This window comes from Modestobacter sp. SSW1-42 (genome assembly GCF_046635825.1).
Classification (GTDB): Bacteria; Actinomycetota; Actinomycetes; order Mycobacteriales; family Geodermatophilaceae; genus Modestobacter.
This window is the reverse complement of sequence record NZ_JBISCA010000006.1, coordinates 1-57,671: the sequence shown is the minus strand read 5'-3', so window position 1 is coordinate 57,671 and position 57,671 is coordinate 1. Positions and strand designations below refer to the sequence as shown.

50 protein-coding genes (1 of these 50 running past the window's edge) are annotated in these 57,671 nt (G+C 75.0%); 35 read left to right on the top strand and 15 right to left on the bottom strand.

The window, feature by feature from the left end; translation table 11 throughout:
• Positions 1-218: the 3' end of a TenA family protein gene (locus ACGBYP_RS19540; protein WP_411586845.1), read on the top strand. 415 nt of this gene lie to the left of the window's left edge; 218 of the gene's 633 nt are visible here — the last part of the coding sequence; the start codon falls outside the window, past its left edge; it ends in the stop codon at positions 216-218.
• A gap of 72 nt (positions 219-290) precedes the next feature.
• Positions 291-812: a flavin reductase family protein gene (locus ACGBYP_RS19535; protein WP_411586843.1), complete on the top strand. Its 522-nt coding sequence runs from the start codon at positions 291-293 to the stop codon at positions 810-812.
• Here ACGBYP_RS19535 and ACGBYP_RS19530 read toward each other — a convergent pair.
• Positions 805-3,135, bottom strand: coding sequence for a SpoIIE family protein phosphatase (locus tag ACGBYP_RS19530; RefSeq protein WP_411586841.1), 2,331 nt, complete (start codon positions 3,133-3,135; stop codon positions 805-807). The two genes, ACGBYP_RS19535 and ACGBYP_RS19530, sit on opposite strands and share 8 nt — an antisense overlap.
• A 153-nt stretch (positions 3,136-3,288) precedes the next feature.
• Between ACGBYP_RS19530 and ACGBYP_RS19525 the strand changes: the two genes are divergently transcribed.
• The gene (locus ACGBYP_RS19525; RefSeq protein ID WP_411586839.1) at positions 3,289-4,092 is read left to right on the top strand and encodes a hypothetical protein; all 804 of its coding nucleotides are present in this window, start codon (positions 3,289-3,291) and stop codon (positions 4,090-4,092) included.
• Between the two features lie 31 nt (positions 4,093-4,123).
• Here ACGBYP_RS19525 and ACGBYP_RS19520 read toward each other — a convergent pair whose 3' ends face one another.
• The 6 genes from ACGBYP_RS19520 to ACGBYP_RS19495 form a co-directional block, all read right to left on the bottom strand.
• On the bottom strand, positions 4,124-4,579 hold the full coding sequence (locus ACGBYP_RS19520; RefSeq protein ID WP_411586838.1) for a hypothetical protein: 456 nt from the start codon (positions 4,577-4,579) through the stop codon (positions 4,124-4,126).
• On the bottom strand, positions 4,572-4,937 hold the full coding sequence (locus tag ACGBYP_RS19515) for a hypothetical protein (RefSeq protein WP_411586835.1): 366 nt from the start codon (positions 4,935-4,937) through the stop codon (positions 4,572-4,574). Before ACGBYP_RS19515 ends, ACGBYP_RS19520 begins: the two co-directional genes overlap by 8 nt.
• 122 nt (positions 4,938-5,059) lie before the next feature.
• On the bottom strand, positions 5,060-6,052 hold the full coding sequence (locus ACGBYP_RS19510) for an aldo/keto reductase (protein WP_411586832.1): 993 nt from the start codon (positions 6,050-6,052) through the stop codon (positions 5,060-5,062).
• A 29-nt stretch (positions 6,053-6,081) separates the two neighbouring features.
• Entirely contained in the window at positions 6,082-6,909 is an 828-nt protein-coding gene (locus ACGBYP_RS19505; protein WP_411586830.1) for an ABC transporter ATP-binding protein, read from the bottom strand.
• Positions 6,906-7,994, bottom strand: coding sequence for a FecCD family ABC transporter permease (locus tag ACGBYP_RS19500; protein ID WP_411586829.1), 1,089 nt, complete (start codon positions 7,992-7,994; stop codon positions 6,906-6,908). The genes ACGBYP_RS19505 and ACGBYP_RS19500 overlap by 4 nt, the downstream gene beginning before the upstream one ends.
• A complete protein-coding gene (locus ACGBYP_RS19495) occupies positions 7,991-8,983 on the bottom strand; it encodes a FecCD family ABC transporter permease (RefSeq protein ID WP_411586827.1) in 993 nt (330 codons plus the stop codon). Before ACGBYP_RS19495 ends, ACGBYP_RS19500 begins: the two co-directional genes overlap by 4 nt.
• A gap of 107 nt (positions 8,984-9,090) precedes the next feature.
• On the opposite strand from ACGBYP_RS19495, the gene ACGBYP_RS19490 reads away from it, so the two are divergent.
• The 17 genes from ACGBYP_RS19490 (at position 9,091) to ACGBYP_RS19410 (ending at position 29,240) form a co-directional block, all read left to right on the top strand.
• Positions 9,091-10,059 (top strand): ABC transporter substrate-binding protein, encoded by a 969-nt coding sequence (locus ACGBYP_RS19490; protein ID WP_411586826.1) that lies wholly within the window; start codon positions 9,091-9,093, stop codon positions 10,057-10,059.
• A 187-nt stretch (positions 10,060-10,246) separates the two neighbouring features.
• Positions 10,247-10,690, top strand: coding sequence for a fluoride efflux transporter CrcB (gene crcB, locus ACGBYP_RS19485; RefSeq protein WP_411586825.1), 444 nt, complete (start codon positions 10,247-10,249; stop codon positions 10,688-10,690).
• Complete coding sequence (locus ACGBYP_RS19480) at positions 10,687-11,040, top strand: fluoride efflux transporter FluC (protein ID WP_411586824.1); 354 nt, start codon at positions 10,687-10,689, stop codon at positions 11,038-11,040. The genes crcB and ACGBYP_RS19480 overlap by 4 nt, the downstream gene beginning before the upstream one ends.
• Before the next feature lie 36 nt (positions 11,041-11,076).
• Positions 11,077-12,492 (top strand): trehalose-6-phosphate synthase, encoded by a 1,416-nt coding sequence (locus ACGBYP_RS19475; protein ID WP_411586822.1) that lies wholly within the window; start codon positions 11,077-11,079, stop codon positions 12,490-12,492.
• Entirely contained in the window at positions 12,489-13,229 is a 741-nt protein-coding gene (otsB, locus tag ACGBYP_RS19470) for a trehalose-phosphatase (RefSeq protein WP_411586820.1), read from the top strand. The genes ACGBYP_RS19475 and otsB overlap by 4 nt, the downstream gene beginning before the upstream one ends.
• 85 nt (positions 13,230-13,314) lie before the next feature.
• Entirely contained in the window at positions 13,315-14,301 is a 987-nt protein-coding gene (locus tag ACGBYP_RS19465) for a Bug family tripartite tricarboxylate transporter substrate binding protein (RefSeq protein WP_411586817.1), read from the top strand.
• Entirely contained in the window at positions 14,298-14,831 is a 534-nt protein-coding gene (locus ACGBYP_RS19460) for a tripartite tricarboxylate transporter TctB family protein (protein ID WP_411586816.1), read from the top strand. The genes ACGBYP_RS19465 and ACGBYP_RS19460 overlap by 4 nt, the downstream gene beginning before the upstream one ends.
• A complete protein-coding gene (locus tag ACGBYP_RS19455) occupies positions 14,831-16,369 on the top strand; it encodes a tripartite tricarboxylate transporter permease (RefSeq protein WP_411586814.1) in 1,539 nt (512 codons plus the stop codon). Before ACGBYP_RS19460 ends, ACGBYP_RS19455 begins: the two co-directional genes overlap by 1 nt.
• Positions 16,366-16,788: a universal stress protein gene (locus tag ACGBYP_RS19450; RefSeq protein WP_411586813.1), complete on the top strand. Its 423-nt coding sequence runs from the start codon at positions 16,366-16,368 to the stop codon at positions 16,786-16,788. The genes ACGBYP_RS19455 and ACGBYP_RS19450 overlap by 4 nt, the downstream gene beginning before the upstream one ends.
• A 324-nt stretch (positions 16,789-17,112) precedes the next feature.
• Positions 17,113-19,530 (top strand): chemotaxis protein CheA, encoded by a 2,418-nt coding sequence (locus ACGBYP_RS19445; RefSeq protein WP_411586811.1) that lies wholly within the window; start codon positions 17,113-17,115, stop codon positions 19,528-19,530.
• 1 nt (position 19,531) lies between these two features.
• Positions 19,532-19,984: a chemotaxis protein CheW gene (locus tag ACGBYP_RS19440; protein WP_411586809.1), complete on the top strand. Its 453-nt coding sequence runs from the start codon at positions 19,532-19,534 to the stop codon at positions 19,982-19,984.
• Between the two features lie 318 nt (positions 19,985-20,302).
• Positions 20,303-21,910 (top strand): methyl-accepting chemotaxis protein, encoded by a 1,608-nt coding sequence (locus tag ACGBYP_RS19435; RefSeq protein ID WP_411586808.1) that lies wholly within the window; start codon positions 20,303-20,305, stop codon positions 21,908-21,910.
• Positions 21,911-22,220: 310 nt separating this feature from the next.
• Positions 22,221-23,816, top strand: coding sequence for a methyl-accepting chemotaxis protein (locus ACGBYP_RS19430; protein WP_411586806.1), 1,596 nt, complete (start codon positions 22,221-22,223; stop codon positions 23,814-23,816).
• Between the two features lie 237 nt (positions 23,817-24,053).
• Positions 24,054-25,664, top strand: a complete 1,611-nt coding sequence (locus ACGBYP_RS19425) for a methyl-accepting chemotaxis protein (RefSeq protein ID WP_411586804.1) — start codon at positions 24,054-24,056, stop codon at positions 25,662-25,664.
• A gap of 244 nt (positions 25,665-25,908) precedes the next feature.
• Entirely contained in the window at positions 25,909-27,513 is a 1,605-nt protein-coding gene (locus tag ACGBYP_RS19420) for a methyl-accepting chemotaxis protein (protein WP_411586801.1), read from the top strand.
• Between the two features lie 52 nt (positions 27,514-27,565).
• Positions 27,566-28,753: a PP2C family protein-serine/threonine phosphatase gene (locus ACGBYP_RS19415; RefSeq protein WP_411586800.1), complete on the top strand. Its 1,188-nt coding sequence runs from the start codon at positions 27,566-27,568 to the stop codon at positions 28,751-28,753.
• Between the two features lie 61 nt (positions 28,754-28,814).
• Entirely contained in the window at positions 28,815-29,240 is a 426-nt protein-coding gene (locus ACGBYP_RS19410) for a hypothetical protein (protein WP_411586798.1), read from the top strand.
• Between the two features lie 7 nt (positions 29,241-29,247).
• Here the strand turns inward: ACGBYP_RS19410 and ACGBYP_RS19405 are convergent, their stop codons facing one another.
• Entirely contained in the window at positions 29,248-30,954 is a 1,707-nt protein-coding gene (locus tag ACGBYP_RS19405; protein ID WP_411586796.1) for a SpoIIE family protein phosphatase, read from the bottom strand.
• An 88-nt stretch (positions 30,955-31,042) separates the two neighbouring features.
• Between ACGBYP_RS19405 and ACGBYP_RS19400 the strand changes: the two genes are divergently transcribed.
• The 10 genes from ACGBYP_RS19400 (at position 31,043) to ACGBYP_RS19355 (ending at position 39,715) form a co-directional block, all read left to right on the top strand.
• Positions 31,043-31,429 (top strand): ArsR/SmtB family transcription factor, encoded by a 387-nt coding sequence (locus ACGBYP_RS19400; RefSeq protein ID WP_411586794.1) that lies wholly within the window; start codon positions 31,043-31,045, stop codon positions 31,427-31,429.
• 167 nt (positions 31,430-31,596) lie between these two features.
• Positions 31,597-32,511, top strand: a complete 915-nt coding sequence (locus ACGBYP_RS19395) for a hypothetical protein (protein ID WP_411586792.1) — start codon at positions 31,597-31,599, stop codon at positions 32,509-32,511.
• Positions 32,512-32,637: 126 nt separating this feature from the next.
• Positions 32,638-33,762, top strand: a complete 1,125-nt coding sequence (locus ACGBYP_RS19390; protein WP_411586790.1) for a protein-glutamate methylesterase/protein-glutamine glutaminase — start codon at positions 32,638-32,640, stop codon at positions 33,760-33,762.
• Positions 33,759-34,583 carry a CheR family methyltransferase gene (locus ACGBYP_RS19385; RefSeq protein WP_411586788.1) on the top strand — a complete coding sequence of 275 codons (825 nt, stop codon included), beginning with the start codon at positions 33,759-33,761 and terminating at the stop codon, positions 34,581-34,583. Before ACGBYP_RS19390 ends, ACGBYP_RS19385 begins: the two co-directional genes overlap by 4 nt.
• A 2-nt stretch (positions 34,584-34,585) precedes the next feature.
• Positions 34,586-34,969, top strand: coding sequence for a response regulator (locus ACGBYP_RS19380; RefSeq protein ID WP_411586786.1), 384 nt, complete (start codon positions 34,586-34,588; stop codon positions 34,967-34,969).
• A complete protein-coding gene (locus ACGBYP_RS19375) occupies positions 34,966-35,469 on the top strand; it encodes a chemotaxis protein CheX (protein ID WP_411586784.1) in 504 nt (167 codons plus the stop codon). The genes ACGBYP_RS19380 and ACGBYP_RS19375 overlap by 4 nt, the downstream gene beginning before the upstream one ends.
• Positions 35,466-35,828 (top strand): response regulator, encoded by a 363-nt coding sequence (locus tag ACGBYP_RS19370; RefSeq protein WP_411586782.1) that lies wholly within the window; start codon positions 35,466-35,468, stop codon positions 35,826-35,828. Before ACGBYP_RS19375 ends, ACGBYP_RS19370 begins: the two co-directional genes overlap by 4 nt.
• The gene (locus ACGBYP_RS19365; RefSeq protein ID WP_411586781.1) at positions 35,825-36,313 is read left to right on the top strand and encodes a hypothetical protein; all 489 of its coding nucleotides are present in this window, start codon (positions 35,825-35,827) and stop codon (positions 36,311-36,313) included. The genes ACGBYP_RS19370 and ACGBYP_RS19365 overlap by 4 nt, the downstream gene beginning before the upstream one ends.
• A 180-nt stretch (positions 36,314-36,493) precedes the next feature.
• Entirely contained in the window at positions 36,494-37,906 is a 1,413-nt protein-coding gene (locus ACGBYP_RS19360) for a cation:dicarboxylate symporter family transporter (RefSeq protein ID WP_411586780.1), read from the top strand.
• Between the two features lie 99 nt (positions 37,907-38,005).
• Positions 38,006-39,715: a SpoIIE family protein phosphatase gene (locus tag ACGBYP_RS19355; RefSeq protein WP_411586778.1), complete on the top strand. Its 1,710-nt coding sequence runs from the start codon at positions 38,006-38,008 to the stop codon at positions 39,713-39,715.
• A gap of 7 nt (positions 39,716-39,722) precedes the next feature.
• Here the strand turns inward: ACGBYP_RS19355 and ACGBYP_RS19350 are convergent, their stop codons facing one another.
• The 3 genes from ACGBYP_RS19350 to ACGBYP_RS19340 form a co-directional block, all read right to left on the bottom strand.
• The gene (locus ACGBYP_RS19350; protein WP_411586777.1) at positions 39,723-40,658 is read right to left on the bottom strand and encodes an alpha/beta fold hydrolase; all 936 of its coding nucleotides are present in this window, start codon (positions 40,656-40,658) and stop codon (positions 39,723-39,725) included.
• A gap of 50 nt (positions 40,659-40,708) precedes the next feature.
• A complete protein-coding gene (locus ACGBYP_RS19345) occupies positions 40,709-41,899 on the bottom strand; it encodes an AAA family ATPase (protein WP_411586776.1) in 1,191 nt (396 codons plus the stop codon).
• 309 nt (positions 41,900-42,208) lie between these two features.
• Positions 42,209-42,907: a TVP38/TMEM64 family protein gene (locus ACGBYP_RS19340; RefSeq protein ID WP_411586775.1), complete on the bottom strand. Its 699-nt coding sequence runs from the start codon at positions 42,905-42,907 to the stop codon at positions 42,209-42,211.
• Between the two features lie 244 nt (positions 42,908-43,151).
• Between ACGBYP_RS19340 and ACGBYP_RS19335 the strand changes: the two genes are divergently transcribed.
• The 3 genes from ACGBYP_RS19335 to ACGBYP_RS19325 all read left to right on the top strand — a co-directional run bounded on the left by ACGBYP_RS19335 (position 43,152) and on the right by ACGBYP_RS19325 (position 49,204).
• On the top strand, positions 43,152-43,538 hold the full coding sequence (locus ACGBYP_RS19335; RefSeq protein ID WP_411586774.1) for a phage holin family protein: 387 nt from the start codon (positions 43,152-43,154) through the stop codon (positions 43,536-43,538).
• A 72-nt stretch (positions 43,539-43,610) separates the two neighbouring features.
• The gene (locus ACGBYP_RS19330; RefSeq protein ID WP_411586773.1) at positions 43,611-48,605 is read left to right on the top strand and encodes an NAD-glutamate dehydrogenase; all 4,995 of its coding nucleotides are present in this window, start codon (positions 43,611-43,613) and stop codon (positions 48,603-48,605) included.
• Positions 48,606-48,748: 143 nt separating this feature from the next.
• Positions 48,749-49,204: a PGPGW domain-containing protein gene (locus ACGBYP_RS19325; protein ID WP_411586771.1), complete on the top strand. Its 456-nt coding sequence runs from the start codon at positions 48,749-48,751 to the stop codon at positions 49,202-49,204.
• Positions 49,205-49,223: 19 nt separating this feature from the next.
• Here the strand turns inward: ACGBYP_RS19325 and yaaA are convergent, their stop codons facing one another.
• Complete coding sequence (gene yaaA / locus ACGBYP_RS19320; RefSeq protein ID WP_411586770.1) at positions 49,224-49,988, bottom strand: peroxide stress protein YaaA; 765 nt, start codon at positions 49,986-49,988, stop codon at positions 49,224-49,226.
• Between the two features lie 180 nt (positions 49,989-50,168).
• On the opposite strand from yaaA, the gene ACGBYP_RS19315 reads away from it, so the two are divergent.
• Together ACGBYP_RS19315 and ACGBYP_RS19310 are read left to right on the top strand one after the other, a co-directional pair.
• On the top strand, positions 50,169-51,020 hold the full coding sequence (locus ACGBYP_RS19315) for a PP2C family protein-serine/threonine phosphatase (protein WP_411586768.1): 852 nt from the start codon (positions 50,169-50,171) through the stop codon (positions 51,018-51,020).
• Positions 51,017-52,816, top strand: coding sequence for a SpoIIE family protein phosphatase (locus tag ACGBYP_RS19310; protein WP_411586767.1), 1,800 nt, complete (start codon positions 51,017-51,019; stop codon positions 52,814-52,816). Before ACGBYP_RS19315 ends, ACGBYP_RS19310 begins: the two co-directional genes overlap by 4 nt.
• A gap of 12 nt (positions 52,817-52,828) precedes the next feature.
• Here the strand turns inward: ACGBYP_RS19310 and ACGBYP_RS19305 are convergent, their stop codons facing one another.
• From ACGBYP_RS19305 to ACGBYP_RS19295, 3 genes are all read right to left on the bottom strand, one after another.
• Complete coding sequence (locus ACGBYP_RS19305) at positions 52,829-53,932, bottom strand: radical SAM protein (protein WP_411586766.1); 1,104 nt, start codon at positions 53,930-53,932, stop codon at positions 52,829-52,831.
• A 39-nt stretch (positions 53,933-53,971) separates the two neighbouring features.
• On the bottom strand, positions 53,972-55,447 hold the full coding sequence (locus ACGBYP_RS19300) for a DUF222 domain-containing protein (RefSeq protein ID WP_411586765.1): 1,476 nt from the start codon (positions 55,445-55,447) through the stop codon (positions 53,972-53,974).
• Between the two features lie 167 nt (positions 55,448-55,614).
• Complete coding sequence (locus ACGBYP_RS19295) at positions 55,615-55,746, bottom strand: hypothetical protein (RefSeq protein ID WP_411586764.1); 132 nt, start codon at positions 55,744-55,746, stop codon at positions 55,615-55,617.
• Between the last annotated feature and the right edge of the window lie 1,925 nt (positions 55,747-57,671).

Sequence of the window (57,671 nt, the reverse complement as noted above, 5' to 3'; positions counted from 1 at the left end):
GGTGCACCGCCGCCGCGGCGCAGCCGGCCCCGCGCGACCCGGACCTGCAGGACTGGGTCGCGCTGCACGCCGCACCGGCCTTCCTGGCCCAGGTGGACGCGCTGCGGGACGACGTCGACGCCCTGGACCCCGGCACGGTGGACGACGCGGCGCTGGACCGCTGGTTCGGCGCCGTCCTGGAGGCGGAGATCGCCTTCCACGACGCGGTGCACGCCTGATCGTCCCGGTTCCACGTGGAACCGGGACGACCGGCAGCGCGGGGGTCCGGACGCCGTGATGGGATCGGGGCCGTGACTGGTGAACCGGACGTCCCCGCCCAGGTGATCGACCCCCGGGCGATGCGCGACGTGCTGGGGCACTTCGCCTCCGGCGTGACCGTGGTGACCGCGGTGGGCGCCGACGGGCCGGTGGGCTTCACCTGCCAGTCGTTCAGCTCGCTGTCGCTGGACCCGCCGCTGGTCGCCTTCGCCCCCGCGCGCACCTCCACGACCTGGCCGCGGCTGCGCGAGGCCGGCCGGTTCTGCGTCAACGTCCTGTCCGAGGACCAGCGCGCGCTCTCCGGGCAGTTCGCCCGCTCGGGCACCGACAAGTTCGCCGGCGTCGGCTGGGCGCCCAGCGCGCACGGCTCCCCGGTGCTCGACGGGGTCGTGGCCTGGATCGACGGCGAGCTGTGGGCCGAGTACGAGGGCGGCGACCACACGATCGTCGTCGCCCGCGTGCTCGACCTGGGCGCCGACGCCTCGCGCACGCCGCTGCTGTTCCACCGCGGCGGCTACGGCCTCCGGGAGGCGCCGCTGGACCCGGCTAGCTGAACCGCAGGGCGATCACCGCGACGTCGTCGCGGCGGTCGGGGTGCGGGCCGACGGCGTGCACGCACAGGTCGACCGGGGAGGCGTCGACGGGTGCCGCGGCCAGCCGCGCGACGAGCGAGGCGATCCCCTGGTCCATGTCCTCGCCGGGCCGCTCGATCAGGCCGTCGGTGTAGGCGATCAGGGTCGAGCCCTGCGGCAGCGCGACCTGGCGAGAGGCGCGCACGTGCGCGGCGTCGACGCCGATCAGCAGCCCGGTGATGCCGTCGAGCATCTCGACGCTGCCGTCGACGTGCCGCAGCAGCAGCGGCGGGTGGCCGGCGTTGGCCAGCGTCAGCCGCCACGGCTCGGCCGGTCCGGTCGGACGCACCGCGCGGCCATAGACCATGGTCGCCATCGGGGCCACGTGCAGGCCCTGCACCAGCCGGTCGACCCGGCCGAGGATCTCCCCCGGGTCGCCCTCGCCGGCGTCCCAGGCGCAGGCGCGCAGCAGGCCGCGCAGGTGGCCCATCGCCGCGGCCGCGGTCACGTCGTGGCCGACCACGTCGCCGATCGCGATGCCGACGCTGCCGTCGGGCAGGTGCAGCATGTCGTAGAAGTCGCCGCCGACGTCGGCGCTGCTGGAGGCGCTCAGGTAGTGGGCGGCGGCGGTGATGCCGGGGATGGTCGGCAGCTCGGGCAGCAGCGACCGCTGGAGCGTCTCGGCGACCGTGTGCTCCTGCTGGTACAGCCGCACGTTGTCCATGGCCATCGCCGCGCGCCGGGAGAGGTCGCGGGCCAGGTCGAGGTCCTCGACCCCGAAGCGCCGGTCCTGGCTCTCGGCGACCAGCGTGAGCGCACCCAGCGTGCGCCGGCGGGCGACCAGCGGGACGGTGAGCTGCGAGGAGGCGCCCAGCTCACCCAGCACCGCCCGCAGCGCCGGGTCGGGAGCGGCCGCGGTCATCAGCTCCGGCGTGAACTCCGGGACCAGGACCGGCTCGTTGGAGGTGAGGGCCCGCCGGATCGGTGCGGCATCCGGCAGGTCGGCGAGGCGCAGCGCGGCGAACCGGGCCAGCTCGTCGGTCAGGCCACGGCGGTGGGCGGAGGAGGTGCCGGTGACCGCGCCGTGCTCGTCGACCAGGGTGACGAACACCCAGTCGGCCAGCAGCGGCACGCACAGCGAGGCCAGCCGGCTCAGCAGGTCGTCCATGTCTAGGGTCGCGCTCAGCGTGCTGGTCGCCTCGGCCATCAGCGCCAGCCGGCTCTGCGCCACCTCGGCCTGCACCCGGGCGGCCTCGGCGGACGCGTGCGCCTCCTCGGCGTCGCGGCGGGCGGCCTGCTCGGCGGCGAAGGCGGCGCGGCGGTCGTCCTCGACCCGGACGCGCTCGGTGACGTCGGTCTGCACGCCCACGAAGCTGACCAGCTCGCCCTCGCCGTCGAACACCGGCGTGATCGACAGCTGGTTCCAGAAGGCCGTGCCGTCCTTGCGGTAGTTCAGCAGCGTCGTGGTCACCGGCTGCTGGCCCTGCAGCGCCTTGCGCAGCTGTGCCACGCTGTCGGAGTCGGTGGCCGGGCCCTGCAGGAAGCGGCAGTTGCGCCCGACGCTCTCCTCGTAGGAGTAGCCGCTGATCCGGCTGAAGGAGGGGTTGACCCACACCAGGGGGTCGTCCTCCTTGCGCGGGTCGGTGATGGTGAAGGCGATGTCGGTGGCCACGACCGCGCGCTCCCGCAGCGCCTGCAGCTGGGCGTCGGCGTCGTCGGCCGTGTGCGGCTCGTCGATCTGGAGGAAGACCACCAGCGACAGCCGCTGCTGGCTGCCGTCCTGCGACAGGGGGAAGCCGGTGACCCACAGGACCCGGTCGCGGTCGTCGTCGGCGGCCTGGGCCCGGGCCCCGTCGGAGCTGCGCCGGGCGGACAGCCGCACGGCCTCGCCGGCCACCGGGCGGCCGGCCGCCACGAGGGACAGCGGGCTCGCGGTGTCCTCCAGCGGGGCGCCGCCCAGGTCGGTGAGCCCGGCGGAGGCGCCCCAGGTGTCGACCGGCGCCGGCAGGCCGATGTGGCCGGCCAGCTCGTTGGCCGCGGCGTTGGCGTAGGTGACGGTGCCGGCGACCTGGTCGATCACCAGGACCGCGACCGGGACGTCGGCCAGGACGCCCGGCAGGGCGGCCTGCGCGCTGCGCTCGGAGTCGCTGCCGGTGACCAGCGCCTCGGCGGCGCCCACCAGCGAGGCCTGCTGCGTGCGGTCGGTCGGCTCGGACCCCGAGGTCAGGCTGCCCGCCAGAGCGGCAGCGGCCTCAGGGGGGACCTGGCCGGGGGCGGACTCCCCCGGTCGTCTGTCGGACGGCACCAGCAGAGCCTACCGAGGGGGTCCGTTGCGTACCACCGACCGGCCGTCTGAGCACGCCTTTCGGGTGGCGCGTCGCCCGGCGGTGAACGGGGTAGGGACCGACGACGCCCGGCGTCCGGCAGTGCGGACGACGGCCACGAGAGAGGACGCGTCATGGGACTCCTGGACAGGCTCTTCGGACGCGGCCAGCGCACGAGCTCGCCGTACGGCCCCGGACAGCAGCAGTACGACCAGGGCGGCTACGGGTACGCGCGTCAGCCGGCCCCCGCGGCGCCGGCCGGCGGGCAGCAGCCGGCCCGCTCGGCCGACGAGCAGGCCATCGAGCGCTACCGCTACCTGCTGCGCACCGCCCCGCCGGACCAGGTGGAGGCCGCGCACGCCGAGGCCTTCGCCAAGCTCACCCCCGACCAGCGCCGGCAGGTCCTCGAGCAGCTCTCGGCCGCCGGCCCGGCCTCGGAGCGGCCGCGCGGTGACGACGCGCAGAGCCTGGCCCGCGCGGCCACCCGCGCCGAGATCCGCCAGCCCGGCACCCTCGAGCGGGTCTTCGGCGGTGGTGGCGGCTACGGCGGCGCTCCGTACGGCGGCGGTGGGTACGGCGGCGGTGGGTACGGCCCCGGCTACGGCCGGGGCGGTGGCTTCGGCGGCGGCATGGGCATGGGCAGCATGATCGGCGGCAGCATGCTCGGCACGATCGGCGGGCTCGTCGTCGGCACGGCCGTGGCCGACGCCCTCTTCGACACCGGGCTGGGCGACGGCGGCCTGTTCGGCGGCGGCGACGAGGAGGCCTACGCCGAGGGCTACCAGGACGGCGAGCAGGCCGACGACAACGGCGACGGCGGCGGGGACGGCGGTGACGGCGGCGGGGCCGACTACGACGCCGGCGGCTACGGGGACGGCGGCGGCTTCGACAGCGGCGGGGACTTCGGCGGCGACTTCGGCGGGGGCGGCGACATCTGACGCCGCGGCCCGGCCCTGCGGGGCCGGGCCGTCAGGCCGCGTCGGGCCGGTCGGCGTCCTGCTCGGCCAGGTGGCGCAGCCACAGCAGCCCGAGCACCGGCAGCACCAGCGGGACGAACCCGTAGCCCTGCCCGAAGCCCGACCACACCGTCGCGTCCGGGAACGCCGCGGGGTCGACCAGCGAGAGCGTGCCGACGACGAGCACGCCGGCCAGCTCGACCCCGCAGGCGGCCATCGCGGTGCGCCGTCCGCTGCGCCCACCGCGGGCGAGCCCCACGGTGGCCACGAGGTAGACCACGGCGGCCAGCGCGGAGAGCAGGTAGGCGATCGGCGCCTCGTCGAACTGCACCGCGAGCTGGACGACGGCGCGGGCACCGGCGGCCAGGGCGAAGACGCCGTAGACGGCCACGAGCACCCGGCCCGGGCCGCGCGCGGTGTCGGTGCCGGACGGCTCGGGCGCCGGTCCGCCCAGCGGGGAGTCAGCCACCGGTGACCGCCCACAGGTCGACCAGCCGCCACAGCATGACCGCGACGGTGAGCGCGGCGACCGCGAGCACGGTGCCCGCCCAGCGGGTGGGCTCGCTGCGCGCCCACAGCACGCCGGCGATCGGCAGCAGCACGACACTGCCCAGGTAGGCCAGGAAGGTGCTCAGCTCGGCGGGGCGGTGCCCACCGGCCATCCCGGCGACGGCGAGCCCGCCCTGCACGAGCAGCAGCAGCTCGAGCACCCCGGCGGTGGCCAGGTGGGCGGTGCCGATCCGGCGGTGCAGCGCCGTGCTCAGCGCGCCCACACCGGCCAGCACGACGGCGACGACGGTGAGGACGACGACCAGGGGCGTGCTCATCGGCGCCGGCCGGGAGGTGAGGAGTGCACCCCGTCATCCTCCCGTGCCTCGACCGGTCCGCCCCTGGCGGGAACCCCGCCGACCACCGAGATGGCCACGTCGGTGGTCGGCGGAGCCGGGGATCAGCGGTGCACGGAGGACATGTCCGGGTAGCGGTCGCCCGCGGCGGCCCCGGCCGGGGCCGCCGCGTCGAGCGCGCGCAGGTCGTCGCCGGTGAGCTCGACGTCGGCGGCGGCGGCGTTCTCCTCCAGGTAGGAGACCCGCTTGGTGCCCGGGATCGGCACGATCGTCGGGTTGCCCGCGTGCCCGGACTGCGCCATCACCCAGGCCAGCGCGAGCTGGGTGGCGGTGACGCCCTTGGCGTCGGCGATCTCGCGCACCCGGTCGACCAGCTCGAGGTTCTGCTCGAAGGCCGCGCCCTGGAAGCGGGGGTTGTGCCGGCGGAAGTCGTCGGGGGCGAGGTCCTCGACGCTGCGGATCTGCCCGGACAGGAAACCGCGGCCGATCGGCGAGTAGGCGACGAAGCCGATGCCCAGCTCGGCGCAGACGGCCAGCACGCCGTCGTCCTCGGGGTCGCGGGACCACAGCGAGTACTCGGTCTGCAGCGCCGTCACCGGCTGGACGGCGTCCGCCCGGCGGATCGTGTCCGGAGCGGCCTCGGAGATGCCGGCGTACCGGATCTTGCCGGCCTCGACGAGCTCCTTGAGCGCGCCCCAGGTGTCCTCGATCGGCACCGCGGTGTCGACCCGGTGCTGGTAGTAGAGGTCGATGACGTCGACGCCCAGGCGCTGCAGCGAGGCGTCGCAGGCCGCGTGCACGTACTCGGGCCGGCCGTTGATGCCGAGGAAGGTGCCGTCCTCGGCGCGCTCGTTGCCGAACTTGGTGGCCAGCGTGACCTCGTCGCGGCGCCCGGCGATGGCCTGCCCGACGAGACGCTCGTTGGTGAACGGGCCGTACATGTCGGCGGTGTCGAGGAACGTGACGCCGAGGTCGAGGGCGCGCTGGACGGTCCGCTCGGCCTCCGCCTGGTCACCGGTGCCGTAGAACTCGCTCATCCCCATGCAGCCCAGTCCCTGGGCGGAGACGGTCAGGTCGCGGAGCTGTCGCATCTGCATGGCCGGTGCGTGCCCCTGATGTGCACCGGTCAACCAGTGGCGGCGACCCGGCGCACGGGGCAGACCACCGGGGTGCCGGAGGTGGGGTCGCGCAGCACGGCGGCCTCGACCCCGTACAGCTCGCGGACCAGCCCGGCGGTGACGACGTCGGCCGGTGGGCCCTCGGCGACGACCCGGCCCGCGCGCAGGGCGACCAGGTGGTCGGCGTGCCGGCAGGCGGTGGACAGGTCGTGCAGCACCAGCACCACCGTGCGGCCCTGCGCGGCCAGGTCGTGCACCAGCTCCAGCACCTCGAGCTGGTGGCCGAGGTCCAGGGCGGAGGTGGGCTCGTCGAGCAGCACGACCGCGGTCTGCTGGGCCACCACCATCGCGATCCACGCCCGCTGCCGCTGCCCGCCGGAGAGCTGGTCCAGCGGCCGGTCGGCCAGGTCGAGCAGGTCGGCGGCGGCCAGCGCCCGCTGCACGGCGTCGGCGTCCTCGGGAGACCACTGGCGCAGCAGCCCCTGGTGCGGGTGCCGGCCGTAGCGCACCAGGTCGCGGACGGTCAGCCCGTCGGGGGCCGCGGCCGTCTGCGGCAGCAGCCCGATCCGCCGGGCGGCGTCCTTGGGCTTGAGGGTGGCGAGGTCGCGGCCGTCGAGCAGGACGGCGCCGCCCTGCGCCTCGTGCACCCGGGCCAGTGCGCCGAGCAGCGTCGACTTGCCGCAGCCGTTGGGCCCGACGATCGCGGTGACCCGGCCCGGTGGCAGCTGCAGGTCCAGGGCGTGGACGACGCGGGTGCCGTCGTAGCCCAGGTCCAGCGCCCGGGTGGCGAGGTCGGCGGCGGCGTCCTGGGTGGGCGGGGCCTCGAGCGTGCTCACGCGATCCTCCTCGAGCGGGTGGTCAGCAGCAGCCACAACAGGTAGGGCCCGCCCACGACGGCGGTGACCAGGCCGGCGGGCAGCTCCAGCGGCGCGGCCACGGTGCGGCCGGCCAGGTCGGCCAGCAGCACCACGAGGGCGCCGGCCAGCGCGGCGCCGAGCACCGGCACCACCCGGGGGCCGGCGGCCTTGCGGGCGATCTCCGGGGCGAGCAGCGCGACCAGCCCCAGCGGCCCGGCGGTGGCCACCGCGAGCCCGGCGGTGACCACGGCGGTGGCGATGACGGCGATGCGCACCCGGCGCACCCGGGTGCCGAGCCCGACGACGACGGCGTCGGCGAGCCGGAGCAGCCGCAGCTGCCGGCCCAGCACGACCGCCACCGGCAGCGCCAGGGCCAGCCCGACGGCGAGCACCGCCACCGACGTCCCGGAGCGGCTGTTGAGGCTGCCGACCGACCAGGGGAAGGCGGCGTTGGCGTCGTCGATGGCGGCCCGGGCGAGCATCAGCTGGGTGACCGCGCCGAGTGCCGCGCCCACGCCCAGGCCGACGACGAGGAAGCGGTACCCGTGGGTGCCGGCCCCGCCGGCCAGCCCCAGCGCGAGAGCGGCCGCGGTGGCGGCGCCGACCAGCGCGAAGGCCGAGGGCGTGACGCTGGTGGAGACGGCGACGACGCTGGCCACGGCGAAGGCGGTCGCGCCGTCGTTGAGGCCGACCGTGTCCGGGGTGGCCAGCCGGTTGCGGGCCAGGGTCTGCAGCAGCACCCCGGCGGTGCCCAGCGCCGCGCCGACGGCGAGCGCGGCCGCCACCCGGGGCAGCCGGAGCCGCTGCACCAGCAGCACCTCCCGGTCGCTGCCGGAGCCGAACACCGCCGGCAGCGTGTGCGTCAGCGGCAGCCGGGCGGTGCCCACGGCCAGGCTCACCGCGACCGCGGCGACCACCAGCACCGCCAGCGCGGTGGCGGCCACGGCGGCCCGGCGGTCGAGCAGCACCGAACGGCCGCCCACCGCCAGCCGCCAGGTGCCCGGGGGCGCCGGGGGCGCCGGGGCGGCGGTGCGGGCGGGAGGCCGCGGCAGGGTCGTGGTCACAGCGCGGGCATCCGGGTCGACCGCACGACCGCCACCAGCACGGGGGCACCGATCATCGCCGTCACCACGCCCAGCGGCATCTCGTAGGGCCGCACCAGCAGCCGGGAGGCGACGTCGGCCAGCAGCACCACCGCCGGCCCCAGGACGACGGTCACCGCCAGCACCCGGCGCAGGTCCGGGCCGACGAGCGCACGGGCCAGGAACGGCACGACCAGCCCGATGAACACGACCGGGCCGGCAGCGGCGACCGCGCCGCCGACCAGCAGCGCCACGGCGACCATGGCCAGCGCGCGGGCCCGGGCGGGGCGGTGGCCCAGGCCGCGGGCCACGGTGTCGCCGAGGGCCAGGGCCGACAGCGGCCGGGCGGCGAGCAGGGCGATCAGCAGGCCCGCGGCCAGCACCGGGCCGACCTGGGTGACGGTGTCCAGGTCACGGCCGGCCACCGAGCCGACCGTCCAGAAGCGCACCTCGTCGGCGGTCCGCTGGTCCAGCAGCAGCACCACCGAGGTGGCCGCGGACAGCAGCCCGGACAGCGCCGCGCCGGCCAGCACGAGCCGGACCGGGTCGTCGCCGGCGCCGCGCAGCCGGGCGGCGCCCACGGCCAGCAGGCACCCGGCGCCCGCGCCCAGGACGGCGACCCACGGCCCCATCGAGGCAGCGCTCGCGCCGGAGGCGATCACCAGCACGACGGCGAAGGAGGCCCCGGCGCTGACGCCCAGCAGCCCGGGCTCGGCGAGCGGGTTGCGCGCAGCGGTCTGCAGGACGGCGCCGGCGACCCCGAGTGCGATGCCCACCGCGACGGCGACGACGGTGCGCGGCACCCGCAGCTGGAGGACGGCGAACCGGGCGTCGTCGTCGCCGCCACCGGCCAGCACGGCCAGCGCGCGGGCCGGCCCGACCTCCCCCGCGCCGACCGCGAGGCTCGCCAGCACCGCCAGGGCGAGCACCGCCCCGGCCGGCACGAGGCCGCGCACCACTACCCGACGCACCCGCACTCCCCCGCTCCCCCCGGCCTCGTCGGCCGATGCTTAGGGCAGGCTAACCTACCGCCGCGGCGCCGACGGACGGTGCCGTACCCGAACCGTGGAGGACCCCTGTGACCCATCTGCCCGGAGTGCGCCGCCGTCCGGTCCGCACCGCCGCGACCCTGGCCGCGGCCGCCCTGGCGCTGGCCGCGTGCGGCAGCAGCGAGCCGACCGCCGGCACGCCCGACGCGGCGAGCGAGGCCGCCGCCACCGGGACCACGGTCGGTACCGCCTTCGGCGAGGTCGCCGTGCCGGCCGACCCGCAGCGGGTGATCACGCTCGCCGAGCCCGCGCTCGACGTCGCGCTGTCGGTCGGCGTGACGCCGGTCGGCACCACCGCCAGCCGCGGTGGCAACGCCGCGCCCGCCTACCTGGGGGAGGCCGCCGCCGCCATCCCGGTCGTCGCCACGGTGGCCGAGCCCAACCTCGAGGCCGTCCTGGAGGCCGAGCCCGACCTGATCCTGGCCGCGGCCGGGCTGGCGCAGGACCGGTACGACGCGCTGTCGGCGATCGCGCCGACCGTCGTCCCGGACACCGCCACCGGCGACGACTGGCAGGAGCCGCTGCACGTCTACGCCCGGGCGCTCGGCGCCGACGACGAGCTCACCGCCGACCTCGACGCGATCACCGCCCGGGCCGAGACGCTGGCCGCCTCCGGCGCGCTCGACGGCAGCGCGGCCGTGCTGCGCTGGATGGCCAACGGTGCGCTGGTGATGAACTCCGCGCTCATGCCCGGCGCCCTGCTGCAGGCCGCCGGCGCCGACCCGCTGCCGATCGCCGACCTGGGGGCCGAGCCGCACAGCGACCCGCTGTCGCTGGAGAACCTCGGCCAGGTCGACGCCGACCGCCTGTTCGTCGCTGCCTTCGGCGCCGACGGCAAGGGCGCGCTGGAGGCGGCTAAGAGCCAGCCGGCCTTCACCCAGCTCGGCGCCGTCCAGGCCGGGACGACGTCGGAGGTCGACGGCTCGGTGTGGAGCAGTGCCTCCGGCCCGACCGCCGCGGACCTGGTCATGGACGACATCGAGGCCGCCGTCTCCTGACCTTCCGGACGGACGCCGCTCGCGCGCAGGGCGGCGTCCGTTCCACGTGGAACAGGGCCTCCGGCCGGTCGTGGAACAGGGCCTCCGGCCGGTCGTGGAACAGGGCCTCCGGCCGGTCGTGGAACAGGGCCTCCGGCCGGTCGTGCAACGAGCCCCCGGCCGGTCGTGCAACAGGGCGCCCGGTGGCATGCTCCGCTCCGGCCGCGGCGTGCGGCCGGGGACCCGGGGAGGACCGCTGACCGGCTACGTGGCCGCCGCGCTCGGCGGCGCGCTCGGTGCGCTGGCCCGCTGGGGCCTCGGCCTGGCGCTCCCCCACGCGCCCGGCACCTGGCCCACGGCCACGCTGCTGGTCAACCTGACCGGCTGCCTGCTGCTCGGCCTGCTGTCCTCCGCGCTGTTCACCCGCCACCCCCACTCCCCCTGGCTGCGGCCGTTCCTCGGCACCGGCGTCCTGGGCGGCTGGACGACGTTCTCGACCTTCGCCGTCGACGTCGTCCAGCTGGCCGAGGCCGGCCGCGGGGTCGCCGCCGTCGGGTACGTGCTGGCCTCGGTGGTCGGTGGGGTGCTGGCCGCGGCGGCCGGCGTCCGGCTGGGCCGCGCCGTCCCCGCGCCGCGGGCGGAGCGCCGGTGACCGCGCTGCTGGTGGTGCTGGGGGCGGTCGTCGGGGCGCCGCTGCGGCTGCTCGCCGACCGGGTGGCCACCGCCCGCCGCGGCGGGGCCAGCGTGCTGGGCACGCTCACGGTCAACGTCGTGGGCAGCGCGGTGCTCGGCGTCCTGCTCGGCCTGAGCGACGTCCCGCCGGCCGTGGTGGCGCTCGTGGGCACCGGGTTCTGCGGCACGCTGACCACGTTCTCCACCTTCGGCACCGACGTCGTCCGGCTGGTCGAGCAGCGTGTCGTGCTCCGCGCGGCGGCCTACGGAGCCGGGTCGCTGGTGCTCGGACTGGGCGTCGCGGCCGCGGGGTACCTGGCCGTCCACTGAGCGACGGGACGTGATCATCACCTAGGGTCGGTGGGGATGAGCGAGACAGCGGGAACGCAGGTCCGGGCCGACAGCCCGGTGGTCGTGGTCGCGAACCGGTTGCCGGTCGACCAGGTCACCGACGCCGACGGGACGACGCGCTACCAACGCAGCCCCGGCGGCCTGGTGACCGCACTGGAGCCCTTCGTCGCCGGCCGCGGCGGCGCGTGGGTCGGCTGGTCCGGGGCGGCCGGTGACGCCCCCGAGCCCTTCGAGTCCGGCGGCATGCAGCTGGTCCCGGTGCCGCTGTCGGCGGAGGAGGTCGACCGCTACTACGAGGGGTTCTCCAACGCCTCGCTGTGGCCGCTCTACCATGACGTGGTCGAGAAGCCGGAGTACCAGCGCAGCTGGTGGAACAGCTACGTCGAGGTCAACAAGCGCTTCGCCGACCGCGCGGCCGAGGTGGCCGCCGAGGGCGCGATCGTGTGGGTGCACGACTACCAGCTCCAGCTGGTCCCGGCGATGCTGCGCCAGCGGCGCCCCGACCTGACCATCGGCTTCTTCCTGCACATCCCGTTCCCGCCCTTCGAGCTGTTCACCCAGCTCCCGTGGCGCTCGGCGATCATCGAGGGCCTGCTGGGCGCCGACCTGATCGGCTTCCAGCAGCCGGCCGCGGCGGCCAACTTCGTCACCCTCGCCCACCGGCTGCACGACCTGCCCACCGAGGGCAGCACGGTCAGCTACGACGGCCGCACGGTGACCGCCAGGGCCTTCCCGATCTCCATCGACGTGGCCTCCTTCGACGAGCTCGCCCGGTCGCCGGAGGTGCTCGCCCGCGCGGAGCAGATCCGCGAGGAGCTGGGCCGGCCGGAGAAGATCGTGCTGGGCGTCGACCGGCTCGACTACACCAAGGGCATCAGCGTGCGCCTGGAGGCCTTCGGCGAGCTGCTGGAGGAGGGCGCCGTCGAGGCGCCGGGCACCGTCTTCGTGCAGGTGGCCACCCCCAGCCGCGAGCGGGTCGAGCACTACGTGACCATGCGGGAGACCATCGAGCAGCAGGTCGGCCACATCAACGGCCTGTTCGGGTCGACCGCCGGGCCGGCCGTGCAGTACTTCAACCAGTCGATGCCCCGCGAGGAGCTGGCCGCCATGTACCGGGCGGCCGACGTCATGCTGGTCACCCCGTACCGCGACGGCATGAACCTGGTCGCCAAGGAGTACGTGGCCGCCCGCGGCGACGACCAGGGCGTGCTGGTGCTCAGCGAGTTCGCCGGCGCCGCGGCCGAGCTGCAGCAGGCGCTGCTGGTCAACCCGCACGACATCGACGGCGTCAAGCACCAGCTCCTGCGCGCCCTGCGGATGGACCCGGCCGAGGCGGCCGAGCGGATGCGCGCGATGCGCCGCCACGTCAGCGAGCACGACCTCGACCACTGGGCGAACACCTTCATCGACTCGCTCCAGGACCACGTGTGACCGGTCTGGACGCGGCCCTCGAGGAGCTCGCCGGGCGGCGCCCGCTGCTGCTGGCCAGCGACTACGACGGGGTGCTCGCCCGCCTGCGCGACGACCCGGGCAGCGCCGTCCCCGAGCCCGGCATCGCCGGCCTGCTCAGCCGGCTGGCCGCCGTCGAGGGCGTCACCGTGGCCCTGGTCAGCGGGCGCGGGGTGGCCGACCTGCAGGCCACCAGCGGGCTCGCCGGGCCGTTCCGCTGGGTGGGCAGCCACGGTGCCGAGTTCGACGGCCCGCTGCCCGGCGACCTGTCCGCCCGCCGCGACGCGCTGGCCGACGCCCTCGCCCCGCTGGTGGCCGCCGTGCCCGGCGCCCGGCTGGAGGTCAAGCCGGCCAGCGCCGCGGTGCACGTCCGCACGGTCGCCGACCGGGACGCCGCCGTCCGGCTGCTCGCCGACGCCGCCGCCGGACCGGGGTCCGACCCGTCGCTGACCGCCAAGCCCGGCAAGGACGTGCTGGAGCTGGCCGTCACCGACGCCGACAAGGGGTCCGCGCTCGTGCGGCTGCGGTCGGAGCTGGGCGCCGAGGGCGTGCTCTACCTCGGCGACGACGTCACCGACGAGGACGGCTTCCGGGCGATCGAGCCGGACGGCGTCAGCGTGAAGGTCGGCACCGGCGAGACGGTGGCCCGGTACCGGGTGCCCGACCTCGACGCGGTCCGCGAGCTGCTCACACGGCTCGCCGGGGTGCTCGCCGCCTGATCCGGGCCGGAGGTGACTCGGAACTCCCGGGGGCATAGCGTTCGGGAGTGATCACCGTCACCTCCGAGCCGGAGGTCCCCCGACCGTGCCGCTGACCCGCAGGTCGTTCCTCGCCGGTGCGCTCGCCGCCCCCGCGCTCGGGGTGCTGGCCGGCTGCGCGGGCACCGTCGTCCAGCCCGGCGACCTCTCCCGGCTGCGGATGATGGTCCCGGCCAGCCCGGGCGGCGGGTGGGACACCACCGCCCGCACCCTGCAGCGGGTCATCCAGTCCAGCGGCGTGGCCCGCAACGTGCAGGTGTTCAACGTCGAGGGCGCCGGCGGCACCATCGGCCTGGGCCAGCTGGCCCGCGAGGACGACGACGCGCTGCTGATGATGATGGGCCTGGTCATGGTGGGCGCCGTCGACACCAACGACTCCAGCACCCGGCTCACCGACGTCACCCCGATCGCCCAGCTGATCGGCGAGACCGAGCTGATCGTCGTCCCGGCCGAGTCGCCGTACGAGGACCTCGCCTCCTTCGTCGAGGCGTGGAAGGCCGACCCGCGCGGCACCCCGATCGCCGGCGGCTCGGCCGGTGGCACCGACCAGATCCTGGCCGGGCTGCTCGCCCAGGCGGCCGACATCAACCCGCGCGAGGTCAACTACATCCCCTACTCCGGTGGTGGCGAGTCGCTGTCGGCGCTGCTGGGCAACCAGGTCGCCGCCGGCATCTCCGGTACCGCCGACTACGGCTCCCAGGTCACCGCCGGCACCCTCAAGGGCCTGGCGGTCTCGACGGCCGAGCGGTCCGGCCAGGTGCCCGACGTCCCCACGATCATCGAGAGCGGCTTCGACGTCGAGGTGACCAACTGGCGCGGGCTGATGGCCCGCCCGGGGATGAGCGAGGACGCCCGGGCCGACCTCATCGGGGTGGTCCAGCAGGCGCACGACACCGACGAGTGGGCCGAGGCGCTGGCCAACCGGGGCTGGCTGGACACCTTCCAGACCGGCGACGAGTACGGCGAGTTCCTCGCCGCGGAGGAGACACGGGTGCGACAGGTGCTGATCGAGATCGGGCTGATCGACCGATGAGCAGCGCGGTGACTCCCCCGCAGGCGCCGGAGCAGACCGGGCGGCAGACCGGCGAGCTGGTGATGGCGGTGCTGCTCGCGGCGCTGGGCGTCTACCTGCTGATCGACGCCGGCGCGATCGCGGTGCCGGGTTCGAGCAACACGGTCGGCCCGCGGTTCTTCCCCTACGCCGTCGGTGCGCTCACGCTGGTCACCGGCGTCGGGCTGGGCTTCCGGGTCCTGCGCGGCGACCGCGGCCCGGCCGACGACAGCGAGGACGTCGACCCCGACGCCCCCACCGACTGGCGCGCGGTCGCGGTCATCGCGGTCGCCTTCCTGGCCCACGCCCTGCTGATCAACGTCATCGGCTGGCCGCTGGCGGTGGCGCTGATGTTCGCCGCGGTGTCCTGGGCGCTCGGCGCGGTCGGCGTCGTCCGGCCGTTCCTGATCGGCCTGACGCTGGGCTGCGTGGCCTGGATCGTCTTCGTGAAGGCACTGAACGTGGCGCTGCCCGGCGGCACGGTCCTCGAGTTCCTGACGGGCTGGTTCTGATGGCCTTCGACGACCTGCTGGGCGGGTTCGCCGACGCGATCACCCCGCTCGACCTGCTCTTCGCCCTGCTCGGGGTGCTGCTGGGCACCGCCGTCGGCGTGCTCCCGGGCATCGGGCCGGCGATGACGGTGGCCCTGCTGCTGCCGGCCACCTACGTGCTGGAGCCCACCAGCGCGCTGATCATGTTCGCCGGCATCTACTACGGCGGGATGTACGGCGGGTCGACGACGTCGATCCTGCTCAACACCCCCGGTGAGTCCAGCTCGATCATGACCGCGCTCGAGGGCAACCGGATGGCCAAGGCCGGCCGCGGGTCGGCCGCGCTGGCCACCGCGGCGATCGGCTCCTTCGTCGCCGGCACGATCGCCACCCTGCTGCTGGCGCTGGTCGCCCCGACCGTGGTCGAGCTGGCCATCGGGGTCACCGCGGCCGACTACTTCGCGCTCACGGTCATCGCCTTCGTGGCGGTGGCGACCGTGCTCGGCTCCTCGCCGCTGCGCGGGTTGGCCTCGTTGTGCCTGGGGCTGTACCTCGGGCTGGTCGGCACCGACGTCATCACCGGGCAGGAGCGCTTCACCCTCGGCGTCCCGCAGCTGTCCGACGGCATCGACGTCGTGGTGGTCGCGGTCGCGCTCTTCGCCGTCGGGGAGGCGCTCTACGTCGCCTCCCGGCTGCGCCGGGGCGCGGTGCACGTGATCGACCACAAGGGCAACTGGATGACCCGCGACGACTTCCGCCGCTCGTGGGGGCCCTGGCTGCGCGGCACCGCCTACGGCTTCCCGTTCGGGGCGCTGCCGGCCGGTGGCGCGGAGATCCCGACGTTCCTCTCCTACGCCACCGAGCGGAAGCTGACCAAGCACCCGGAGGAGTTCGGCAAGGGCGCCATCGAGGGCGTGGCCGGGCCGGAGGCGGCCAACAACGCCGCGGCCGCCGGCGTGCTCGTCCCGCTGCTGACCCTGGGCATCCCGACCTCGGCCACCGCGGCGATCATCCTGGCCGCCTTCCAGGGCTACGGCATCCAGCCCGGCCCCACGCTGCTGACCACCGAGGGCCCGCTGGTGTGGACGCTCATCGCCTCGCTGCTCATCGGCAACGCGATGCTGCTGGTGCTCAACCTGCCGCTGGTGGGCGTGTGGGTGAAGCTGCTGCGCATCCCCCGGCCCTACCTGTACGCCGGCATCCTCACCTTCGCCTCGCTGGGCTCCTACGCGGTCAACGCCGACCCGCTGGACCTGGTGCTGCTGCTGGTGCTCGGGCTGCTCGGTTTCGTCATGCGACGCTACGGCTGGCCGGTCGCCCCGGCGGTCATCGGGCTGATCCTCGGCCCGATCGCCGAGGCCAACCTGCGCCGCGCGCTGGCCATCAGCGACGGCGACCTGGGGGTGCTGGTCGACACCTGGTTCAGCCGCATCGTGCTGGCCCTGGCGCTGTTGGCCCTCGTCGTCCCGATCGTGCTGCGGGCCGTCCGCGGCCCCCGGACGACGCCGCACGACCTGCAGCACGCCGAGGACCACGTCGAGGAGAGGACCGCACGATGACCGAGCAGCAGGAGCCCGTCGTGGTCGTGGGCCTGGTGCCCAACCCCCGGGGCCAGGCCGCGCTGGCGCACGGGCTGCGGGAGGCCCGGCTGCGCGGCGCGCGGCTGGTGGTGGTCAACGCCTCCCGGGGCGACGCCCTGGTCGACGAGGAGTACCTGCAGGGCGAGGCGCTGACCCGGCTGCACGAGGAGCTGGCCGGCTCCGGCGTCCCCACCGAGGTGCGCCAGCCGGTGCACGGCCGGGACGTCGCCGAGGAGTTGGCCACGGTGGTCGCCGAGACCTCCGCCGAACTGCTGGTCATCGGGATGCGGCGCCGGTCGGCGGTCGGGAAGCTGCTCATGGGCAGCGCCGCCCAGCGGATCCTGCTCGAGGTCGACTGCCCGGTGCTGGCCGTCAAGGCCCCGCCGCGGGAGCCCTGACCCCGGCCGCAACACGCGTCCCACCGGGCCTCCCCCGGCCCTGCCCCACCACCGTGACCGCCGTTCCCCCGGGACGGCGGTCACGGTCGTCCCGGGCCCTGCCGATGGCTCCCAGTACGCCGCAGTACCCCCGCTGACCAGGGCGGACGGGCACTGCAGGAATTGTCGACAAGTGCACGAAGAACCATTCTGAGTGCATGACGCTGCAATTCCGGGAAAGCGTGCGCATTCCGTTTCATTCACCTTGAGGTGGATCGGAGGGCGCCGAAACAGCCATCACCGGACGGGGCAGGCCCGCACGGCGCACCAAGGGAAGAGGCAGGCGTGGACGGTCTGGACGACATCGTCGAGGAGTTCCTCGTGGAGAGCCACGAGAACCTGGACCAGCTGGACCAGGACCTCGTCGCCCTGGAGCAGGACCCCCGGTCGCGGGAGCGGCTCTCGAGCATCTTCCGCACGATCCACACCATCAAGGGCACCAGCGGGTTCCTCGCCTTCAACCGGCTCGAGGAGGTCGCGCACGTCGGGGAGAACCTGCTGTCCCGGCTGCGCGACGGCGCGCTGGACCTGACCCCCTCGCGCACCAGCGCGCTGCTGATGATGACCGACATCATCCGGGCGCTGCTGGCCGCCATCGAGGCCTCCGGCGGTGAGGGCACCGTCGAGGTCGCCGAAACCGTCGCGGTGCTCGCCGCCGCCCTCGAGGACGTCCCGACCCCCGCCGTCGAGGAGGCCGTCGTCGAGGCGGCCGAGGCCGTCGTCGCCGCCGAGGCCGTCGTGGAGGCCGTCGAGGCCCGGGTGAAGAAGCCCGCCGCCAAGCGTGCCCCGGCCAAGCGGGCCTCCCGCGCCAAGGCCGCCGTCCCGGCGCCGGCCCCGGTGCCGGCGGTCGAGCAGGTCGCCGCCCCGGTGGCGCCGGCCCCGGTCGCCGAGGCGCCCTCCGCGCCACCGGTCGCCCCGCCGACCGCGGCCGCCGCCCCCGTCGCCCCGCTCGCGCCCGAGCCCGGCACCGCGGAGGCCGGCCCGAAGTCCCGCGGCGTCGCCGACAGCACCATCCGGGTCGACGTCGACCTGCTGGACAACCTGATGCTGCTCGTCGGTGAGCTGGTGCTCACCCGCAACCAGATCGTCCAGTACGTCGGCCGGCAGAACGACCAGGACCTGATCCGCGCCTCGCAGCGGCTGAACCTGATCGCCAGCGAGCTGCAGGAGAGCGCGATGAAGACGCGCATGCAGCCCATCGACCACATCTGGTCCAAGCTCCCCCGCGTCGTCCGCGACCTCGGTCTGCAGCTGCACAAGAACATCCGGCTGGAGATGGAGGGCAAGGACACCGAGCTGGACAAGACCCTGCTCGAGGCGGTCAAGGACCCGTTGACCCACCTGGTCCGCAACTCCGTCGACCACGGCATCGAGGCCACCGCCGACCGCATCGCCGCCGGCAAGTCGCCCGAGGGCGTGCTCACGCTGCGCTCGCGGCACGAGAGCGGCCAGGTCGTGGTGGAGGTCGCCGACGACGGCGCGGGCATCGACCCGGCCAAGATCGGCCGCAGCGCGGTCAGCAAGGGCCTCATCACGCCCGAGGCGCTGGCCCGGATGAACCCGCAGGACCTGCTCCAGCTGATCTTCGCGCCCGGCTTCTCCACCGCCGCCGCGGTCACCAACGTCTCCGGCCGCGGGGTCGGCATGGACGTGGTGAAGACCAACATCGAGGGCATCGGCGGCACCATCGAGGTCGAGTCGACCGTGGGCCGCGGCACCTGCATGCGGCTGCGCATCCCGCTGACCCTGGCGATCGTCCCGGCGCTGACCATCGAGTGCGCCGGCGACCGCTACGCGATCCCGCAGATCAGCCTGCAGGAGCTCGTCGCCCTGGACGCCGAGAAGGCCTCCGCCGCGGTCGAGGAGGTCGGCGGCGCGTCGGTCTACCGGCTGCGCGGCGAGCTGCTCCCCCTCGTGCGCCTGGCCGACGTCCTGGGCCTGCCCTCGGACCGGCACGACGGCCACGTCGTCATCGCCGTCCTCCGCTCGGAAGGGCGCCGCTTCGGACTGGTGGTCGACCGCGTGATCAACACCGAGGAGATCGTCGTCAAGGCGGTCAGCAGCCAGCTCAAGGCGATCGGCCTGTACTCCGGGGCGACCGTGCTCGGTGACGGCGCCGTGGCGCTGATCCTCGACGTGCAGGCGCTGGCCCGCCGGGCGCTGCGCGCCGAGTCCGCCGACCGCCAGGAGACCCGCGCCGCGATCACCGCCGCCATCGCCTCCCAGGAGCGTCAGCGGATGCTGCTGGCCGCCATCGGCGGCGGCCGCCGGGTCGCGATCCCGCTGGACACCGTCACCCGCCTCGAGCAGGTGCGCAGCGAGACCGTCGAGCGGGTCGGCTCGCGGGAGGTCGTGCAGTACCGCGGCGCGATCCTGCCGATCGTCCGGCTCGACCGGCACCTGGGCGCCTTCGGCAACGACGACCGGGAGACCCTCGAGGTCATCGTCTACGCCGACCACGGGCGCAGCGTGGCCATCGTGGTCGAGGAGATCCTCGACATCGTCGACGGAGAGGCCTCGGTGCACAGCGACATCGACGACCTGGGCCTGCTGGGCTCGGCCGTCATCGGCGACCGGGTCACCGAGCTGCTCGACGTGCGGGCCGCGATCCTCGCCGCCGACCCCGCCTTCTACAACCCGGTGCCCGGCACCGACTCCTTCGGCGCCCTCGACGGTGCCGGTTCCCACCTGATGGAGGTCTGACGTGAGCACCGCCACCGACGCCCGCACCGTGCCCGCCACCAGCCAGCTGGCGACCTTCTGGCTGGACGGCGACCTCTACGGCGTGGAGGTCGAACACGTCCAGGAGGTGCTGCGCAGCCAGAGCATCACCCGGGTGCCGCTGGCCCCGCCGGCCGTCGCCGGGCTGATCAACCTGCGCGGTCAGGTCGTGACCGCCATCGAGCTGCGCGAGCGGCTCGGCCGCCCGGCCCGCCCGGCCGGCGAGCAGCCCGTCGTGATCGTCGTCCGGCTGCACGGCGAGGCCGTCAGCCTGCTGGTCGACAGCATCGCCGACGTCGTCGACGTCAACGTGCGCGACTTCGAGGCCCCGCCGGACACCCTCGACGGCAGCGCCCGCGACCTGATCCGCGGCGCCTACAAGCTGGCGGGCCAGCTCCTGCTCTCCCTCGACGTCAACCGCGCCGTCGGCACCTGAGGAAGGACCCCCTCGCCCCCCACCGCTCGCAGGCTCGCGGCGGGGCCCTGCGAGGGGGCCTGACCCTCGCCCCCCACCGCTCGCAGGCTCGCGGCGGGGCCCTGCGAGGGGGCCTGACCCTCGCCCCCCACCGCTCGCAGGCTCGCGGCGGGGCCCTGCGAGGGGGCCGTCTCCACCCCCGGTGAGCCGGGGGTGGGGGCACCACCGCTCCACCCGCACCGCTCCCCCGCCGCCGCGCCGCCGGCACCCGGGGGCCGTTCCACCTCGCCCCAGTCCGCGGGCCCGTACCGATCACCCCAGTCAGCCAGGAGCCCGACCATGAGCAACGCCGCCCTCCCCGCCCGGTGGACCCGGTGGTTCACCGACCGGCCGCTGGGTCTGAAGATCGGTGCGGTCCTGACGCTGCTCGTCGTGGTCGTCGCCGGCACCAACGTGCTGTCGATCTCCCGCATGCGGGACATGAACGCCGTGCAGGAGGAGATCTACACCGAGAACCTCCGGCCGCTGAACGACCTGGCCGCCATGCAGCGCGCCGTCGCCGCCTACCGCTCGCGGGTGCTGCAGTACCCCGTCTACACCCCCGCCGACCGGCCGGCGATCACCGAGCAGGCCGAGGAGAAGCTGGCCGACCTGAAGGCCGCGGTCGCCGACTACACCCCCTTCATCATCGACCAGGCCGCCGCAGCGACGTTCCAGACCGAGTTCCAGAAGCTGGTCGAGCTCAACCGCACGCAGATGGTCCCGGCCGCCGACGCCGGCGACCTGGAGGGCTTCGGGCGCATCTACAAGGACGTCGCCGCGCCGATCGTCAGTGACTTCTCCCAGGCGCTCGAGGACGAGGGCGTCGCCCAGTCCGCGCAGGCCCAGGCCCGCAACGCCGAGGCCGCCGCCGCCGCCGACCGCGCCGTGCTCGTCGTGGTGCTCACGGCCCTGGTCGGGGTCCTCCTCGCCGCCGGGATCGGCGTGTTCATGATCCGCCGGCTGCTGTCCACCGTCCGCTCGGTGCAGGCCACCGTCGAGGCGATGGCCACCGGCGACCTGACCGTGGTGCCCGAGGTCCGCGACCAGGACGAGATCGGCCGGATGGCCGCCTCGCTGGCCGCCGCGCAGGCCAACCTGCGCTCGGTGATGGCCTCGGTCGTCGCCTCCTCCGACGCGGTCGCCGCCGCCTCCGAGCAGCTGTCGGCCACCTCGGCCCAGATCTCCTCCTCCGCCCAGGAGACCTCGGCGCAGTCCGGGGTCGTCTCGGCCGCCGCCGAGGAGGTCTCCCGCAACGTCGCCACCGTCGCCGCCGGTGCCGAGCAGATGGGCGCCTCCATCCGGGAGATCAGCCAGAACGCCAACGAGGCCGCCCGGGTCGCCGCCCAGGCCGTCGCCGAGGCCGAGACCACCAACGCCACCGTCGTCAAGCTCGGTGACTCCTCCCGCGAGATCGGCAACGTGGTCAAGGTGATCACCTCGATCGCCGAGCAGACCAACCTGCTGGCGCTCAACGCCACCATCGAGGCCGCCCGCGCCGGGGAGGCCGGCAAGGGCTTCGCCGTGGTCGCCAACGAGGTCAAGGAGCTGGCCCAGGCCACCGCCCGGGCCACCGAGGACATCACCCGCCGGGTCGAGACCATCCAGGGCGACACCAGCGGCGCCGTCACCGCCATCGGCCGGATCTCGGAGATCATCGGCTCGATCAACGACTTCCAGCTGACCATCGCCAGCGCCGTCGAGGAGCAGACGGCCACCACCAACGAGATGTCCCGCTCCGTGCAGGAGGCCGCCGGCGGCTCCACCGAGATCGCCACCAACATCACCGGCGTCTCCACCGCCGCCTCGTCCACCACCGAGGCGCTGGGCCAGACCCGGCAGGCCGTCGACGAGCTCTCCCGCATGGCCAGCGACCTGCGCACCACGGTGGCCCGCTTCTCCTACTGACGCACCGACCCCCGCGGCCGCTGCTCCGTCCCCTTCCCCGGGCGGAGTGGCGGCCGCGGTCGTGTGTGCGGAGCGCGTTCCCGGAATGGTCGGTGAATTGTCGACAAAGAACCCTCCCGGACGGGTTGCCGACCATTCTCGCGAGCCGGGTGCGACACGCAGGAGAAACCGGTAACGGCAGTTCTCGCATGCCCCAGAGTGGTGTTCGGGAAAGAACCGACGACCGCACGGTGAACGGCGGACGACGGCCCTCCCCTCTCCCGCCGTCCATCCCCGGACCGGGGACCCGTCGCCGCCCTGGAGACCCGTCATGCGCTCCTCCGCACCCACCGGCCCGCTCGCCTGGTTCGCCGGCCGCCCGCTCGCGGTCAAGTTCGGCGTCCTGCTCGGCGTCGTCGTCCTGGCCTTCGGCGCCCTGCTCGCCGCCCTCCTCACCTCCAACGCGACCGTGCGCGAGGCCAGCGGGACCCGGACCGCCGTCGGGGACGCTGAGGCGCTGGTGCTGCAGCTGGACACCCGCGCCAGCGAGCTGAAGGTCGACGGGCTCAAGGCGCTGGTCAGCCCCGACCCGCGCGAGCAGCTGACCGACCTGCAGGACGACAGCGCGACCGCCGAGGGCCTGCTGGACGAGCTGGGCCGGCTGCCGCTCGCCGGGGAGGCCGCCACCGCCGTCGTCGGCCTGCAGGACACCTTCGCGACCTACACCACTGCGCTGCGTGCCTTCACCGACGGCGCCGTCGCCGACCAGGCCGGCGCCCGGCTCCGGTACGAGGAGGTCCAGGCCGCCAACGACGTCTCCGACGCCGCCGTCAGCGAGGCCAAGGACGTGCTGGACGCCGCCTCGGACGCCGCCGACGCCGAGGTGCAGGCCGCGATCGACCGCGCCTCCCGGCTGGGGCTGCTCACCGCCCTCGCCGGCCTGCTGGTCATCGCCGGCATCTGCCTGCTCACCCAGCGCTCGCTGGCCCGCCCGCTCGGCCGCGTGCAGGCCTCCCTGGCCGCCATGGCCACCGGCGACCTCACCGTCGACTCCGGCGTGACGGCGCAGGACGAGGTGGGCCGGATGGCCGCCGAGCTGCGCACCGCCCAGCAGCACCTGTGCGCCGTCGTGGCCGCGGTCGCGGCGTCCTCGGACGCGGTGGCGGCGGCGTCGGAGGAGCTGTCGGCGTCGGCGGCGGAGATCTCCGCCTCGGCCGACGAGACCTCCGCGCAGTCGGCGGTGGTCTCCTCGGCCGCCGAGGAGGTCTCCCGCAACGTCGCGACGGTGGCCGCCGGCGCCGACGAGATGGGCTCGGCGATCCGCGAGATCAGCCAGAGCGTCAACGAGGCGACCCGGGTCGCCTCGCAGGCGGTCGTCGAGGCGCAGACGACGACGGAGACCATCCAGGCGCTGGGCACCTCGAGCCAGGAGATCGGCGCGGTGGTCAAGGCCATCACCAGCATCGCCGAGCAGACGAACCTGCTGGCGCTCAACGCGACCATCGAGGCCGCCCGCGCCGGCGAGGCGGGCAAGGGCTTCGCGGTCGTGGCCAACGAGGTCAAGGAGCTGGCCCAGGAGACCGCTCGGGCGACCGAGGACATCGCCCGCCGCGTGGAGGCCATCCAGGCCGACACCACGCGCGCGGTGACCGCGATCGGCGGCATCTCGGGCGTGATCGGGCAGATCAACGACTTCCAGCTGACCATCGCCAGCGCGGTGGAGGAGCAGACCGCCACCACCAGCGAGATGTCCCGGTCGGTGCAGGAGGCCGCCGGCGGCTCCACCGAGATCGCCACCAACATCACCGGCGTCTCGGCGGCCGCCTCCGCCACGACCCAGGCGCTCGGGCAGACCCGGCTGGCCGTGGACGAGCTGTCCCGGATGGCCAGCGACCTGCGCGGCAGCGTCGCGACCTTCACGTACTGACCGCACCGGCCGCCCCGCCGTCGACCATTCTCCGGGATTGTCGACAAAGGGGCGGACCGGAACGGTCGCCGTCCTTTCTCGCCCCTCCTGTGCGACACGTCCCCACCACTGGGGCGTGCCATTCCCGTCCGGTACACGATGGTTCCGGAACGACGGGAGCAGCTCGCTGCCGAAGACGCGGCAGACCCATTCCCCCACCTGATCGACCCTTCCCCACCCCACTCCCTGGAGAGACCCATGTCCGGTAACCCGCTCGCTCGATCCGGCTCCCCGTGGGGCGACCGCAGTGTCCGGACCAAGGTGCTCGCCGCGGTCGGCGCGGCCGCCGTGGCGGGCACCTGCATCGGGGTCGTCGGCATCCAGTCGCTGAACGAGGGTGCGGCCAACAGCGAGGACCTCGTCGAGAACCACTTCGCGGCCGTCGCCGTCGTCGGGGACATGGTCGACGACCTGCAGCAGCTCCGGGTCGTGTCGCGCAACGCCGCCCTCGCCCAGACCCCGGCCGACACGCAGCAGGCGCTGGACCAGATCCCCGGGATCCTCACCTCCTACGAGGAGGACGAGAGCGTCTACACGGGCCTCGAGGTGGACGCCGACCGTCGGGCCCTCGCGGCGGAGGCCGGCGGCCTGGTCGACGACTGGCAGGACTTCTCGCAGACGACCCTCGCCCCGCTGGCGCTGGCCAACGACGTGCCCGGCTGGGTCACGGCCAACAACGGCAACCTGCTGCTGACCGACGCCACCGCGGTGCTCGGTGAGCTGCGCGCGGCCGAGAACCAGCTGGCCGCCGAGGCGGCTGCCGAGGCCGCCGGCGCCGCCTCCTCGGCGCGCACGCTCGTCCTCGCCGTCCTGCTCGTGGGCATGGCCCTGGCGCTGCTGCTCGGCTGGTTCGTCGCGAACGGGGTCGCCCGGGCCACCCAGCGGGTGCGCGACGTCGTCGAGGGCCTCGCCGCCGGCGACCTGACCCGCAGCAGCGGGCTCACCACCCGCGACGAGCTCGGCACGATGGGCCGCGCCCTGGACGACGCCGTCGGCAACCTGCGCCAGGTCATGAGCGCCGTCGCCGCCTCCTCCGACGCGGTCGCCGCCGCCTCCGAGGAGCTGTCCGCCTCCTCCGCGCAGATCTCGTCCTCGGCCGAGGAGACCGCCGCGCAGTCCAGCGTGGTGTCCGCCGCCGCCGAGGAGGTCTCCCGCAGCGTGGCGACCGTCGCCGCCGGCGCGGAGGAGATGGGCGCCTCGATCCGGGAGATCAGCCAGAACGCCAACGAGGCCGCCCGCGTGGCCGCGCAGGCCGTCGCCGAGGCCGAGACCACCAACGCCACGGTGGTCAAGCTGGGCGACTCCTCCCGGGAGATCGGCAACGTGGTCAAGGTGATCACCTCGATCGCCGAGCAGACGAACCTGCTGGCGCTCAACGCGACCATCGAGGCCGCGCGGGCCGGTGAGGCGGGCAAGGGCTTCGCCGTGGTCGCCAACGAGGTGAAGGAGCTGGCCCAGGAGACCGCGCGGGCCACCGAGGACATCGCCCGCCGGGTGGAGGCGATCCAGGGCGACACCAGCGGTGCCGTGGCGGCGATCGGCCGGATCTCGGAGATCATCGGCTCGATCAACGACTTCCAGCTGACCATCGCCAGCGCGGTGGAGGAGCAGACCGCGACGACGAACGAGATGTCGCGCTCGGTGCAGGAGGCCGCCGGCGGCTCCACCGAGATCGCCACCAACATCACCGGCGTCTCCACCGCGGCCGGCTCGACCACCCAGGCGCTGGGCCAGACCCGCCAGGCCGTCGACGAGCTGTCCCGGATGGCCAGCGACCTGCGGGGGAGCGTGGCCCGCTTCACGTACTGACCAGCCACCACGGCGGCCGTCGCACCTCCTCCCGGGGTGCGGCGGCCGCCGTCGTCGTGTCCGGGGCCCGGTGCGGTCACCGGCCCGTGTCGACTCGTCGTCAGAGGGCGGCGGTCACCGGTCTTCTTGCAGGTCGACGCCCCGACACGCCGGTCGGGAGCGGTCCGGCGGCGCCCGCGCTGCCCCACGATCCATCCCGTCACCGCCGGTCCCACCGGCACCACCTGCCCCAGGAGGCACCCCCGTGAGCGCACCGTCCCTCTTCGCCCGGTTCCGCGTCCGCGGCATCCTGGGCAAGATCCTCTCGGCGGTGGCCCTGGCGGTCCTGGTGGCCGTCGGTGTGGGTCTCGTGGGGCTGACCAGCCTGCGCGGGTCGGCCGACGCGACCGAGCGGATGTACCGCGACGAGCTGGTCGGCACCGTCGACGTGGAGGCGGTGCGCGCCGAGCTGTACGCCCTGCGGCTGTCCTCGGTGAACTACGCCGTGGCCACCGACTCCGCGGCCCGGCAGCGGTACATGGGCGACCGGCAGCAGGCGTTCAGCCTGCTGGCCCGGGCCGCCTCGCACTACCTCTCCACCCACCCGACCGCGCAGAGCCGTGAGCTGATCGACGGCGCGCTGGCCAGCCTCAACGAGTACAAGGCGGCGCTGCCGGCGCTGGACGCCCTCGCCGACAGCGGCGACCTCGCCGCCTGGGCGGCCGTGCGGGACGCCCAGGTCGCCCCGATCGCGGAGTCGATCGTCGCCGACCTCGACCAGCTGGCCGCGCTGCGCCAGGAGAACGCCGCAGCCAGCGCCGCCGAGGCCACGGCCTCCTACGAGCGCACCCGCTGGGTGCTGCTCGGCGCCGTGGCCGCCGGGGCCGCGATCGCCCTGGCCGTCGGCGTGCTCATCGCCCGGCGGATCACCGCCGGCCTGCAGCGGGTGCAGCACGCCGCGGAGGGCCTGGCCGTCGGCGACCTCACCCGCACCGCCGACGTCCGCTCGGGTGACGAGGTCGGCCGGACGGCGGCAGCGCTGGACGACGCGATGACCGGGCTGCGCTCGGTGATGACCTCGGTGGTGACCTCCGCCGACGCGGTCGCCGCCTCCGCCGAGGAGCTGTCGGCGTCCGCGGCGCAGATCTCGGGCTCGGCGCAGGAGACCTCCGCGCAGTCCGGCGTCGTGAGCGCGGCCGCCGACGAGGTGTCCCGCAACGTGGCCACCGTCGCCGCCGGCGCGGAGCAGATGGGCGCCTCCATCCGCGAGATCAGCCAGAACGCCAACGAGGCGGCCCGGGTCGCCGCCCAGGCGGTGGGGGAGGCCGAGACCACGACCGAGACCATCACCGCGCTCGGCGCCAGCTCCAAGGAGATCGGCGCGGTGGTCAAGACCATCACCTCGATCGCCGAGCAGACCAACCTGCTGGCGCTCAACGCCACCATCGAGGCCGCCCGGGCCGGGGAGGCGGGCAAGGGCTTCGCGGTCGTGGCCAACGAGGTCAAGGAGCTGGCCCAGGAGACGGCGAAGGCCACCGAGGACATCGCCCGCCGCGTGGAGGCCATCCAGGCCGACACCACCCGGGCCATCGCGGCGATCGGCGGCATCTCGGGCGTGATCGGGCAGATCAACGACTTCCAGCTGACCATCGCCAGCGCGGTCGAGGAGCAGACCGCGACCACCAGCGAGATGTCCCGGTCGGTGCAGGAGGCCGCCGACGGCTCCACCGAGATCGCCACCAACATCACCGGGGTGTCGGCCGCGGCGTCGGCGACCACCTCGGCGCTGGGCCAGACCCGGCTGGCGGTCGACGAGCTGTCCCGGATGGCCAGCGACCTGCGGGGCAGCGTCACCCGGTTCACCTTCTGACCGCGCCCCGGTGCGAGGTCGGGCGACGGCACGTCTGGGACAGTGGCCGCCCGTGACGTCTCCCGACCCGCTCCGGTCGCTGCTGCGCGACATCCACCTGCTGGCGCCCGACCAGCTCTCCGCCGCGGTCGCCGCGCACGGGCGGGCGCTGGGCGCCCGGGAGACGGTCGTCTACCTGGTGGACTACGAGCAGCTCCTGCTGCAGCCACTGCGCGGGGAGGGGGTCCCGGAGCGGCAGGAGCTCAGCGTCGAGGGGTCGCTGGGCGGCCGGGCGTTCCGCCGCGTCGAGGTGGTCCCGTCGCCCGGGCACTCCGCGGGGCACCGGCTGTGGGTCCCGCTGCTCGACGGCGTCGAGCGGCTCGGGGTGGTGGAGTTCGTCGTCGACCGGGTCACCCCGGAGGTGCAGGACGACCTGCTGTCCTACGTCGGTCTCATCGCCGAGCTGGTCGTGGTCAACGACGGCTACACCGACATCTTCGCCCAGCTCCGCCGGCGCCGGACGATGAGCCTGGCCGCCGAGATCCAGTGGGACCTGCTCCCCCCGCTGACCTTCGCCTCCGACCGCGTGGTGATCGCCGGGGCGCTCGAGCCGGCCTACGACATCGGCGGGGACACCTTCGACTACGCGGTCAACGGGCCCACGGCCGACCTGATGGTGCTCGACGCGGTGGGGCACGGGCTGCCCGCGGCGCTGCTGGCCATGGCGGCCGTCGGGGCCTACAGGCACGCCCGCCGGGAGAACCGGGACCTGCCCGACGTCGCGGCCGCAGTCAACGCGGTGATCGCCGAGCAGTTCACCGGCAGCCGCTTCGCGACCGCCGCGATCGCCCGCCTGCACCTGGACACCGGGCAGCTGCGCTGGGTCAACGCCGGGCACCCCGACCCGCTCGTCGTGCGCGACGGCGCCCTGGTCCACCCGGGCCCGTGCCGGCCGCACCCCCCACTGGGGCTGCAGAACCGCAAGCCCGACGTGTGCGAGTTCCAGCTCCGGGTCGGCGACCGGGTGGTGCTGTACACCGACGGCATCGTCGAGGCCCGTTCCCCCGAGGGCGAGTACTTCGGCGAGGAGCGGCTCGCCGACTTCGTCCGGCGGGCCGACGCGGACGGCGACACCGCCCCCGAGACGCTGCGGCGGCTGATGCGCCACGTGCTCGTCCACCAGGCCGACCACCTCCAGGACGACGCCAGCATCGTCCTGCTCGAGTGGCGGACCGGCGACGAGCGACAGCTCCAGCTGTAGCGGTCTCCTCCAGACCTTCGCGGTTTACGTTGTAAACCGCGAAGGTCTAGGCTCCCCGCCCGTGGACCTGGACGAGCTCGCGCGGCTGACCTCCGACCTCGGGGACGCCGTCGCCGCGCTCGGCGACGCCGCCCGCCGGGCCGGGCAGGACGTGCCCGGGGTGCCGCTGCAGCTGCGCCCCGGCCCGGACCCGCTGCGGGTCCGGGCAGAGCGGGTGCTGGCGCTGCAGGAGGAGCTCGCGGCCCTGCTGGGCCCGCGGGGGGACGCGCCGCTGCGGTCGGTCACCGTCGGGCTCGTCGTCCCGCCCGGCGCCTGGCAGGTGTCGGCGGGGGAGCGGGGGGTGGTCCGCGACCGGGCCCGCGTCGCCCTCGACCGGGCCGCCGCGCGGCTGGGCCTGGTCGTGGTCACCGAGCCCGAGGAGACGGTGACCGAGGACGAGCGGGGCGGCGTCGTGGTCACCCTGACCGCCGGCGGCCGCTCCTCCTGAGCCGCCCTCAGCCGTCGGCGGGGTCGGGCCCGGCCGTCGGCGGGACGACGCGGGGGCCGGCCTCGGCCGGGCGCGGACGGTCCTGCGGGTGCAGCCGGATGGCGACCAGGGCGACGTCGTCGTCGGGGGTGGTGTGCACCAGCTGGTCGATCAGCTGGTCGCACAGCTCCTGCAGCGGCCGGCCGGCGAGCCGGGCGGCGGCGGCCCGGAGCAGGTCCATGCCGTCGTCGAGCACCGAGTCGCGGCGCTCGATGAGCCCGTCGGTGTACAGCAGCACCGTCGTCCCCCGGTCCAGGCTGATCACCGACTCGCTGCGCTGCGCGGTGGGGTCGACGCCGAGCATGAGGTCGCCGCGCCAGGTGGCGAGCTCGGCGACCGTGCCGTCGGGGTGGACGACCAGCGGCGGCGGGTGTCCGGCGTTGGCCCACCGCATCCGGGTGACGCCGCGCGCCAGGTCGTCCACGCCCTGCTCGAACCGGGCCAGCGCCACGGTCGCGTAGGTGTGCAGCTGCAACTGCGTCATCGCGGCGTCCAGCTGGCCCAGGAGCTGCGCCGGGCCGGCGTCGCCGGTGACGGCGATCCCGCGCAGCATGCTGCGCAGCTGGCCCATCGACGCCGCGGCCGCCGTGTCGTGCCCGACCACGTCGCCGATCACCAGCGTGGTCGCGCCGTCGGGCTGGACGAACGCGTCGTACCAGTCGCCGCCGACCCGGGCGGCCTGCGCGGCCGGCAGGTAGCGCACCACGATCTCGGCGTGGTCGGGCTCCGGCGGGGCGGTGAGCATGCTGCGCTGCAGCTCCTGGGCCAGCTGCCGCTGCTGCTCGTACAGCCGGGCGTTGTCCAGCGCGAGCCCGGCCCGGTCGGCGACCTCGGTGGCGGTGGCCAGGTCGGCCGGGTCGACCGCCCGGTGCCGGTCGTGGCCGAGCACGAGCGCGCCCAGCACCCGGTCGGGGCCCCGCACCGGCAGCACGGTGAGGTGCTCGGGCGCCAGCAACCGCAGCACCTCGCGGGCCCGGCCGGTGGCCACGCTGCCCAGCGCCGGGCCGGCCAGCTCACCGCCGGCGAGGGAGACCGGCAGGCCGGTCGCGACGGCGCGCAGCAGCGGGGCGGTGGCGGGGGAGGACTCGAGCGCGGCCGCCGCGTACCGCCGCACCAGTGAGGTGGAGGCGGGGTCGGCGTGCGCCCCGCCGGCGTCGGTGAGGCTGCCGTCCTCGCCGAGCAGGGCGACCGTGGCCCAGCTGGCCAGCGCCGGCACCAGCAGCCGGGCGATCCGGCCCACGGCCGCCGGGGCGTCCAGGGTGCCCACCAGCTCGTCGCTGACCCGGGCCAGCAGGGCCAGCCGCTCCACCGCGGCGCGGCGGGCGGTGACCTCGGAGAAGTAGAGCCACAGCCCCTGGGTGGTCGGGACGGCCTGCACCTCGTACCACTGGTTCAGCGGCTCCGGGTAGAACGCCTCCACCGTCTGCGGCCGGCGGGAGGACACGGCGCGGCGGTAGGCCCGGCCGAAGTCGTTGTCGACGTTGGCCGGGTAGGCCTCCCAGTACGACCGGCCGACCAGCTCCTCCCGGGAGACGCCGAGCATCGACCCGGCGGCGGCGTTGACGAACCGGACGGTCCACTCGGTGTCCAGCTCGACGAGCCCGATGGGCATCGTCTCCAGCGTCTGGGCGTCGGCGTCCGCGCCCTCGTCGTCCGTCCGCCACCAGCGGGCCATCGCACCTCATCAGCGTGTTCGATCGTTCGATGACTTGACGACTTCATCAAGTGATCGGAACGCTACCGGGCCGCCCTATGCTCGGCTCATGCCGTTCACCCCGGGCCGGCCACTCGCCGAGGCCAAGGCCGACCTGTTCAAGGCCCTGGCCCACCCGGCGCGCATCCGGGTGCTGGAGCTGCTGGCCGAGTCCGACCGCACGGTGGGCGAGCTGGCCGCGGCCACCGGGCTGGAGCTGTCGCACCTGTCGCAGCAGGTGGGCGTGCTGCGCCGGGCCGGGGTCGTCGACAGCCGCCGGTCGGGCAGCAACGTCATCTGCACGCTCTGCGACCCGCAGACCGCCGAGCTGCTCGCGGTCGCCCGGCGGATGCTCACCGCCCACCTGCGCCAGGGGCAGGCGCTGCTGGAGGCCCTCGACGGCGCGGATGACGCCGTCGCGCTGGCGGACGCCGCCCGCGGTGCCCGCACCGCCTGAGGGCACCGACCGGGTGACAGTGGTTGGAACACGCTGTCACCGGGCACTGCCCGTCGGTCAGGAACGCGCGGCGCTCCCCGTTCGCTGTCCCGCGAGCGGGTGATCGAGGCGTGGCGGTGGGTGGCGGCGGGGCCGCACGCTCGTCGCACCACTTCCCTGGAGGCGACGTGCCCTACTCCCTGGTCAGCGCAGCGACGCTCGGCTTCGACCTGGTCCGACTGCCCGGCGGCGCGCAGGTGGCCGACGTCCTGCTGACCGGCCTCGGCGCCGACGCCGGCACCCTGCACCGGCTGGCCGGCGCCCACCCGGCGGCCGGCCGCCCCGACGCCGAGCGCGCCGCGCTGGCCGTCCGGGCCCGCCGCGCGCACGAGCTCGCCGCCGCCGGCGTCCCCCAGCTGCGGGACATGGCCGAGCCCACCGGGGACCTCGACGACCGCTCCGCGAAGCTGGTCACGCTCCTGGAGCGCAGCACGATCGGCAACACCCCGGCCCTCGAGCGCCTCGTCCGGGACGACGTCCTGGGCCCGGAGCACTCCGTCGTCGCCGACTGCGACCCCGCGGTCGCGGCGCTGGCCGCCGACGTCCTGGCCGACGCCGCCACCGGCTGGTGGGCCTCGGAGGCGCTCGACGCCCCGACCCGCCGGGAGCTGACCGGCCCCTACGCCACCGGCACCGCCTGGGAGCCCGGCCCGCGGCCGGATCTCGGGCCGATGGCCGGGGGCCTCGCGGAGCTGCTGGACGCGGTGCGCGGCGCCGGCGAGGGGGACCGCCGCCGCTGGCGGGCCGCCGTCGACGCCGGCCGGGCGCAGCGGCGCCCCTGGGCCGCGGCGATGCACGGTGCCGCCTGGGCCGCGCACGTCTCCGGGCGCACCCGCACCCTGGCCGCCGCCCAGCTGATGACGGTCGCGGCCTTCGTCGAGGGCGGGTTCTCCGCGCGCGACGGCGCGGAGGGCGTCTGGAACGCCCTGGCCGGCTGCGTGCAGGGGCTGGCCATGGCCGACCTGCTCGACGAGGAGTCGCTCACCGTGCTCGGCGCGCCGTGGACGTCGGTCACCGGGCGCGCGCTGCCGCAGGGCAGCTGACCCCTCGGGGGGTTGCGTCCCCCCGGATCTGCAGCACACGCAGGAATCCGCTCAAGCCCCGGCACCCCGTGCCGATACAGGGAGGGAGCGGCCCACCGGCCGGTACCTACGGCTGCGGGGGAACGCGTGGAACAGATCAAGGTGATGGTCGTCGACGACTCCGTCGTCGTCCGCAAGATCGTGACCGACGTGCTCTCCGCGGACCCGATGATCAACGTCGTCGGGACCGCGCCCAACGGCCGGCTGGCCGTGGCCAAGCTCGAGCAGCTCAAGCCCGACCTGGTCACGATGGACATCGAGATGCCGGACATGAACGGCATCGAGGCCGTCCGGGCCATCCGGGCCACCCGCAACCGGGTGCCGATCATCATGTTCAGCACGCTCACCGAGCGCGGCGCCTCCGCCACGCTGGACGCGCTGAGCGCCGGCGCGAACGACTACGTCACCAAGCCGGCCAACGTCGGCAGCGTCGCGCAGTCGATGGAGAGCGTGCGCGAGCAGCTGGTCCCCAAGATCAAGGCGCTCACCGGCCGCCCGCTGTCCGCGGCCGCTGCCGCGCCGGCGGCCGCCGCGCCGGTCGCGGTGCGCCCGCCGGTGGCCCGCACCCGCGCCCCCAAGGCCCCCGCCGTCCTGGTCATCGGCTCCTCCACCGGCGGGCCCGAGGCGCTGACCAAGGTGCTGCCGCTGCTGCCGGCCACCCTGCCGGTGCCGGTCCTGCTGGTGCAGCACATGCCCCCGGTCTTCACCCGCCAGTTCGCCCAGCGGCTGGACCGGCTGTGCGCGCTCGACGTGGTCGAGGCCGTCGACGGCACGCTGCTGGCGCCGGGCACCGTGCACATCGCCCCCGGTGACTTCCACCTGACCGTGGGCACCAGCGGCGCCAGCAAGCGCACTGCGCTCAACCAGGCGCCGCCGGAGAACTTCTGCCGCCCGGCCGTCGACGTGCTGTTCCGCTCCGCCGTCGCCGCCTACGACGGCGCCGTGCTGGGCGTCGTGCTCACCGGCATGGGCTCCGACGGCCGCATCGGCGCCGGCCTCATCCGGGACGCCGGCGGCAGCGTCGTCGCCCAGGACCAGGCCACCTCCGTCGTCTGGGGCATGCCCGGCGCCGTCACCCAGGCCGGGTTCGCCGACGAGGTCCTGCCGCTCGGCCGGGTCGCCGAGGCGATCACCCGGCTCCTGCCCACCCCGCGACCCGGCGCCTCGTTCGCCGCCGGCCGCGCCGCCGTTCCGATGGGAGGCATCCGATGACCCTGACCGCCACGAGCTTCGACTGGGTGCGCCAACTGGTGCACCGCGAGAGTGCGATCGTCCTGCAGCCCGGCAAGGAGTACCTGGTCGAGGCCCGGCTGCTCCCGATGGCCCAGCAGCGCGGCCTGTCCGGCGTCAGCGAGCTGGTCGAGTCCGTCCGCAAGACCCCCGACCCGGCGGTCACCCGCCGGATCGTGGAGGCGCTGACCACGAACGAGACGTCGTGGTTCCGGGACGGCGACCCGTTCACCTCCTTCACCAGCACGGTGCTCCCGCAGCTGCTGGCCGCCCGCCGTCCCGACGAGCGGCTGCAGATCTGGTCGGCGGCCTGCTCCAGCGGGCAGGAGGCGTACACGCTGGCGATGCTGCTGTCCGACGCGCTGCCCAACGCCGCGACGCGGGTGTCGATCACCGCCACCGACCTCTCCCGGCAGATGGTCGAGCGCACCCGCGCCGGCCGGTTCAGCCAGCTGGAGGTCAACCGCGGCCTGCCCGCCTCGATGCTGGTGCGGCACTTCGCCCGCGCCGGCAACGAGTGGGAGATCGCCCCGGCGCTGCGCCGGATGGTGACCGCCAGCGAGTGCAACCTCGCGGCACCCCTGCCGCGGATGGGCCCGTTCGACGTGGTCTACCTGCGCAACGTCCTCATCTACTTCGACCTGGCCACCAAGCAGGGGATCTTGAACCGCGTGCGGCAGATCATGCGCCCCGACGGGTGGCTGTTCCTCGGCGCCGCCGAGACGACCCTCGGGGTCGACGACAACTGGGAGCGGGTCGTCCTCGGCCGCGGCTCCGCCTACCGACCCCGGAAGGGAGCCTGACCATGCGTGCTCTGGTGATCGACGACTCTCGCGCCATGCGGCGCATCGTCGGCACGATCCTCAAGGACTTCGGCTACGAGGTCCGCGAGGCCGGCGACGGCCGCCAGGCCCTCGACGTGCTGGAGGAGGGGTTCACCCCCGACCTCTGCTGCATCGACTGGAACATGCCGGTGATGGACGGCCTGCAGTTCGTCATGTCCGTCCGCGCGAACCCGGCGTACCGGCAGGTGACGCTGATGATGGTCACCACCGAGAGCGAGACCGGCCAGATCGTCAAGGCGCTGGCCGCCGGTGCCCACGAGTACCTGATCAAGCCCTTCACCGCCGACGCGATGCGGGACAAGCTCGCGCTGCTCGGCCTGCTCCCCGAGGAGGTGTCCGCGTGACACTGCAGGAAGCCCAGCTGATCTCCGAGCTGCTGGACGTCGCGACGGTGCAGAGCATCGCCGACGAGGTCTGGCCCTCGCTGGTCGGCGACGGCGAGGCCTTCGTGCCGGTGCCCGTCGCCCCGCCGGCCGAGGTCGTCAGCGCCTGGGTGACGATCTCCGGCCCGTGGGACGGCGCCGTCGTCGTCACCTGCGCCCCGGCCACCGCGGCCGCGCTCACCGAGTGCGTCCTGATGACCCGCCCGCCCACGGTCGTGGACGACGAGGACGTCGCCGACGCGCTGGGGGAGCTGGCCAACGTGCTCGGCGGCAACATCAAGTCCGTGCTGCCCGGGCCCTCGGCCCTCGGGCTGCCCCAGATCGGGTCCGCGCCCTCGACCGGGCGGCTCGACGACGTCGTCCGCGTCACCGGTCAGTGGCGCGGTCAGTCCCTGACCATCACCGTGCAGGGCGCCACCGGGGCGCCGCACACCGAGCGGAACGAGGTGCCGCAGCAGTGAAGATCCTGGTGACCGACGACAGCCGAGTCATGCGGCAGATCGTCATCCGCACCCTGCGTCAGGCCGGGTACGACGACCACGACATCATCCAGGCCGAGAACGGCCGCGAGGCCTTCGAGATGGTCGGCTCCGAGCAGCCGGACCTGGTCCTGTCCGACTGGAACATGCCGGAGATGACCGGCATCGAGTGCCTCGAGGCGCTGCGGGCGTCGGGCTCGCAGGTGCCCTTCGGCTTCGTGACCTCGGAGGGCTCGCCGGAGATGCGGGACAAGGCGGCCAACGCCGGCGCCCTGTTCCTCATCGCCAAGCCCTTCACCGAGGACACCTTCCGCGACGCGCTGGACGGGGTCATCGCGTGAGCGCCCCCACCGCCCCCGCGCTGCTGCCCAACCCCAAGGACGTCCGGGACCTGGTCGAGGGCCTGATCGGCAAGGACGTCACGGTCGGCAACGGCGACCCGATCTCGCTCAACGACAAGCCGGCCGTGGCCGTCTACGTCGACCCGACCATGGCCACCACCGCGCTGGTCCTGGTGGACGTCCCCCTGGCCGCCTGGTGCGCCGGCGCCTTCGCGCTGCTCCCCAAGGGCGGGCTCGAGGACGCCATCGACGAGGGCGAGCTCTCGGACATGCACCTGGAGGTGCTGTACGAGGTGGTCAACGTGATGGCGGCGCTGTTCAACGGCGGCGGCATCACCCACTCGAAGCTCTACAAGCTCTACGCGCCCGGCGAGGCGCTCCCCGGTGACATCGCCGGGCTGGCCGCCGCGTTCAACCGCATCGACCTCACCGTCGACGTGGCCGGGTACGGCAAGGGCTCGCTGTCGATCGTGCTCGCGCACTGACCCCAGCGGCACCGCACCACCGCACGACCCCGGGACCCGGGGAGCAGGGCAGCCGCCCCGCTCCCCGGGTCCTCGTCGTCCCCGGCCTCGTGTCCGCCGTCACACCCCGGCCGAGCCGGGCCGCCCGGTCCGCGCGATGATCTCCCGGCACATCCACGACCTGCGCAGGGAGATCCGACCATGGCCACACGCAGCACGTCCGGGGACGGCGGCGCTGACACCGGCACGCCCAGCCGCCGGCGCGACCGCACCCATTGGCTCTACCTGTCGGTGATCGCCGCGGTCGCCCTGGGCATCGTCGTCGGACTGGTGTTCCCCGACTTCGCCGTCGGCCTCAAGTGGCTGGGCGACGCCTTCGTCAACCTGATCAAGATGCTGATCGCCCCGGTCATCTTCTGCACCATCGTGCTGGGCATCGGCTCGATCCGGAAGGCCGCCCAGGTGGGCAAGGTCGGCGGCCTGGCGCTGGGCTACTTCATCCTGATGTCCACCTTCGCCCTGACCATCGGGCTGGTCGTGGGCAACCTGCTGCACCCCGGCGACGGCCTCCAGCTCTCCGAGGAGCTGCGGGCACGCGGTCAGACGCTGGCCGAGACCGCCGAGGGCGAGGGCGGCACCACCGACTTCATCCTGGGGCTGATCCCCGAGACGCTGGTCTCGGCGCTGACCGACGGCTCGGTGCTGCAGGCGCTGCTGGTGGCCCTGCTGGTCGGGTTCGCCATCCAGTCGATGGGCACGGCGGGCGAGCCGCTGCTGCGCGGGATCGGCCACTTCCAGCGGCTGGTCTTCAAGGTGCTGTCGATGATCATGTGGGTGGCGCCGCTCGGTGCCTTCGGCGCCATCGCCGCCGTCGTGGGCGCCACCGGCGTCGACGCGCTGAAGAGCCTCGCGGTGCTCATGCTCGGCTTCTACGCGACCTGCCTGATCTTCGTCTTCGGCATCCTCGGCGCGGTGCTGTGGGTCTTCGCCCGGGTCAACGTCTGGAAGCTGCTCAAGTACCTGGGCCGGGAGTTCCTGCTCATCGTCTCCACCTCCTCGTCGGAGACCGCCCTGCCCCGGCTCATCGCCAAGATGGAGCACGTCGGGGTCTCCAAGCCCGTGGCCGGCATCGTGGTGCCGACCGGCTACTCGTTCAACCTCGACGGCACGGCCATCTACCTGACGATGGCCTCGCTGTTCATCGCCGAGGCGCTGGGCGACCCGCTGTCGATCGGTGAGCAGATCGGCCTGCTGGTGTTCATGATCATCGCCTCGAAGGGCGCCGCCGGCGTGACCGGCGCGGGCCTGGCGACGCTGGCCGGTGGCCTGTCCTCGCACCGGCCGGAGCTGCTCGACGGCGTCGGCCTGATCGTGGGCATCGACCGGTTCATGTCCGAGGCGCGCGCGGTCACCAACTTCTCCGGCAACGCGATCGCCACGGTGCTGGTCGCCCACTGGACCAGGGAGCTCGACCGGGAGCAGATGGACGCCGTCCTGGCCGGTGACCGCCCCTTCGACGAGGCGACGATGGTCGACTCCGGGCACGGCGACGACCGCGGCCTGGCCGCCGCCAGCGGGGCCAAGGACACCGGGGAGACGCCCTCCCCCCGCTGACCGGGGCCGCCGCCGTGCGGTCACCCGGCCGGGTGGTCCGCGGCGGCGTCCCGGGGCGGCATCGCCGTCCGGGGGCGGGTGATGGTGCAGAGTGTCCTGATGACCGCCACCGGCGCCCCGGCGCCCACCGACCTGCTCGTGCGGGCGGTGCAGGGGATGGCGCGCCCGCTCTTCGTGCTCGACGACGCCTGGCGGTTCAGCTACATCAACCCCTCCGGGGCCGCGCTGCTGGGCCGCACCGTCGACGACCTGGTCGGCCGGGTCGTGTGGGACGAGTTCCCCGAGGCCCGCGGCAGCGAGTTCGAGCGCAGCTACCGGCACGTCGCCGAGACCGGGGAGCCGGCGAGCTTCGAGGCCTGGTTCGCCCCGCTGGACGTGGTGTTCCAGGTCGACGCCTTCCGCACCGACGGTGGCCTGGTCGTCACCTACGACGACGTCACCGCCCGCCGGCGCACCGAGCAGGCCCGCGAGGAGGCCGCCGCCGCCCGCGAGGAGGAGGCCGCCCGCGCCGCGGAGGCCGCCGCCGAGGCCGCGCTGGCCGGCCGGCACCTCCTGCTGCTCGGTGACGTCAGCCAGGCGATGACCTCCACCCTCGACGTCGAGGAGGCGGTGCACCGCTTCGCCGACCGGGTCGTGCCCACCCTGGCCGACTGGTGCCTGGTCTCCGTGGTCGAGGACGGCGTCCGCCGCGACGTCGGCCGGGCGCACCGCGACCCCGCGCAGCAGCCCGCCGTCGACCGGTACGCCGACCTGCGGGTGCGCACCAACCGGCCCAACGCGCCGGTGCCCACCTCGCTGCGCAACGGCGAGCCCGTGGTGATCCAGCAGCTCACCGACGAGGCGATGCGGTCGATGGTCGCCGACGCCCGGGCGCTGGCGGCGGTGCGCGAGCTGCGGCCCAGCGCGGTGGCGGTCTACCCGCTCATCGCCCGGGGGGAGCTGTTCGGCGCGCTCACCCTGGTCAACGGCCCCGAACGAGGCCCGTTCACCGACCTCGAGCTGAGCACCGCCGCTGTGGCCTCCGTCCGGGCGGCGCTCGCGCTGGACAACGCGCGGCTGGCCGGAGCGCAGGTGCGGGTCGCCGAGCGGCTGCAGCGCAGCCTGCTGTCGGACCCCGTGCAGCCCGACCACCTGGAGATCGCCGTCCGCTACCGGCCGGCGACGAAGGGGGTCGCCATCGGCGGCGACTGGTACGACTCCTTCCAGCAGCCCGACGGCGACACCGTGCTGGTCATCGGCGACGTGGTCGGCCACGACCTGGAGGCCGCCGCCACCATGGGGCAGCTGAAGACGACGGTCCGGGCGATCGCCTACGACCGGCAGGAGCGCCCCGCGCAGGTCCTGGGCCGCGCCGACCGCGCCGTCGCGGGGCTCGGCGTCGCGCCGCTGGCCACCGCGCTGGTCGGCCGGATCGAGCAGGACGACGCCGACCGCGCGGCCGGGCGCCGCCGGCTGCACTGGGCCACGGCCGGCCACCCGGCGCCGGTGCTCGTGCAGCCCGACGGCACGGTGGTCGACCTGGACGCGCCGGTCGGGCCCCCGCTGGGCACCGACTGGCCGGGGGAGCGCGCCGACGGCGCGGTCGACCTGCTGCCGGGGTCGACCCTGCTGCTGTTCACCGACGGGCTGTTCGAGCGCCGCCACGCCGACCTGGACGCCGGCCGGGCCCGGCTGCGCGACGCGGTCGCCGCGCGGGCCGGCGAGCCGCTGCCGGACCTGTGTGACGGCCTGCTGGCCGAGCTGCTCGCCGACGGCGCCGAGGACGACGTCGCCCTGCTCGCCGTCCGGGCGCACCCCAAGAGGCGCTGACCCGCGCTCAGTCGGTGCGGACCGCGGCCTCCCGCACCGCGGCCGCGACCGCGGCGACGCCCTGCGGGCTCCACAGCAGCGAGTCGTGGTCGGTGTCGGGCACCTCGCGGGCGGTGACGTGGGCGCCGGCCAGCCCCAGGCCGGCCAGCCGCACCTCGTCGTAGAGCCCGGGGGCGCCGCCGTCCATGCCGCGGGTCGCCCACAGCAGGGTCGCCGGCACCGGCAGGTCGGTGGTGGCCTCCAGCACCGCCTCGTTGCGCAGCATGTCCGCGCCGTCGACCCGGACCGCCTCGAGGGAGACGACGCTGCGCAGCTGCGGCCCGGTGCCGGTGAGGTCGCGGGCCAGGAACGCCGCGACGGCCGGGTCGTCGACCCACGGGCCCACGGTGGGGTGGTCGGCCCAGAACGAGCGCACCGCCGCCTCGTCGGGGAACGTGGCGCCCAGCCGGTCCAGGGTGGGGCCCAGGAAGGCGGCCAGCATGTCGTCATTGTCGGCGGCCGGGGGGACGGGGAAGGGCAGCCCGCCGTCGACGAGCACCAGCCCGTGCACCAGGCCGCGGGCGGTGCCGGTGGTGGCCAGGGTGGCGACGAAGCCGCCCATCGAGTGGCCGACCAGCACGGTGACGTCGGCGCCGGACCCGCCGTCGGCGCCGAAGGCCTCCAGCAGTGCCGCGACGTCGGCGGCGTGCGCGCCCAGCCCGTAGGGGCCCGGGAGCCCGGCGCTGCGGCCGCGGCCACGCAGGTCGGGGGCGACGACCTGGCAGCCGCCGGCGAGCGCGGAGGCCACCGGCGCCCAGACCATCGCGTTGCTGGTGATGCCGTGCAGGAGCGCGACCAGCGGGGCGGCGGGCGCGTCGGCGGCCCAGTACAGCGCCGCCAGGTCACCCCCGGCCACCGGGACGGTGATCTCCTCGGGCATCCGGACCTCGGCAGCGGTGCTCACGGCGTCACCCTGCCCCGGTCACCCGGTTGTCGCACGGGGAACCGGGTGGCTCACTCGGGAGCGTGCCGGAGCAGGTAGCGGCCGAAGTGCGGGACGGTGAAGGCGATCTGGCCGCGCTCGGCGGAGTAGACCAGGCCCTTCTTGATCAGCGAGTCGCGGGCGGGGGAGAGCGAGGCGGGCTTGCGACCCAGGGTCACCGCGACGTCCGACGTCCCGACGGCCGCGCCGGTGGGGCCGCCGAGCTCGGCCATGGCGTGCATGTACTCCCGCTCGGCGGGGGTGGCGCGGTCGTAGCGGGAGCCGAAGAAGCCGACCGCCAGCTCGGCCTCGGCGGCCGGCGCCCCCATCGCGACGTCGGCGGCGGTGATGGGGGAGGAGGCGGCGACGTCCCAGGTGACCTTGCCGTAGGCCTGCACGAAGTAGGGGTAGCCGTCGGCGGCGTCGTAGAGGGCGTCGAGCGCGGCCGGCTCGAAGGTGACGTCCTCGCGCTCGGCCGGGGCGAGCAGCGCGCGGTCGGCGGCGTCGCGCTCGAGTCGGTCGATCCGCAGGTAGCGGAACAGCCGCTCGGAGTAGCTCTTCGACGCCGACAGCACCGCGGGCAGGTGGGGGAGCCCGGCGCCGACGACGATCAGCGGGGCGCCCTGCTGGGACAGCTCGTGGCAGGCGGCGCAGATGGCCGACACGTCGTCGGCCTGCACGTCCTGCATCTCGTCGATGAACAGCGCCACGCCCTTGCCGACGTCGGCGGCGATGCCGGCGACGTCGCTCAGCAGCTCGACCAGGTCGATCTCCATGTCGCCGGAGTCGGCCCGGCCGGTGGTGGCCGGGACGTCGATGCCCGGCTGCCAGCGGTCGCGCACCTTCGCGTCGGCGGGCGCCTGGCGCTGGGCGAAGGCCTTCAGCGTGCCCAGGACGGCGTCGGTGGACTCCTGGTCGGGGTGCCGCAGCTCGCGCAGCGCCATGTGCAGCGCGGCCGACAGCGGGCGGCGCAGCGACTGGTCGGGCCGCGCCTCGATCTTCCCGGTGCCCCAGCCGCAGCTGATGGCGGCCGAGCGCAGCTGGTTGAGCAGCACCGTCTTGCCGACGCCGCGCAGGCCGGTGAGCACCAGCGAGCGCTCCGGCCGCCCGCGGGCGATCCGCTCGAGGACGACGTCGAACGCCGAGAGCTCGGTGTCCCGGCCGGCCAGCTCGGGCGGGCGCTGCCCCGCGCCGGGTGCGTAGGGGTTCCGGACGGGGTCCACGGTGAGCAGGTTATGCGGGTGTCTAGCCCCGGCGCTAGAACGGGGTAGAACTCCTGATCGAGCAGCTCCGCACGGCGCCCGGGGTCAAGGGGACGCCGTGCGGGCCGGGTCTCGTGTCGGTTCTCGCACTCTCTTCACATAGAACTAGACAGCGCTAGAGAGCGGCAGCATCCATCATCTCGACCGCCGTCTGACGCTCTCTAGCTCCCTTGCTAGACAGCCCCAGACGACGTCAGAGGGTGGTGTCGCACCGCCTCTCGCCGTCGTGTCCACCGTAGCAGGGATTTCGAACACGTGTTCGAAGAACGGTCAGCTGGGCGCCCGGGCAGCACCGCGGCGGCGGAGCTGCCACCACCGGGCCAGCCCCAGCCCGGCCAGCACCAGCCCGACCGGGACCAGGCTGAGCAGGAGACCGCCGCCGCCTCCCGCGGCGCCGAGGGTCGCCCCGATGCCCACGTGCAGCACCGACCCCGGGACCACCCCTGCCGTCGACCCGAGCAGGTAGGGGCCGCAGCGCATGCCGGACAGGCCGCCGGCGTAGCTGACCAGGGTGAACGGGGCGACCGGCAGCAGCCGCCCCACGAGGACGGCGACGGCCCCCCGGCGGGTGAGCAGCGCGTCGGCCCGGGCCAGTCGCGGGCCGGCCAGCCGGGTCACCGTCTCCCGGCCGAGCCAGCGGGCCAGGCCGAAGCCGGCCAGGGCGGCCAGCACGCCGCTGGCCACCGACAGGGCCAGCCCGGCCCAGAACCCGGCGAGCACCCCGGTCAGCACCGACAGGGCCGTGCGCGGCACCGGCGCCAGCGGGGCGAGGGAGAGGGCGGCGAGCAGCAGCACCCAGCCGGCCGGGCCGCGCCGGTCCAGCCAGGCGCGCACCGTGCCCACGTCCGGCACGTCGACGAGCACCGCCAGCACGACCCCGCCGGCCAGCAGGGCGAGCAGGGCCGCGGCCCGCAGCGCCGCCCCCCGGGGCAGTCGCCGCGCCGCCGGGGCCGTGGGGACGGGAGCCACCGGGTCAGTGTGCCCCGGACGGCGCAGCGCCCCGCCGGGAGCCGATCCCGACGGGGCGCGCGATGGCCGGTCCGTCAGCCGCCTCTCGGCGCGTGGTCGCTCGTGGCGACGAAGGGGTGGGGCCCGGGGGTCTGTCCGGACCGGCACCCTCTCCAAGCAGATGACAGCGGGAGTTGTTCCCATCAGGCGTGCCGGGCGGTTCGCTGCGCGCCGCCGCGCGGGTGCGGGCGCTAGCGTGCCCGCCGTGAACACGATCGGGAAGTTCGCCCTCCGGGTCGTCGTGCTGGCCGTGATCATGTACCTGGTCACGCGGCTGGTCGACGGCATCGACGTCCTCGGCAACGAGGACGGCACCTTCGGCGCCACGGGCACGTACCTGTGGGTCGCGCTGCTGTTCGCCGTGGTCAACTCGATCGTCGGGCCGGTGCTCCGGTTGCTGTCGCTGCCCTTCGTGGTGCTGACCCTCGGGCTGTTCCTGCTGGTCGTCAACGCCGCGCTGCTGGGCATCACCGCGGCGCTGTCGGACCGGCTCACCGTCGACGGCTTCGTGCCCGCGCTGCTGGGCGGGTTCCTCATCGCCGTCTGCAGCTGGATCGCCGAGCTGCTGCTGCCGCTGGAGGTGCGTGGCTGACGCGGACAGGGACGCCGCGCGGCACGCCGATGTGCGTGCAGCGCGGCGGGGCTGCGGCTAGCGTCGGTGAGCATGGCTGGCCTGGGTACGGAGTCCGATCGGTCCGCTGCTCCTGACCTGCTCGCCGCCGCGTCGGTGACCGCCGACGGGCCGGTGGACATGGCCTCGCTGGAGGCCGCGCAGGACGCCAAGCGCCGGCTGCTGGACCTCGCCGCGGCCGCGGCCGGCGGGCTGCTCGGCGAGGAGCCCGACGACGTCCCGGGCATCGGGCCGGCCGACGCCGCGGCCCTGGTGCACCGCTTCTACGCCGGCGAGCCCGCGGCCGAGGTGGTCGGGCACGACCCGGCCGACCTCGCCGTCCTGGCCGTCGACCACCTCCGGCTGGCCGCCCGCCGGCCGGCCGGCACACCGCTGCTCGACGTGCACCGCACCGCCGAGGGCCCGGCCGTGCTGCGGGTGGTCGTCGACGACATGCCGCACCTGGTCGACTCCGTCACCGCCGAGGTGGTCCGCCAGGGCATCGCCCCCGAGCACGTCGTCCACCCGGTCGTGGTCGTGCGCCGCGACCCCGCCGGGCAGCTGCTCGCCTTCTGCGACAGCGCGGACGCCGGCGCGTGCGGCGCCGACGCGCTCGCCGAGTCCTGGATGGCCGTCGTCCTGTCCGGCCAGGTCGACGAGGAGTCCGCCGGCGACCTGCTCGAGGGGCTCGCGACGGTGCTGTCCGACGTCCGGCGCAGTCACCTGGACGCCGGTGCCCTGGTCGCGCGCACCCGCGAGGTCGCCGCCGTCCTGGAGGCCCTGCCGGCCGCGGGGGACGCCGGCCACCGCGCCGCGCACCCGGCGGAGGACCCGGTCGAGGCCGCGGCCCTGCTGCGCTGGCTGACCGAGGGCAACTTCCTGTTCCTCGGCGCCCGCACCGTCGAGCTGACCGGCGGCCCGGACGCTCCCGGCGTCACCGTCGTCCCCGGCTCGGAGCTCGGGGTGCTGCGCAGCTCGCCGCAGCGTGCCACCTCGGTCGCCCCGGCGGCGCTGGCGGCGCTGGGCTCGAGCGCCCGCCGGGTGCTGGTGACCAAGGGTGACGCCCGCTCGACCGTGCAGCGCCCGGCCTGGCTGGACCTGGTGGTGGTCGACCTGCCGGCCGGCGCCGGCGGCCCGGCGCGGCAGCACCTGCTCGTGGGGCTGTTCCCGACGGAGGCCTACAGCAGCAGCGTCCGCGACGTCCCGCTCGTGCGGCGCACCGCGGAGGCGGTGCTGGAACGCTCCGGCGTCCCCGCCGACAGCCACTCGGGCAAGGAGCTGCTCGACGTCCTGGAGACCTACCCGCGCGACGAGCTGCTGCAGGTCGACACCGAGGAGCTGCTGCCGGTCGCGCTGGCCGTGCTGCACCTGCGGGAGCGCCGGCAGACCCGGCTGTTCCTGCGCCGCGACCCCTTCGGCCGGTTCTTCTCCGCCCTGGTCTACCTGCCGCGCGACCGGTACACGACCCAGGTGCGGCTGACCATGCAGCGGCTGCTGCTGGAGACCCTGGGCGGCACGAACGTCGAGTTCACCGTGCGGTCCAGCGAGTCGGTGCTGTCCCGGCTGCACTTCGTCGTCCGGGTGCCGGTGAGCCGACGGGGTGGGGCGACGCTGCCCGAGGTCGACGTCCCGGCCCTGGAGGCAGCGCTGTCGGCCGCGGCCCGCAGCTGGACCGACGACCTCGCCGCCGCCCTCGCCGAGCGGCACGGCGAGGACGGCGCCCGGCTGCTCGCCCGCGTCGCCGACGCCTTCCCCGCCGCCTACCAGGAGGACTTCCCGGCCCGGGTGGCCGTCGAGGACCTCGCCCGGCTCGACCGGCTCGCCGTCGGCGGGATGGACCTGCGGCTGTGGACGCCTGCCGACGCCGCCGAGGGCGACCGCCGGCTGACCGTCTACCGGGTGGGCGAGCGGCTGCTGCTGTCCGACGTCCTGCCGGTGCTGCAGCACATGGGCGTCGACGTCGTCGACGAGCGGCCTTACGAGATCGACCGCATCGGCGCGCCGATGGCCTGGGTCTACGACTTCGGCCTGGCCGCGCCCACCGCGCAGGTGCCGCTGGCCGGCACGCTCCCCGAACGGTTCACCGACACGGTCGCCGCCGTCTGGGCCGGCCGGGCCGAGGACGACGGCCTCAACGCGCTGGTGCTGCTGGCCGGGCTCACCTGGCGGCAGGTGGCGGTGCTGCGCGCCTACGTGCAGTGGCTGCGCCAGGGCGGACTCCCCTTCGGCGCGGGCTACGTCGAGCGGGTCCTGGCCGCGCACCCCGGCGTCGTCGCCCGGCTGGTCGCGCTCTTCGAGACCCGCTTCCACCCCGACCTCGCCGCCGGCCGGGACGTGCGCACCGCCGCGCTCGTCGGCTCCCTCACCGAGGCGATCGGCCAGGTCGAGAGCCTGGACGCCGACCGGGTGCTCACCGCGCTGCTGTCGGCGGTGCAGGCGACCCTGCGCACCACCGCGTTCACCGCCGACGTGCTCACCGGCGCCGCCCCGCTGGCCCTCAAGCTCGACCCGCACGCGCTGCCCGACCTGCCCGAGCCGCGGCCGGCCCGCGAGGTGTGGGTGAGCTCGCCGCGGGTGGTGGGCGTGCACCTGCGCTTCGGCGCCGTCGCCCGCGGCGGGCTGCGCTGGAGCGACCGGCGCGAGGACCTGCGCACCGAGGTGCTGGGCCTGGTCAAGGCGCAGACGGTGAAGAACACCGTGATCGTGCCGACCGGCGCGAAGGGCGGCTTCGTCGTCCTGCGCGGGCCCGGCGAGGGCGCCGACCGCGACGCGGTGCTGGCCGAGGGGCAGGCCTGCTACCGGCTGTTCATCGGCGCGCTGCTGTCGCTGACCGACAACCTGGTCGAGGGCCGGGTCGTGGCCCCCGAGCGGGTGGTGCGGCACGACGGCGACGACACCTACCTGGTGGTCGCCGCCGACAAGGGCACGGCGACCTTCTCGGACCTGGCCAACTCCGTGGCCCTGGAGCGCGGGTTCTGGCTGGGCGACGCGTTCGCCTCGGGCGGCTCGGTGGGCTACGACCACAAGGCCATGGGCATCACCGCCCGCGGCGCGTGGGAGTCGGTCACCCGGCACTTCCGCGAGCTCGGCGTCGACGTGCAGAGCCAGGAGGTCACGGTCGTCGGCATCGGCGACATGTCCGGCGACGTGTTCGGCAACGGCATGCTGCTCAGCGAGCACCTGCAGCTGGTGGCCGCCTTCGACCACCGGCACGTGTTCGTCGACCCCACGCCCGACCCGGCGGCGTCCTTCGCCGAGCGGCAGCGGCTGTTCACCCTGCCGCGGTCCTCGTGGGCCGACTACGACCGCGGGCTGATCAGCCCTGGCGGCGGGGTCTGGCCCCGGACGGCGAAGTCGGTGCCGGTGTCCGAGCCGATGCGCGCCGCGCTCGGCCTCGACGACGCGGTCACCGCGCTCAGCCCGGCCGAGCTGGTGCGCGCGGTGCTGCTCGCCCCGGTCGACCTGCTGTTCAACGGCGGGATCGGCACCTACGTGAAGGCGGCGTCGGAGAGCGCGCTGGACGTCGGCGACAAGGCCAACGACGCCGTCCGGGTCGACGGCGCGCAGCTGCGGGTGCGGGTGGTCGGCGAGGGCGGCAACCTGGGGCTGACCCAGCGCGGCCGGATCGAGTACGCGCTGGCCGGCGGCCGGGTGAACACCGACGCGATCGACAACTCCGCCGGCGTCGACACCTCCGACCACGAGGTGAACATCAAGATCGCGCTGAACCGGGTGACCGACGAGGGCCGGCTGGACCCGGTCGGCCGCGCCCGGCTGCTGGGCGAGATGACCGACGACGTCGCCGGCGACGTGCTCGGCGACAACTACGCGCAGAACGCCACCCTGGCCGGGGAGTCCGCCGCGGCCCGCGGCCTGCTCGACGCCCACCAGCGGTACCTGCGGGCGCTGGAGCGCTCGGGCCGGCTGGACCGCCAGGTGGAGGCGCTGCCCGACGACCGGGCGCTGGCCGAGCGCCGCCGCGACGGGCAGGCGCTGAGCAACCCGGAGCTGTCGGTGCTGCTCGCCTACGCCAAGATCGAGGTCGCCGACGCGGTGCTGCACTCCGGGCTGCCCGACGACCCGGCGCTCGAGCACCTGCTGGTCGACTACTTCCCCGAGCCGCTGCGCCGCCGGTTCCCCACGGCGCTGACCAGCCACCCGCTGCGCCGGGAGATCATCACCACCGCGCTGACCAACCGCACGGTCAACACCGCCGGGGTCACCGGGCTGTTCCGGCTGGCTGAGGAGACCGGCGCCCCGCCGGCGGCGGTGGTGCGGGCGCACGCGGTCGCCCGGGCGGTGTTCGACGTCGACCGGCTGTGGGACTCCCCGCGCGACCTCGACAACCGGGTGCCGGCCGCCGTCCAGGTGCAGCTGCGCACCGAGGCGACCCGGCTGGCCGAGCGGGCCACCCGCTGGCTGCTGCGGGTCCCCGAGCTGACCGCCGAGCCCGCGGGCAGCCTCGCCCCGGTCGTCGAGCGGTTCGCCGCCCCCGTCGCCGAGGTGTGCGCGGGGTTGTCGGGCTGGCTGCTGGGCGCCGACGCCGAGGCCCACGCCGAGCGGGCGGCCGAGCTGCGGGCGGCCGGGGTGCCGCCGGAGCTGGCCGCCGAGGTCGCCGTCGCGCCGCTGCTGCCGACCGCCCTGGACCTCGCGGTGGTCGTCGAGGACACCGGTGCCCCGATCGCGCTGGCCGCCCAGGTGTCGCAGTGCCTGGCCGAGCTGCTGGGGCTGGTGCCGCTGCGCGAGCTGGTCATCGCGCTGCCCCGGGACCGCCGCTGGCCGTCGATGGCCCGGGCGAGCCTGCGCGACGACCTGGCCGCCGAGCAGGCCGCGCTGACCGCCGACGTCCTGGCGCTGCGCGAGTCCCACCCCGGCGACGACGAGGAGGCGGTGGCCGCCGAGCTGGTGCAGCGCTGGGCCGGCGCCTGGGACGTCACCCAGCAGCGGTCGGCGGCCCAGCTCGCCGAGGTGGCCGGCGGCGACCGGCACGAGCTGGCCGAGCTCGTCGTCGCCGTCCGGACGCTGCGCGGCCTCCGCCGCCGCCGCTAGGCCCGCCGGGCAGCAGCTCGTCCAGCCCGGCGCGGTCGGTGAGGTCCTCCGGTGCGGTCATGGGGCCATCGTGTCGGGGGGGCCATGACACTCGCCGGTCCGCAGCAGGCATGAGCGGGCGGTCGGTAGGGCACAACCGGCTGATGAAGACCGTCGTGATCGCCGTCCTCGGCGGCCTGCTGACCCTCGCCGGCATCGGGCTGCTCGTCCTCCCGGGGCCGGGCTTCGTCCTCGTCGCCGCCGGCCTCGCCGTGCTGGCCACCCGCTTCTCCTGGGCGCAGAAGCCCCTGGACTACGCCAAGGACAAGGCCGAGCAGGGGATCGAGGAGGTCGGCAAGAGCCCGCTGCGCGCCGCCGGCGCCGCGATCGCCGCGCTGGTGCTCGTCGCGCTGGGCGTCCTCGCACTGGCCGGGGTCGACCTGCCCTTCGTCAACGCGTTCACCGCCGTGGTCCTGATCCTGTCCGGGCTGTTCCTGATCGGCACGATCTTCTACGCGCGCCGGCAGGAGGCCCTCGAGGAGGCCAAGGCGCACCGCCCCGCGGCCACCCCGGGCAGCGGCGGCGCCTACCGGGCCTCGGTCCCCCGCAACCGCGACTGACCGCGTCCCGGCCGGCCGCTCAGGCCGGCCGGGTCACCGCGGCCGCGGGCACGACCAGGGTCAGCTCGGTCTCGCGCTGGTGTTCCACGTGCAACCCCGCCCGGCGCAGCAGCGCCCGCAGCCGGACCACGGAGTCCGGCTCGCCCGTGGTGGTCGCCAGCAGCCGCGCCAGCCGCCCCTTGTGCGCCTTGTTGAAGTGGCTGACCACCGCCCGCGTGCCGTCGGGCCGCTCGCTCAGCACCTGCACGGTCACCGCACCCGGCACCGGCGCGAGGTCGGCGTAGGCGCCCGACCGCAGGTCCACCACCAGCTCGTCGCCGGTGGCCAGCACGTCGCTGAGGACCGGCTTCCACAGCGCGCGGAGCGTCGGCAGGCCGGGCAGCGCGCTCCCGGCCGACAGCCGGTAGGCCGGCACGGCGTCCTCGGCGCGCACGACGCCGAACAGCGCGGAGCCCACGGCCAGCCGGCGCGCGGCCCGGGCCCGCTGCCCGCGGGTCAGCGAGCGCACGTCCAGGGCGTCGTAGAGGACGCCGGTGTACCGCTCGATCGCCGGCATGGTCGGGCTGGTGCGCAGCGCGGCGTTGCGCGCGATCTCCTCGTCCTGGGCGGGGGAGAGCCCCAGCGCCGCGCGGGCGGCGGGGACGTCGGCGGCCAGCGCGACCACCGCCGCCACCAGCTGTTCGCGCACCGGGGTCAGCTCCGGCGCGGTCAGCGCGGCGAGGTCCAGCGGGGCGCCGTCCCCGCCGGGGTGCTTGGTCTCCGAGGGGGGCAGCAGCACGAGCACGGGGACCGACGGTACGTGCCCGCCGCGGGTGGTGTGCGAGGGTCCGGTGGGGGCCGTGCCGGTGGTTCGGGAGCCTCCTGCGGCGCTGCTCGGGGCGTCGTCCGGCTCGGTGATCTACCGTTCGTCGATCCCTGCGCGCACCGTGCGCGCAGGTCGTGGCGGAGACGAGGGGGTGGGGCGGTGCTCGTGCTCGACAGCGCGGCCGTGTCCACCCGGGGCCCGCGGCCGGACAACCAGGACTCCGCGATCGCCGGGCCGCTGCTCATCGCCATCGCCGACGGGGTCGGCGGCAACGTCGGCGGGGCCGTGGCGTCGTCGCTGGTCGCCAACTGGCTCGCCCCGCTCGCCACCGGCAGCACCGGCGACGGCGCCGACGACCCGCTGCGGGTCGTGGCCAGCGCGAACGAGCGGATCCGGGCGGCCTACACCGAGCGCCCGCGGCTGCGCACGATGGCGACCACGATGACCGCGGTGCTCGTCGACCCCCAGGGGCTGGCGCTGCTGCACATCGGCGACTCACGCGGCTACCTGCTGTCCGACGGCCGGCTGACGCAGGTCAGCACCGACCACACCCTGGTGCAGGCGCTGATCGACGCGGGCTCGCTCACCCCGGCCGAGGCGAAGGTGCACCCGCAGCGCTCCGCCGTCTACGCGGCCCTGCACGGCGCCTACGACGACGTGGCCGCGGTCGACGTCCTCCGGCTCGACGCCCGCCCCGGCGACCGGCTGATGGTCTGCTCCGACGGCCTGTCCGACGTCGTCCCGCCCGAGGTGCTGTGCGACCTGCTCGACGCCGGCGGCACCCCTGCCGAGACCGCCGCCCGGCTGCGGGACGCCGCGCTGGCCGGGCCGCCCACCGACAACATCACCGTGGTCGTCGCCGACGTCCGCGAGGCCCCGGCGGAGGGCGGTCCCCGGCGGATCTGCACCGTCGGCGCGGCCACCGAGCTGCGCGAGGAGACCGCGGAGGCGCTGGAGGCCGCCTGGCCCGGCCCGGTGCCGGTCGGCCTCGTGCAGCACCGCCCCCGGTGACGGCCGCCGACGATCCGCGGCGGCTGGCCGCGGTCCGCGCCACCGACCTGCTCGACGCGGAGTCCACGGTCTCGTTCGACCGGCTGACCGAGCTCGCGCGACGGCTCACCGGCGTCCCGATCGTCCTGCTGACCATCGTCGACGACGCGCGCTCCTGCTGGCTGAGCCGGCAGGGGCTGCCGCCGGGCAGCCCGGTCGAGGGCCCGCTGGAGGACTCGTTCTGCCAGCACGTGCTCGGCGGCGACCCGCTGCTGCTGCCCGACGTGCGCCTGGACGCGCGCACCCGGCACAACCCCGCGATCGCCGAGCAGGGCGTCCGCGCCTGGGCCGGGCACCCGGTGCTCAGCCCCGACGGCCAGGTGCTGGGCAGCTTCTGCCTCATCGACACCGAGGTGCGCGCCTGGACGGCGGCCGATGCGGCGTTGCTGGCCGACCTCGCGGCGATCGCCTCCCGCGAGGTCGAGCTGCGGATGGCGACCCTGCAGGCCGAGCGGGCCGGGGCGCTGGCGCGGGCGGAGGCCGACCGGGCCGCCGTCCTGGCCCGGATCGGTGAGCTCCTCACCGCCGGCCTCGACCCCGCCGAGGTGTGGCAGGCGATCGCCACTCTGGCCGTGCCCGCCCTGGGCGACCTCGCCCACGTCGGCACGGTGGACCGGGACGGCGGGCTGACACCGGTCGCCGCCCGGCACGCCGATCCGGCCCGGCTGCCGCTGCTGCAGGAGTGGGTCGGCGCGGCTGGTCGCCGGGTGGGGGAGACCGCCGGCCCCGGGCACGTGGCCGTCACCGGGCGGGCCGAGCTGATCGACGTGGCGGACGCCCCCGGGCTGAACGGTGCACAGCGGGCCGCTGCCGACCGGCTGGAGGTGGCCAGCGCGCTCGTGGTGCCGCTGCGCAGCCGCGGCCGGGTCGCGGCCGTGCTGACCATCGCCCGGACGCGCGGCTCGCAGCCCTACAGCGCCACCGACCGCGACCTGGTCACCGCCCTGGCCGACCGCGCCGCGCTGGTGGTCGAGAACGCGCGGGTGCACGCGCGCGAGCGCACCGTGTCCGAGACGATGCAGCGGGCGCTGCTGCCCGCGCTGCTGCCCGAGCCCGACCACCTGCAGCTGGCCTCCCGCTACCAGCCCGCGGGCCTGGCGCAGCTCGTCGGCGGCGACTGGTACGACGCCTTCGTCGACGCGGCGGGCGCGACCAGCCTGGTCATCGGCGACGTCGCCGGCCACGACGTCGACGCCGCGGCCACGATGGGCCAGCTGCGCACGATGCTGCGGATGGCCGGCCACGACGCCGCCCGCTCGTCGGCCGGCGTCCTCAGCGCGGTCGACGCGGCCTGCGAGACCCTCCAGCAGGCGGTGTTCGCCACTGCGCTGGTGGCCCGGATCGAGGGCCGCGTCCCCGACGGGACCGGCAGCCGCGTCGTCCGCTGGTCCTCGGCGGGGCACCCGCCCCCGCTGCTGCTGCACGTCGACGGTACCGTCGAGCTGCTCACCCACCCGGTGGGGCTGCCGCTGGGCGTGCTGCCGGACCGGGCGCGCCCGGAGCACGAACTGCTGCTCGAGCCCGGGGCGACGCTGCTGCTCTACACCGACGGGCTGATCGAGCAGGGCGAGGACGGCGCCGGCGAGCGCGACCTCGACCGGGGCCTCGAGGAGCTCGTCCGTGCGCTGAGCGCCGCCGCGGCGCTCGACCTGGACGTCGAGGCGCTGTGCGACCGGCTCGTCGACGTCCTGCTGCCCGCGGCCGGCGCGGCGGACGACGTCGCGCTCATCGCCATCCGCCCGCAGCCCGAGGAGTGACCGCCCACCGGCTCAGGTCCAGTAGAGGAACCGGGCCTCCGGCAGCCGGTCGGCCACCGCGTCGGTGAACCAGCCGCGCAGCTCGGACATCGTGTCCTTGGGGTAGACGTGCTTCACCGCACCGAACTTGCCGCGCTTGGTGGTGCGGGACCCCTCGTCCATCTCCAGCTTGGTGCGCGGGTACCACTCGGTGAGCGTCGCCTTGCTGTTGGGCGTGAACCGGTGGGTGATGCACTCGACGGTGAGGTCGGTGCCGGCGGGCAGGACGGCGGCGACGTCGTCGAGCAGCTGGCCGTACTCCTCGCGCCAGCCCTCGACCGGCATGATCGGGGCGATGGTGAGCCCCACGGGGTAGCCGGCGGCGGCCACAGCCGACAGCGCCGCGATCCGGGCGGGCACCTTGGCGGTCGCGCCCTCGAAGCGGCGGTCCACGGAGGCGGCGTTGACCGAGAAGCGCAGCCGGGTGCGGCCGTTGTGCGGGAGGTCGAGCAGCCCGGCGACGTCGTCGAACTTGGTGGTCGCCCGCAGCTGCACCCGGCCGGGCCAGTCGTGCGTGCCGAAGTACGACACCGCGGTGGCCAGCCCGCCGGTCAGGTGCTCCAGCGCCAGCGGGTCGGTGTAGCAGGAGGCCTCGAACGTCGTCCCCTCCATGCCGCGCTCGGCCGTGCCGGAGGTGATGGCGCCACGGCCGACGTAGGCGTCCAGGTCGGTCAGCACCTCGTCGAGGTCGGCCCAGACGCGGGTGATCGGCGGGCCGGACAGCGACCCGGCGAGGTAGCAGTACTGGCAGTGCGCGGGGCAGCCCTCGGCCAGGTCGAAGCGCCAGTCGGCGGACGGCGGGATCGGCTGCAGCTCCCGCTTGGACGCCGGCGGGACGACGACGGCGAGGGTCTGCTTGGCCGCCATGAACGCCGCGCGGTCGCCGTCACCGCGCAGGTTGGGCAGCCGGTCACCGCGCAGCAGCTCGATGTCGGAGACCCCGGCGGCCTCGAGGCGGTCGATGATGCGGCGGCCGTGCGGGCGCTCGGCGGCGGAGCGGGTGACCAGGACGCGGGACGGCGTCCAGAGGCGGGTGGCGGTGGGGGAGGGCACGGCGGGGGCGACGGCAGCGGTCATCGCTGGTCCCAACGACCCGGGCGGCGCCCTCCTTCCTGGTCATGCGGCGCGTCGTCGCACCACGTCGCGGTGGGCGATGAGTGCCCAGACGGCGTGCTGCAGGTCCATCCGCTCACCGTCGGAGGGCAGGGCCGCGGGCAGGGTGCTCCCGGCGGGGACCAGGTCGTGCAGGGGGTCGTGCAGGGGGTCGTGCAGGGGGTCGTGCCGTGGGTCGGGTGCGGTTCCGCGGGACCGCAGCGGGGTCACGGCAGCGACCTCCCCGGCTGCGACCTCCCCGGCGCCTGCGTCGCCGGGGAAGGGACCCCAGGGGCGGTGCCCGTCGGAGGCCACGGCCACCAGCCGGCCGCCCCGGCGGCTCAGCGCCAGGTCGTGATCGTGCACCAGCCCGTGGTCGACGTCGCAGAGCAGGACCAGGTTCGACACGTCGGTACGGCCGCCGTGCAGCCAGTGCCGCAGGTGGTGGGCGTGCAGCCGCTCGATCCGGGTCTCCTCGCAGCCGGGGCGGGCACAGCCGCCGTCGCGCACCAGCAGGGCGCGCCGCTGGGCAGCGGTGGCGTACCGGCGGACCCGGCCCTGCGCCAGCACCTCGGCGCCGTCGGTGACGACCGCCGTCACCGACGCGTCGCAGGCCAGCCGGCGGGCCTGCGACGGGCTGAGAGCCGGTCCGCCCTCGAGATGGGCCCGGCCGGCCGCCTCGTCGTCGGCCAGGACCGCCGCGTCCACGACGACGACCACCTCGCGGCGCGGTGGGTCACCTGCCCGGCGGTCGGCCTCGGCGGCCGCGGAGGCCAGCCGGGTCAGGGCGCGGCACCGCCGTTCGGTGAGGACGGGCAGCGGTTCGACGTGCGGGCCGTCGGCGGCCGGCTCCTCGCCGGGCTGTCCCGGCGTCCCGGTGTCGGCGGCGCGGCGGCGGGCGGCTCGCTCACGGCGGGCGTCGCGCTCGGCCAGGGACTCGACCGCGGCCAGCAGCTCGGCGCCCTGCTCGGGCTCCATGCGCACCTGGATGGAGACCATGCCGTCGTCGTCGGTCCACCAGGAGAAGCGACGGCGGTCGGCGACCCGCCCGGCGGTGACAGCGTCGGCCCGGCGCCAGGCGCGCACCGTGCGCTCGACCTGGGAGGCGGTGGCGTGCCGGGCGAACGCGACCAGTTCGGCCTCCGTCCCGGGCTCGGCGACCCGGGTGATCGCCCGCACCTTCGAGTAGGACAGCTCGCCGGCGGAGAAGGCCGCCGACACGGCCGGCAACCGCCGCATCGCGCGGGCCACCCGGACGTGCTGCCGGGCGGTGCCCGGGGTCAGCCCGCACCGCCAGGCCAGCCAGTGCGCGCACGAGGTGACGCCGACGCCTGCCCAGCCCTCCCGCTCGTCGAACTCGGCGACCAGCACCAGCCAGGCCGCCGTCGCCGCTGCCAGCCGCACCGCCCCGGCGAGGATGCGGTCGGCGAGCTGGTCGAGCGGCTCGGGCGGTGCGGTGGCGGTGGCGGGACCAGCGGCGGCGGGCGTCGATTCGAACACGTGTTCGACCCTAAGGGTGCCCACTGACGGTTCCGGCTGGCCCACGAACCGGTGCGTGGCGCAGAGCCGAGCAGGGTGCACGGGAACGCCGGGACGGTTCCGCGGAACCGTCCCGGCACGTCGTCCGGATCGACCGGAGAGGGCGAGCGGAGGGCTGGCCGGTGGGGTCAGTCGGCGAGTTCGACGACCACCGGGGCGTGGTCACTGGCGCCCTTGCCCTTGCGCTCCTCGCGGTCGATCCGGGCGTCGGACACCCGCCGGGCGAGCGCGGGGGAGCCGAGCACGAAGTCGATCCGCATGCCCTCGCGGCGGGGGAAGCGCAGCTGCGTGTAGTCCCAGTACGTTTCCGCAGGGCCGACGGACCTGGGAACTCGCCCGCATTGCCGCGCTGACCTGGACGAATACACTGCAGTCAATCAGTGCCCCTCAGTGCCAATAGCGAGGTCTTGTGCCCCAGATGTGCCCCGGAGGGTAGCGGGGTCATGAACGCCGCCCGCAGCCGGAGCAGGCCGGTTGTGCGGGAGCGGCTGGCGGTGCGGTCGCACGCTGCGGTGTGTGCCACGACCGGCGCGTTGATCGGACTGGGTGGTTCGTCGGTTGGCTTGGTGTCCCTTTGGACCCAGCATGTTCCTCCGCCGGCTTGGGTCAGATGGCCGGCGGTATGCCGCCCGAGCAACGGAGCCGGCGCGTTAACGTGTCCGGCTCGGATCAACCGAATGCGCGGAGCCCGCGGATTCGTCGTCAGCGGTGGCGAGACGTAGCCGTCGACCTCGGTTCGTTTCGTAGTGGGTCTCCAAGGCGAGGTAGCCGAGCAACTTTTCGAGCTGCTCGTCGGTCGCTGTGAGGATGACCCGTGCCCCGTCGCTTCGCGCCCCGCAAATAAGCGTTCTTCGTCGACGTCGAGCAGCATCGGCTCGCCCAGGGCCGTGGCCGCGTCCTCTGCGATGTTGATGTCCCGCGGATCGTTCGACCCGGGTGGCCGTAGGCGCAGGTCGTAGGCGGTGTGCCGTTCTATTGGGAGACGTGCGGAGGTGGATTCGTGCATCTCGACTGAGTTGCTCGGCACTGTCCCGGAGTTCGGATTGAAACGAGAGTGTTGATGACCGTTGGAATGGTTCTCTAACGTGAGGAAGGGCGAGTGACGGACCGGCTGCTGACGACTTCGCGTGGCGGCTCGGGTGCAGCAGCCGGCTACATGTCCCAAATGGACATACCGCTCAACCGCAGTTTCCAGGCGCCGACGCAGCGAGCGGCATCGAGGAGGGGTGCGACACTAAGGCACTACCCCGCCTCACCCGAGGACAAGACCGCGGCCGGTACCGTCGCCAGGCAGTCTGGACCTCGCGGCGCCTGCCCGATCCGACTATGGCGAGTGCGGCCTTCCGATGCGCAGAAAGACGCGCAAAATAATCTGCACAGCTGTCATCGTCGGCGCACTGGACAACTGGGCATCGCTCAACTTGGACAATGCGGTCATGGCCTCACGGATTGTCGCTCCTGGATCGGCGGCGTGCACGACCGCAGGCTGTGGCAGCCCTCCGGCCCGCCACAGCAGGTCGGCCGCCAGACGACAGTCCGCCGCGACCCTGCCAGGTACTCGGTCGCGATCGGCGCCAACCGCCTCGAGCAGCGACGCAGCCGCCCCGAGAAGCCGGGTGGCCTCGTCGCTGTCGCCACCGGCCATCGGAACGTCCCCGCGTCGAGTGAAGGGCACTGCGGCCAAACCACACGACCGCCGTGTACGGCGAGGTAACGCGACAGGCAGTGCACGGGTTCCCAAACGTCCCACCGCATGGGGCCGAGCGGTGGCCCGCGGATGGATTACGTGGTGGACAGTTGCTTCGGCCCAGCGTCTTTCCGTCGTCCGCCCCGGAAACCGCGGCTGTGGGTATGGCACGAGCACCGGGGCCGGCGCGTTGACGTGGCCGCTCGTCACCGCAATGCGCAGGGACTGCGGAGCTCGTCGTAGGCGGCGCCGAGACGCAGCCGTCGACCCCGATTCGTCTCTTGATCGGCCGCCGAGGCGAGGTAGCCGAGCAGCTTCTCGAGCTGTTCGTCGGTCGCAGTGAGGATGACCTGCGAACCGTCGCTTCGCGCCCCGTGACGGCGCTCAGCTGAAAGTCCCCAGACCTGCTCACTGAAAGTCCCCACCCGTGGAGCTCCGCCGAGACGGCGGGGGCTCCTCCGAGGATGGCGGTCTCTGACCACCGCACCACCTCGAAGG

Bases quoted from the DNA above. Each gene is read 5' to 3' on its own strand.
- ACGBYP_RS19525 (WP_411586839.1), top strand. From the start codon at position 3,289: ATGGGACTCCTGGACAGGCTCTTCGGACGCGGCCAGCGCACGAGCTCG.
- ACGBYP_RS19515 (WP_411586835.1), bottom strand. From the start codon at position 4,937: ATGAGCACGCCCCTGGTCGTCGTCCTCACCGTCGTCGCCGTCGTGCTG.
- ACGBYP_RS19510 (WP_411586832.1), bottom strand. From the start codon at position 6,052: ATGCAGATGCGACAGCTCCGCGACCTGACCGTCTCCGCCCAGGGACTG.
- crcB (WP_411586825.1), top strand. From the start codon at position 10,247: ATGCTCCGCTCCGGCCGCGGCGTGCGGCCGGGGACCCGGGGAGGACCG.
- ACGBYP_RS19475 (WP_411586822.1), top strand. From the start codon at position 11,077: ATGAGCGAGACAGCGGGAACGCAGGTCCGGGCCGACAGCCCGGTGGTC.
- ACGBYP_RS19460 (WP_411586816.1), top strand. From the start codon at position 14,298: ATGAGCAGCGCGGTGACTCCCCCGCAGGCGCCGGAGCAGACCGGGCGG.
- ACGBYP_RS19455 (WP_411586814.1), top strand. From the start codon at position 14,831: ATGGCCTTCGACGACCTGCTGGGCGGGTTCGCCGACGCGATCACCCCG.
- ACGBYP_RS19450 (WP_411586813.1), top strand. From the start codon at position 16,366: ATGACCGAGCAGCAGGAGCCCGTCGTGGTCGTGGGCCTGGTGCCCAAC.
- ACGBYP_RS19435 (WP_411586808.1), top strand. From the start codon at position 20,303: ATGAGCAACGCCGCCCTCCCCGCCCGGTGGACCCGGTGGTTCACCGAC.
- ACGBYP_RS19430 (WP_411586806.1), top strand. From the start codon at position 22,221: ATGCGCTCCTCCGCACCCACCGGCCCGCTCGCCTGGTTCGCCGGCCGC.
- ACGBYP_RS19425 (WP_411586804.1), top strand. From the start codon at position 24,054: ATGTCCGGTAACCCGCTCGCTCGATCCGGCTCCCCGTGGGGCGACCGC.
- ACGBYP_RS19405 (WP_411586796.1), bottom strand. From the start codon at position 30,954: ATGGCCCGCTGGTGGCGGACGGACGACGAGGGCGCGGACGCCGACGCC.
- ACGBYP_RS19400 (WP_411586794.1), top strand. From the start codon at position 31,043: ATGCCGTTCACCCCGGGCCGGCCACTCGCCGAGGCCAAGGCCGACCTG.
- ACGBYP_RS19385 (WP_411586788.1), top strand. From the start codon at position 33,759: ATGACCCTGACCGCCACGAGCTTCGACTGGGTGCGCCAACTGGTGCAC.
- ACGBYP_RS19380 (WP_411586786.1), top strand. From the start codon at position 34,586: ATGCGTGCTCTGGTGATCGACGACTCTCGCGCCATGCGGCGCATCGTC.
- ACGBYP_RS19360 (WP_411586780.1), top strand. From the start codon at position 36,494: ATGGCCACACGCAGCACGTCCGGGGACGGCGGCGCTGACACCGGCACG.
- ACGBYP_RS19355 (WP_411586778.1), top strand. From the start codon at position 38,006: ATGACCGCCACCGGCGCCCCGGCGCCCACCGACCTGCTCGTGCGGGCG.
- ACGBYP_RS19330 (WP_411586773.1), top strand. From the start codon at position 43,611: ATGGCTGGCCTGGGTACGGAGTCCGATCGGTCCGCTGCTCCTGACCTG.
- ACGBYP_RS19325 (WP_411586771.1), top strand. From the start codon at position 48,749: ATGAAGACCGTCGTGATCGCCGTCCTCGGCGGCCTGCTGACCCTCGCC.
- ACGBYP_RS19305 (WP_411586766.1), bottom strand. From the start codon at position 53,932: ATGACCGCTGCCGTCGCCCCCGCCGTGCCCTCCCCCACCGCCACCCGC.
- ACGBYP_RS19295 (WP_411586764.1), bottom strand. From the start codon at position 55,746: ATGCGGATCGACTTCGTGCTCGGCTCCCCCGCGCTCGCCCGGCGGGTG.